This window comes from Lacrimispora brassicae, from assembly GCF_054772055.1.
The window spans coordinates 230,686-288,356 of sequence record NZ_BRYH01000023.1; the positions used below are offsets into that span (position 1 = coordinate 230,686).

At 46.0% G+C, this 57,671-nt stretch carries 48 protein-coding genes (2 of these 48 only partly in view); 6 read left to right on the forward strand and 42 right to left on the reverse strand.

Translation table 11 applies throughout. The annotated features are described in order from the left end of the window. From ACYVD3_RS11375 to ACYVD3_RS11385, 3 genes are all read left to right on the forward strand, one after another. Positions 1-1,059, forward strand: partial view of an ABC transporter permease gene (locus ACYVD3_RS11375; protein ID WP_460642632.1) — the 3' portion only. Its footprint begins 51 nt before the window's first position; 1,059 of the gene's 1,110 nt are visible here — the last part of the coding sequence; its start codon lies beyond the left edge, outside the window; its stop codon occupies positions 1,057-1,059. Next, on the forward strand, positions 1,056-2,009 hold the full coding sequence (locus tag ACYVD3_RS11380) for an ABC transporter permease (protein ID WP_460642633.1): 954 nt from the start codon (positions 1,056-1,058) through the stop codon (positions 2,007-2,009). The genes ACYVD3_RS11375 and ACYVD3_RS11380 overlap by 4 nt, the downstream gene beginning before the upstream one ends. Before the next feature lie 237 nt (positions 2,010-2,246). After that, a complete protein-coding gene (locus ACYVD3_RS11385; RefSeq protein WP_460642634.1) occupies positions 2,247-2,717 on the forward strand; it encodes a cupin domain-containing protein in 471 nt (156 codons plus the stop codon). A 147-nt stretch (positions 2,718-2,864) separates the two neighbouring features. On the opposite strand, the gene ACYVD3_RS11390 is transcribed toward ACYVD3_RS11385, so the two are convergent. The 22 genes from ACYVD3_RS11390 to mtaB all read right to left on the reverse strand — a co-directional run bounded on the left by ACYVD3_RS11390 (position 2,865) and on the right by mtaB (position 27,715). Further along, positions 2,865-4,253 (reverse strand): glycine--tRNA ligase, encoded by a 1,389-nt coding sequence (locus ACYVD3_RS11390; RefSeq protein WP_460642635.1) that lies wholly within the window; start codon positions 4,251-4,253, stop codon positions 2,865-2,867. 14 nt (positions 4,254-4,267) lie between these two features. Continuing rightward, entirely contained in the window at positions 4,268-4,897 is a 630-nt protein-coding gene (locus tag ACYVD3_RS11395) for a hypothetical protein (protein WP_460642636.1), read from the reverse strand. Positions 4,898-5,147: 250 nt separating this feature from the next. Then, a complete protein-coding gene (gene recO, locus ACYVD3_RS11400) occupies positions 5,148-5,813 on the reverse strand; it encodes a DNA repair protein RecO (protein ID WP_460642637.1) in 666 nt (221 codons plus the stop codon). A 15-nt stretch (positions 5,814-5,828) separates the two neighbouring features. Continuing rightward, positions 5,829-6,734: a GTPase Era gene (era, locus tag ACYVD3_RS11405; protein WP_460642638.1), complete on the reverse strand. Its 906-nt coding sequence runs from the start codon at positions 6,732-6,734 to the stop codon at positions 5,829-5,831. A gap of 172 nt (positions 6,735-6,906) precedes the next feature. Then, positions 6,907-9,831, reverse strand: a complete 2,925-nt coding sequence (locus ACYVD3_RS11410; RefSeq protein WP_460642639.1) for an insulinase family protein — start codon at positions 9,829-9,831, stop codon at positions 6,907-6,909. Positions 9,832-10,018: 187 nt separating this feature from the next. Beyond that, entirely contained in the window at positions 10,019-10,843 is an 825-nt protein-coding gene (locus tag ACYVD3_RS11415; protein ID WP_460642640.1) for a YdcF family protein, read from the reverse strand. Positions 10,844-11,070: 227 nt separating this feature from the next. Further along, a complete protein-coding gene (locus tag ACYVD3_RS11420) occupies positions 11,071-12,456 on the reverse strand; it encodes a TrpB-like pyridoxal phosphate-dependent enzyme (RefSeq protein ID WP_460642641.1) in 1,386 nt (461 codons plus the stop codon). A 602-nt stretch (positions 12,457-13,058) separates the two neighbouring features. Further along, a complete protein-coding gene (locus tag ACYVD3_RS11425; RefSeq protein ID WP_460642642.1) occupies positions 13,059-13,853 on the reverse strand; it encodes a GntR family transcriptional regulator in 795 nt (264 codons plus the stop codon). Between the two features lie 78 nt (positions 13,854-13,931). Further along, entirely contained in the window at positions 13,932-14,567 is a 636-nt protein-coding gene (locus ACYVD3_RS11430) for a hypothetical protein (protein WP_460642643.1), read from the reverse strand. A 12-nt stretch (positions 14,568-14,579) separates the two neighbouring features. Next, positions 14,580-16,706 (reverse strand): hydantoinase/oxoprolinase family protein, encoded by a 2,127-nt coding sequence (locus ACYVD3_RS11435; protein ID WP_460642644.1) that lies wholly within the window; start codon positions 16,704-16,706, stop codon positions 14,580-14,582. Between the two features lie 89 nt (positions 16,707-16,795). Then, positions 16,796-18,097 carry a citrate transporter gene (locus ACYVD3_RS11440; protein ID WP_460642645.1) on the reverse strand — a complete coding sequence of 434 codons (1,302 nt, stop codon included), beginning with the start codon at positions 18,095-18,097 and terminating at the stop codon, positions 16,796-16,798. A 334-nt stretch (positions 18,098-18,431) separates the two neighbouring features. Then, positions 18,432-19,166, reverse strand: coding sequence for a DUF3307 domain-containing protein (locus ACYVD3_RS11445; RefSeq protein ID WP_460642646.1), 735 nt, complete (start codon positions 19,164-19,166; stop codon positions 18,432-18,434). After that, positions 19,156-20,019 carry a SatD family protein gene (locus ACYVD3_RS11450; RefSeq protein ID WP_460642647.1) on the reverse strand — a complete coding sequence of 288 codons (864 nt, stop codon included), beginning with the start codon at positions 20,017-20,019 and terminating at the stop codon, positions 19,156-19,158. The genes ACYVD3_RS11445 and ACYVD3_RS11450 overlap by 11 nt, the downstream gene beginning before the upstream one ends. A 319-nt stretch (positions 20,020-20,338) precedes the next feature. Next, the gene (locus ACYVD3_RS11455) at positions 20,339-21,568 is read right to left on the reverse strand and encodes a peptidase U32 family protein (protein ID WP_460642648.1); all 1,230 of its coding nucleotides are present in this window, start codon (positions 21,566-21,568) and stop codon (positions 20,339-20,341) included. 61 nt (positions 21,569-21,629) lie between these two features. Continuing rightward, positions 21,630-22,271, reverse strand: a complete 642-nt coding sequence (locus ACYVD3_RS11460) for an O-methyltransferase (protein WP_460642649.1) — start codon at positions 22,269-22,271, stop codon at positions 21,630-21,632. After that, on the reverse strand, positions 22,268-22,705 hold the full coding sequence (locus tag ACYVD3_RS11465) for an endolytic transglycosylase MltG (RefSeq protein WP_460642650.1): 438 nt from the start codon (positions 22,703-22,705) through the stop codon (positions 22,268-22,270). The genes ACYVD3_RS11460 and ACYVD3_RS11465 overlap by 4 nt, the downstream gene beginning before the upstream one ends. A 58-nt stretch (positions 22,706-22,763) precedes the next feature. After that, positions 22,764-24,431: a ribonuclease J gene (locus tag ACYVD3_RS11470; protein ID WP_460642651.1), complete on the reverse strand. Its 1,668-nt coding sequence runs from the start codon at positions 24,429-24,431 to the stop codon at positions 22,764-22,766. A 15-nt stretch (positions 24,432-24,446) separates the two neighbouring features. Next, on the reverse strand, positions 24,447-24,914 hold the full coding sequence (locus ACYVD3_RS11475; protein WP_460642652.1) for a Fur family transcriptional regulator: 468 nt from the start codon (positions 24,912-24,914) through the stop codon (positions 24,447-24,449). A gap of 157 nt (positions 24,915-25,071) precedes the next feature. After that, a complete protein-coding gene (locus ACYVD3_RS11480) occupies positions 25,072-25,353 on the reverse strand; it encodes a DUF1292 domain-containing protein (RefSeq protein WP_460642653.1) in 282 nt (93 codons plus the stop codon). After that, positions 25,343-25,783 (reverse strand): Holliday junction resolvase RuvX, encoded by a 441-nt coding sequence (gene ruvX / locus ACYVD3_RS11485; protein WP_460642654.1) that lies wholly within the window; start codon positions 25,781-25,783, stop codon positions 25,343-25,345. The genes ACYVD3_RS11480 and ruvX overlap by 11 nt, the downstream gene beginning before the upstream one ends. 220 nt (positions 25,784-26,003) lie before the next feature. Then, positions 26,004-26,264 (reverse strand): IreB family regulatory phosphoprotein, encoded by a 261-nt coding sequence (locus ACYVD3_RS11490; protein ID WP_013271606.1) that lies wholly within the window; start codon positions 26,262-26,264, stop codon positions 26,004-26,006. 80 nt (positions 26,265-26,344) lie between these two features. Continuing rightward, on the reverse strand, positions 26,345-27,715 hold the full coding sequence (mtaB, locus tag ACYVD3_RS11495; RefSeq protein ID WP_460642655.1) for a tRNA (N(6)-L-threonylcarbamoyladenosine(37)-C(2))-methylthiotransferase MtaB: 1,371 nt from the start codon (positions 27,713-27,715) through the stop codon (positions 26,345-26,347). Positions 27,716-27,865: 150 nt separating this feature from the next. On the opposite strand from mtaB, the gene ACYVD3_RS11500 reads away from it, so the two are divergent. Further along, a complete protein-coding gene (locus tag ACYVD3_RS11500) occupies positions 27,866-28,099 on the forward strand; it encodes an HPr family phosphocarrier protein (protein WP_024291589.1) in 234 nt (77 codons plus the stop codon). A 74-nt stretch (positions 28,100-28,173) separates the two neighbouring features. Here ACYVD3_RS11500 and thiI read toward each other — a convergent pair whose 3' ends face one another. From thiI to hrcA, 16 genes are all read right to left on the reverse strand, one after another. Continuing rightward, positions 28,174-29,352: a tRNA uracil 4-sulfurtransferase ThiI gene (gene thiI / locus ACYVD3_RS11505; RefSeq protein ID WP_460642656.1), complete on the reverse strand. Its 1,179-nt coding sequence runs from the start codon at positions 29,350-29,352 to the stop codon at positions 28,174-28,176. 92 nt (positions 29,353-29,444) lie between these two features. Continuing rightward, on the reverse strand, positions 29,445-30,599 hold the full coding sequence (locus ACYVD3_RS11510) for a cysteine desulfurase family protein (RefSeq protein WP_460642657.1): 1,155 nt from the start codon (positions 30,597-30,599) through the stop codon (positions 29,445-29,447). 76 nt (positions 30,600-30,675) lie between these two features. After that, on the reverse strand, positions 30,676-31,413 hold the full coding sequence (locus ACYVD3_RS11515) for a 16S rRNA (uracil(1498)-N(3))-methyltransferase (protein WP_460642658.1): 738 nt from the start codon (positions 31,411-31,413) through the stop codon (positions 30,676-30,678). 64 nt (positions 31,414-31,477) lie between these two features. After that, positions 31,478-32,434 carry a 50S ribosomal protein L11 methyltransferase gene (prmA, locus tag ACYVD3_RS11520; protein ID WP_460642659.1) on the reverse strand — a complete coding sequence of 319 codons (957 nt, stop codon included), beginning with the start codon at positions 32,432-32,434 and terminating at the stop codon, positions 31,478-31,480. Between the two features lie 9 nt (positions 32,435-32,443). After that, on the reverse strand, positions 32,444-33,190 hold the full coding sequence (locus ACYVD3_RS11525) for a sulfite exporter TauE/SafE family protein (RefSeq protein WP_460642660.1): 747 nt from the start codon (positions 33,188-33,190) through the stop codon (positions 32,444-32,446). 481 nt (positions 33,191-33,671) lie between these two features. Then, positions 33,672-33,869 (reverse strand): hypothetical protein, encoded by a 198-nt coding sequence (locus tag ACYVD3_RS11530; RefSeq protein WP_460642661.1) that lies wholly within the window; start codon positions 33,867-33,869, stop codon positions 33,672-33,674. A gap of 184 nt (positions 33,870-34,053) precedes the next feature. Then, a complete protein-coding gene (locus ACYVD3_RS11535; protein WP_460642662.1) occupies positions 34,054-34,356 on the reverse strand; it encodes a PTS lactose/cellobiose transporter subunit IIA in 303 nt (100 codons plus the stop codon). A gap of 2 nt (positions 34,357-34,358) precedes the next feature. Next, on the reverse strand, positions 34,359-34,658 hold the full coding sequence (locus ACYVD3_RS11540; protein ID WP_460642663.1) for a PTS sugar transporter subunit IIB: 300 nt from the start codon (positions 34,656-34,658) through the stop codon (positions 34,359-34,361). Between the two features lie 2 nt (positions 34,659-34,660). Next, positions 34,661-35,977 carry a PTS sugar transporter subunit IIC gene (locus tag ACYVD3_RS11545; protein WP_460642664.1) on the reverse strand — a complete coding sequence of 439 codons (1,317 nt, stop codon included), beginning with the start codon at positions 35,975-35,977 and terminating at the stop codon, positions 34,661-34,663. Positions 35,978-35,991: 14 nt separating this feature from the next. After that, positions 35,992-37,386 carry a glycoside hydrolase family 1 protein gene (locus tag ACYVD3_RS11550; RefSeq protein WP_460642665.1) on the reverse strand — a complete coding sequence of 465 codons (1,395 nt, stop codon included), beginning with the start codon at positions 37,384-37,386 and terminating at the stop codon, positions 35,992-35,994. Positions 37,387-37,495: 109 nt separating this feature from the next. Beyond that, entirely contained in the window at positions 37,496-39,352 is a 1,857-nt protein-coding gene (locus ACYVD3_RS11555) for a BglG family transcription antiterminator (RefSeq protein ID WP_460642666.1), read from the reverse strand. 676 nt (positions 39,353-40,028) lie between these two features. Beyond that, on the reverse strand, positions 40,029-40,586 hold the full coding sequence (locus ACYVD3_RS11560; protein ID WP_460642667.1) for a glucan-binding protein: 558 nt from the start codon (positions 40,584-40,586) through the stop codon (positions 40,029-40,031). Between the two features lie 38 nt (positions 40,587-40,624). Further along, positions 40,625-41,761 (reverse strand): molecular chaperone DnaJ, encoded by a 1,137-nt coding sequence (gene dnaJ, locus ACYVD3_RS11565; RefSeq protein ID WP_460642668.1) that lies wholly within the window; start codon positions 41,759-41,761, stop codon positions 40,625-40,627. A 146-nt stretch (positions 41,762-41,907) separates the two neighbouring features. Continuing rightward, the gene (gene dnaK / locus ACYVD3_RS11570) at positions 41,908-43,770 is read right to left on the reverse strand and encodes a molecular chaperone DnaK (protein ID WP_460642669.1); all 1,863 of its coding nucleotides are present in this window, start codon (positions 43,768-43,770) and stop codon (positions 41,908-41,910) included. Between the two features lie 137 nt (positions 43,771-43,907). Further along, the gene (grpE, locus tag ACYVD3_RS11575; RefSeq protein ID WP_460642670.1) at positions 43,908-44,603 is read right to left on the reverse strand and encodes a nucleotide exchange factor GrpE; all 696 of its coding nucleotides are present in this window, start codon (positions 44,601-44,603) and stop codon (positions 43,908-43,910) included. A gap of 17 nt (positions 44,604-44,620) precedes the next feature. Then, the gene (hrcA, locus tag ACYVD3_RS11580; RefSeq protein WP_460642671.1) at positions 44,621-45,670 is read right to left on the reverse strand and encodes a heat-inducible transcriptional repressor HrcA; all 1,050 of its coding nucleotides are present in this window, start codon (positions 45,668-45,670) and stop codon (positions 44,621-44,623) included. 374 nt (positions 45,671-46,044) lie between these two features. Between hrcA and ACYVD3_RS11585 the strand changes: the two genes are divergently transcribed. Together ACYVD3_RS11585 and ACYVD3_RS11590 are read left to right on the forward strand one after the other, a co-directional pair. After that, the gene (locus tag ACYVD3_RS11585) at positions 46,045-46,623 is read left to right on the forward strand and encodes a 3D domain-containing protein (protein WP_460642672.1); all 579 of its coding nucleotides are present in this window, start codon (positions 46,045-46,047) and stop codon (positions 46,621-46,623) included. Positions 46,624-46,818: 195 nt separating this feature from the next. Beyond that, a complete protein-coding gene (locus tag ACYVD3_RS11590; RefSeq protein ID WP_460642673.1) occupies positions 46,819-47,541 on the forward strand; it encodes a 3D domain-containing protein in 723 nt (240 codons plus the stop codon). A 59-nt stretch (positions 47,542-47,600) separates the two neighbouring features. On the opposite strand, the gene ACYVD3_RS11595 is transcribed toward ACYVD3_RS11590, so the two are convergent. The 4 genes from ACYVD3_RS11595 to ACYVD3_RS11610 form a co-directional block, all read right to left on the reverse strand. After that, on the reverse strand, positions 47,601-48,137 hold the full coding sequence (locus ACYVD3_RS11595; RefSeq protein ID WP_460642674.1) for a hypothetical protein: 537 nt from the start codon (positions 48,135-48,137) through the stop codon (positions 47,601-47,603). A 96-nt stretch (positions 48,138-48,233) separates the two neighbouring features. Further along, positions 48,234-48,746: a hypothetical protein gene (locus ACYVD3_RS11600; RefSeq protein WP_460642675.1), complete on the reverse strand. Its 513-nt coding sequence runs from the start codon at positions 48,744-48,746 to the stop codon at positions 48,234-48,236. A gap of 110 nt (positions 48,747-48,856) precedes the next feature. Next, positions 48,857-53,338: an N-acetylmuramoyl-L-alanine amidase family protein gene (locus ACYVD3_RS11605; protein WP_460642676.1), complete on the reverse strand. Its 4,482-nt coding sequence runs from the start codon at positions 53,336-53,338 to the stop codon at positions 48,857-48,859. Positions 53,339-53,348: 10 nt separating this feature from the next. Continuing rightward, positions 53,349-57,671, reverse strand: partial view of a hypothetical protein gene (locus tag ACYVD3_RS11610; protein WP_460642677.1) — the 3' portion only. 2,019 nt of this gene lie beyond the right edge of the window; only the last 4,323 of its 6,342 coding nucleotides appear in the window; its start codon lies beyond the right edge, outside the window — the gene reads right to left on this strand; its stop codon occupies positions 53,349-53,351.

Sequence of the window (57,671 nt, forward strand, 5' to 3'; positions counted from 1 at the left end):
GCCATTGTGCTTGGATTAATCGTAGGCCTGATCATTCTGTTCCTCTGCAATCCGAAGCAGGCGCTTCCCGGATTTGCAACAATTTTAACAGGCGCATTTACCCATGGGGCCAAGGGAGTTGGACAGGTATTTTATTATGCCACCCCCATCATCCTGACCGGTCTTTCCGTAGGATTTGCTTTTAAAACAGGGCTTTTCAACATCGGAACTCCCGGCCAGTTCATTATGGGCGGATTTGGTGCCGTCTATGTAGGAATCCTCTGGACTTCCTTAGGACCGGCCCACTGGATGGCGGCCCTTCTTGCAAGCGTTATCATGGGTGCGATATGGGGTCTTGTTCCGGGACTTTTAAAGGCTTATTTTAACGTCAATGAAGTAATCGCCTCCATTATGATGAACTACATCGGCATGTATCTGGTAAACTGGATCGTAAAAAGCTATAAACCCTTATTCAATAACCTGCGCAATGAATCCCGGAATGTGGCCGCAACTGCCAATATTCCAAAAATGGGCCTTGATAAGATATTCCCAGGTTCCAGCGTAAACGGCGGAATCCTCATTGCCATCATTACGGTGATCCTGATCTGGGTCCTCTTAAACAAGACCACCTTTGGCTATGAATTAAAAGCTGTTGGCTTTAACCGGGATGCCAGCAAATATGCCGGTATCAATGAAAAAAAGAGCATCATCCTGTCCATGATGATCGCAGGAGCCATTGCCGGACTTGCAGGTGGACTTTTGTACCTGGCAGGCACCGGAAAGCACATTGAGATCAAGGATGTTCTGGCATCGGAAGGCTTTACCGGAATTTCCGTTGCTTTGCTGGGCTTAAGCAACCCCATCGGAGTTCTCTTCTCCGGCATCTTTATCGCATACTTAACAGCCGGGGGATTTTACTTACAGTTGCTGGAATTTTCAACGGAAATCATCGATATCATCGTTGCAGTTATCATCTATTTCAGCGCCTTTGCCCTTATGGTAAAGATCATTCTTTCTAAAATAAATAAGCAGAAAGAAGCAAAAACAGACGCAGCGAAGGAAGGAGGAATGAAATCATGAACGTAATTTATTTCATTTTCCAGCAGACCATGTATTTCATGATTCCTCTCATGATCGTAGCCTTGGGAGCCATGTTCTCCGAGCGAAGCGGCATCATCAACATCGCATTGGAAGGAATCATGACCATGGGAGCCTTTACCGGGATCCTGTTCATTCATGTTACAGGCAGCTCCATGAGCGGACAACTCCAGCTCATCATTGCAGTGCTGATCTCCATGGCCACTGGCATGGTGTTTTCCTTGTTCCACGCCTACGCTTCCATTAATATGAAGTCCAATCAGGTAATCAGCGGTACTGCATTAAATATGTTTGCCCCCGCCTTTGCTATTTTTGTGGCCCGTGTTATCCAGAACGTACAGCAGGTGCAGTTTAACAACACCTTCCGCATTATATCTGTTCCGGTATTGGGAAAGGTTCCGTTCTTCGGCCCTCTCCTGTTCCAGAACGCTTATATCACCACTTACATCGGCATCGGGATCTTTGTACTCTCAGCCGTTGTCCTTTATAGAACCCGGTTTGGCTTAAGGCTCCAGGCCTGCGGCGAGCATCCTCAGGCAGCCGATTCCGCCGGTATTAACGTATACCACATGCAGTATGCAGGCGTTCTGATTTCCGGCGCTCTTGGCGGGCTTGGGGGACTGGTCTTTGTGGTTCCCACCTCCACCAACTTTAACGCAGACGTAGCCGGGTACGGATTCCTGGCTCTGGCCGTTTTGATCTTCGGCCAGTGGAAGCCGGTAAACATCATGCTTGCCTCTCTGTTTTTCGGACTTATGAAGGCTATTGCATCCGCTTATTCCGGAATCCCGTTCTTAAACTCAATAGGCATTCCAAGCTATTTCTATAAGATGGTGCCTTATATCATCACATTGGTTGTGCTGATCTTCACCTCCAGAAACTCTCAGGCCCCTAAGGCAGAGGGTATTCCTTACGATAAGGGACAGAGGTAAAAGAGAAAAAGGCAGCCGCAAAAAGAGAATCCACTTCGGATCTTCCTTTTGCGGCTGCCTCTTTTTTATTCTGCCGCCTCTATCTTCTTTCCTTATGGACGGTTCCCCGCCCCCTAATCAGAATCTGCGGCCGCCCTTAATAATTCCTCTCATATCTGAGGATTTTATCCCCAATACCAGTCACCTGGAAAAGGCAATGCCATATAATACATTACAATGCACGAAAAGAGTGAGCCTATGATACCCTATAACTGCTTTACCTGCCAGTCTAACTGCATATCGGACAATTCTTATCTTACCTGGGATGCGAATGACTACGGGCCGGCGCCGCTTGTGCTGAACATCGTCCATGATACCCTTCGGAACCCTTCCTTCCGCACCACCCGATGGACCGGAAACCACATGCAGCTTACTCTCATGAGCATCCCAGTGGATGGGGATATCGGTCTGGAAAATCATTCGGAGGTGGATCAGTTCATCCGGGTGGAACGAGGAGAAGGGCTGCTGCTCATGGGGGACAGTCCCTATAATCTTTCTATTCAGCAGTCTGTCAATAGTAACTGCGCCGTTCTCATCCCTGCAAATACCTGGCATAATATTATAAATACCGGTCAAGAGCCATTAAAGCTTTATTCCATCTATGCTCCCATACAGCATTCTCATGGAACGGTCCATTGGAAAAAAGCGGATTCAGAAGCAGAGGAATAGCCGTAAAAAACAAAGAATCCGGCAAGAAGGCTCTTGTGTCGGAAGACGGCTGTTTTATAATTAAAAAAGTGCAGGAATGAGACAATCAGCCTCAGCCTGCACTTTTTTCATGAAATTGCTGCTGCCCGTCAGAAGGAAGCAGTATGTCTAGAAACGGAACTTATCTTCAAAATAGCTTTTCAGCTCTGCAATGGGAACTCTTACCTGATCCATGGTGTCACGGTCACGGACGGTTACCGCAAAGTCCTCTTCTGAATCAAAATCATAGGTAACACAGAACGGAGTACCGATCTCATCCTGTCTTCTATAACGCTTTCCGATGTTGCCTCTGTCATCGAATTCACAGTTATAATATTTGCGAAGCTCTTCATATACCTTTTCTGCGCCATCGTTCAGCTTCTTAGAAAGAGGCAGCACGCCGATTTTTACAGGAGCAATGGCTGGATGGAAATGAAGCACTGTACGCACATCTCCTTCTGCAATCTCCTCCTCGTCGTATGCGGCGCAAAGGAATGCAAGGGTTACGCGGTCAGCTCCAAGAGACGGCTCCACAACATAAGGAATGTACCGCTCCTTTTTCTCGTCGTCAAAATATGTCAGATCCTGTCCGGAAGTGCTCTGGTGCTGGTTCAGGTCGTAATCTGTTCTGTCTGCAATTCCCCATAACTCGCCCCAGCCGAATGGGAACAGGAATTCAATGTCAGAGGTTGCCTTGCTGTAAAAGGAAAGTTCTTCCTTCTCATGGTCCCTGACACGCATCTCATCGTCCTTGATCCCAAGGGTCTGCAGCCAGTTGATGCAGAATTCTTTCCAGTATGCAAACCATTCCAGATCTGTATCCGGCTCACAGAAAAATTCCAGCTCCATCTGCTCAAATTCCCTGGTGCGGAAGGTGAAGTTTCCCGGTGTGATCTCGTTGCGGAAGGATTTACCGACCTGTGCGATTCCAAAAGGAATTTTCTTGCGGGAGGTTCTCTGGACGTTCTTGAAGTTTACGAAAATACCCTGGGCTGTCTCAGGCCTTAAGTACACGGTGTTCTTTGCATCCTCCGTAACTCCCTGGAAGGTTTTGAACATTAAGTTAAACTGGCGGATATCTGTAAAATCATGCTTTCCACAGCTTGGGCAGCAGATGTTCTTCTCATCGATGTAGCTCTTCATCTCTTCCTGGGACCAGGCATCCACAGAACCTTCGATGGTGATGCTGTTCTCAGCCATATAATCTTCAATCAGTTTATCTGCACGGAAACGCTCTTTACATGCCTTGCAGTCCATCAAAGGGTCGGAAAAGCCGCCTAAATGTCCGGAGGCGATCCAGGTCTGGGAATTCATCAATATGGCGCAGTCAACGCCCACATTGTAGGGACTCTCCTGAACAAATTTCTGCCACCATGCTTTTTTCACATTGTTCTTCAGTTCTACGCCTAAGTTGCCGTAATCCCAGGTATTGGCAAGTCCGCCGTAAATCTCGGAGCCAGGATATACAAATCCTCTTGATTTTGCAAGTCCCACAATCTTTTCCATTGTCTTTTCCATGATCTTAACCTCTCTTATTTAAATATGATGTAATTTTTCCCTTGCGCTGTCTGAACGGTATAGTGATCCTTTATAACTACATTATCGGAAACAAATAAAAGCTTTCCCTGGGTTTGTACCGTCACCGGCTGTTTTGTCTCCAAAACGATTGCAAAGCATTCCCCTCTGCTGGACAATGCCTTTTTTTCTGCCGGTTTCCCATCAGAGGCCTTTACAAAAGCCACTCCTTCCGTCTCACTCTGCCCCAATACATCAGACAAAGGGGTCACGGCAATGGAATCTACCTGATTTTCCTTATCCTCATACTCAGAAGCAAAACCTACAAGATCGTTTCCTGACCCATAACGAAAGATCATGGTGGCGTTCCCTTTTTCCAGAGTACAGGAATCCAGGATTACGGCTCCCTGTCCATGAGCTTCGTTATATTGGGAAACGGCTTCTTCCAGATAAGCCTTTAATTCATCCGCACGATAATAATCCTGTTCCGCATAGGCTTCCACCGTGGAAGTCTGAAGGGTTCCTTCTTCCGTTACATAGATTCTGCTGCTCTCTCCGTTTAAGGTGGCGCCGCCGCTCTTGCCTATGCAGCCTGTCAGCATTATGGCTGCCAGGAAAGTTGACAGAATCGCTTTCTTTTTTTTCATTCTTTTCCCTCCTGCATTGAATCTGCAGTGCAGCAGATTCACACTGCTATCATGCATCCGTAGGACTCACACTGTTACCATGCATCCGCAGTGCAGCCAGTGAATCCGCAGGATTCACTGGCTCACGGGCATTCGCCCTATGAATCAGGACACGGAAAAATTTTCTTATGTGCAAGCACAACGAAAATTTTTCCGTGTCCTGATTCGCACTGCTCATAGCTTTCTTGAACATTATACCAAATCCCACTGTTCATTTCAATACTTTCACTCCTGTCATGGTCTGTAAAATCTCAAGGGAGTGAAATTCCCGGTCTACATAGCGTTTCTTATTGATTTCTACGCAGCGGCTGAATTCCTCTAAAACCGGTTCCGTCAGGGTGAAGGTGTAAAGATGCTCTGCTGGGGAGGCGATTACATATTCCCATGTATAGCCTGCGGAATCACTGACAGGGCAAGGGGGTTTTTCTGTATATTCTCCGTTTAGCACCATGGCTTTCAGTTCAAAGACCCTCTGGACCAGCTCATTTTTCAGGGCCGGTTTTAAAAGGGCCCGTATGGATTGGTAAAGAAGCTTCAAAAGCCCTGTTCCATCCATGTTCTCCCGGGCATAATAATCGGCCAGCTCCAGAAAATAAGAACCATAGCAGGCCCCTTCCATATCCAGGGACAGCCCTTCAAAATAATTGGTGATCTCCGTGGATCGAAGGGTATAGGAATCTCTGCCCTCATACAGGGAAAACTGCCCGAAGGCAAAGGGGCGGCTTACCGCCATAAAAAGACTTCCCGGTCTTCTGGCCCCTCTGGCAAATACGGTGATCTTTCCTCTTTCCCTGGTAAGTATCACAAGGCGCTTATCCATTTCTCCAACCGGGGCCACCCTGATCACCATCCCCGTCATGGTTTCAACTTCTCTCAATTCCTACCACCACTTTTAAATGTCTTTTTCATTGTATCCATAATTTTTCATATACAGCTCGCTGTCACGCCATTCCTTCCGCACCTTTACCCAAAGCTGTAAATTTACCTTTGTATCCATCAGGCCTTCTATTTCCCTGCGGGCACCGCTTCCGATTTTCTTAAGCATGGAACCGCCTTTTCCAATGATGATCCCTTTGTGGGAATCACGCTCGCAGACAATTTCAGCTTCAATATCCATAATGCCGTTATCCCGCTCCTTCATCTTCTCTATGGTCACTGCGATCCCGTGAGGAATCTCGTCGTTTAAAAGACGAAGGGCCTTTTCCCTGATAAGCTCCGCTGAAATCTGGCGCATAGGCTGGTCTGTCACCGTATCTTCATCGTAATACTGAGGACCCGCCGGAAGATATTTATAAATAAGCTCCAGCATGAGATCCGTATTCTTATCCTTTAAAGCGGAAACCGGCACGATTTCAGCAAACTGGCAAACATCCTTATACGTGCTTATAAAGGTCAGGATATCCTCCTGATTTTTCACCGTATCAATCTTGTTGATAACCAGGATCACAGGAGTTTTTACCTGGTTTAGCTGCTCTGCAATATGCCTCTCTCCTGCACCGATGTAGGTGGTTGGCTCCACCAGCCAGAGCACTACATCTACTTCCTTTAAGGTGCGCTCTGCAACGCTTACCATATATTCTCCAAGCTTGTTCTTTGCCTTATGGATCCCGGGAGTATCAAGGAAAATGATCTGCCCTCTTTCATCCGTATACACGGTCTGGATCCGGTTTCTGGTGGTCTGGGGCTTATCGGAAGTTATTGCGATCTTCTGACCGATGAGATGATTCATTAGTGTGGACTTTCCAACGTTGGGACGCCCGATCAGGGTAACGAAACCTGATTTAAAATTGTTTTCCATATAGGTTCTCCTTTCCTCTTTCATGTCCATGTTTTTTGGACATAGAGGTATGCCTGTAAGGCATTTCCTCTTTTTCATCCATGATTTTCGGACATAGAGGTATGCCTGCAAGGCGTTTCCTCTTTTTCGTCCATGATTTTCGGACATAGAGGTATGCCTGCAAGGCGTTTTATCATGAGTGGAACAGGTTCCTGGTCTCCCCGAACAGCTCCTTATCCGCGGCCATTCTGTCTTCATTTCCAATGACGCAGAGGCTTCCCGTATTCAGAACGGTTTTTACAAGAGGAGCCAAACTGCGGATGTCTTCCTGAGTGGCGTTTAATACCTCTTCCCGCTCTTTTTCCATCATCTCCCCGTCCACGCCGGATAAATAGGCGGAAAGACCGCGGTTTCCTCTGGTAGACGGAGGGTATGGCACATCCATATCGCTGATGGTACCGATAACATACTTTGTCATATCCCGGTCTGATGCCTGGAAGTTCTTTAAATACTCCACGATTCCGTCATAGATCCGGTTTGTTTCTCCTACATTGGGATCACGGTAGGAGGTGAAATATCCTTCTCCTGAACGTCCAAATCCGCTCATACAGCCATAGGCCCCGCCCTTTACCCTTAAATTGAGCCACAGGTAATCATAGCTTAAAATGACCTTTAATATTTTAAGCGCTCCGGTATACTCCTGGCCGCTGCCTGCAAAGGTTCCGCATCTGGCCACATAATTGACCTGGGAAGCCGTGTAGAAGCCTTCGTTTCTGTTTCCTGCCCTATAAGCAAAGGGATAATGTTTTTCCTCTCCTTCAGGCAGCACGTCAATAAGCTTCTTTAACGCCTCAGGAAGCAGCTTATAGCCTTCCTCATCTGCCGTATAGCTGACCAGCATGTTTTTGTCGGTAAAAAGCTTTTTCATGACCGCTTTCAGCCGTTCAATGATCTTCTTTTTATTGGAAGAATATTCTTTTTCCAGATTTTCTAAAAATTCATAGTATCCGATCCCGCCGGTCAAATCGTTAAAGCAGGAGGTAGCGGAAAAATAGGAAGTGGCTCTGGCGACCGCTGCCGAATGGCAGGAGCCTTCCAGCTTCATTCTGGCCCTTGACCTGGTTTCACTGATGATTTCTCCTACCCGCTTTTCATCATCTAAAATAGAGCGGGTCAGGATCTCACTCAGAATAGAGAAGCCAAAATCCAGCTTCTCATAAAGCACTCTGGCGCTTGCCACGAAAAACCCTTTAAACTCTCCCTTGTTCTTCAAGTCAGGATAAGAGGTCACACTGAAGCTGACGCCGCCGCTGTTTAAATGGATCTCACTGGTCAGATCCCCATAGGTAAAGTTTTCCGTATTCACATACCCTAAAAGGGATTTTAAAAATCCCACATAAGGCAGATCCTCGGCAGGAACTGCGGAGGTATCAAACAGCACCTTTAAGTACCCGATTCCAGAGGTAAACATCTCATGATGGATCACCTTGACGCCATGGGCAGATTTTTCCTTCCATATGATCTCCTCCGGCTCTCTGGTGATGTCTTCTCTCCGAAGCATAGGAATCTTTTCCAAAGCCTCCTGGGGAGAGGGAGTTTCCTGGTATTCCCTTAAGGCCTTGGTCTCTTCCATCAGCCGGAGAAGCTCCTCCTGGGAAAGAGAGGCCTTATAAGCGGCCAGTTTTTTTGCCACCTTCTCCTCTTCCGTTGCCGTTAAATTCTTTTTGGGGCTTACGGTTAAGAAAGCTTCAAAAGGATTATCCAGAAGATATTCCCTGATGAGCTGTTCAAAATATCCGTCATCAACCACTTTTTTCAGATAATTAAAAATTTCCTGATATTCCAGGTGCATGATGGGATCTCCGTCATAGAGCCAGCTATCCATGCATTGAAGCCCATACATCAGACCCTTTGGCGCTGAACCGTAATCTGCTTCCCGGTAGCGGAATTCATAATAGTTCATTCCGGCTTTCAGGCTCCTCTTGTTAATGCCTTCATCCGCAAGCTTTCTCAAGGTCCCTTTTACAACGGCGAGGAATTCCCCTCTCTGCTCCTTGTTGGCATTTTTGGCAATGACGGAGAAATAAGGCTGAAGAATGCCGTTGTCATATCCACCTAAAATGTCCTGGCCGATCCCGGCGTCAATGAGCGCCTGCTTTAAGGGTGCGCCCGGAGCATCCAAAAGGGTGTATTCCAGGATCTGAAAAGCGATATAAAGCTTAGGATCCAGGCCAGTCCCCACTGCCGTGCTGATGGAAAGATAGGTGGCATTTTCTTCGGATTGCCCTTCGGTGATGGAATAGAAGGTCTCTGCCTCCACCGGCTGTAAAAAGGGCTTCTGCCTTGGAATTCTGGAATCAATGGCTATTTCATCGTATTGGCTTAGATATCTTTCATCCAGCCATGCCAGTTTTTCTGCCATATCCATATCCCCATAGAGGTAAATATAGCTGTTGGATGGATGATAATATCTCTTATGAAAAGCCAGAAAATTCTCATAGGTCAGGTCCGGAATAAAGGCAGGATCACCCCCTGATTCCTGGCCGTAGCAGTTATCCGGGAAAAGGGTTTTCCTGGTGTAACGGTCCAGCACTTCTTCCGGGGAAGAAAATGCGCCCTTCATCTCATTATATACCACTCCATTGTAAATCAAGTCAGATGACTGGCTTTCCAACTCATAATGCCAGCCCTCCTGCTTAAAAATCTTCGGTTCATTATAAATATTGGGATGAAACACTGCATCCAGGTACACGTTCATTAAATTCTGAAAATCCTTGTCATTGCAGCTTGCTACCGGGTATACGGTTTTATCAGGATAGGTCATGGCATTGAGGAAGGTGTTAAGGGAACCCTTCACCAGTTCCACAAACGGATCTTTCACCGGAAACTGATCCGACCCGCAGAGCACGCTGTGCTCCAGAATATGGGCAACTCCTGTGCTGTCTGACGGCGGAGTACGGAATCCAATGGAAAATACCTTGTTTTCATCCTCGCAGGATATGCAAAAAATCCTGGCCCCGCTTTTTTTATGGCGGAGTACACATCCGGATGCTTTGATCTCTTTAATTACTTTTTCTTCCACAACCTCATAGGCTGCAAGATTTTTAAATTGATTCATTCTGTGTTTTTTCCTCCTGCATGTTCATATTATACGTAAGTCCGTAGTGCAGCAAGGGAATCTGTAAGATTCCCTTGGCCACGGGCATTCGGCCCTATGAAACAGGCCATGAGAAGAGTTACTTATGTGCGGGCACAACGTAACTCTTCTCCTGTCCTGTTTCGCACCGCTCATTGCATTCGTGTAATTACATGTTACCCACTAATTTGTCTTTTAATATAGCCACGCACTCTCTAACGCAAAAGTGTACGAAAAGAATGGGGTCCGAACCGCAGGATATGCCGTAGATATCCGGTATTCCCCATTTTTTTCCAATCTGCTGTGCCCGAAACACATGAAAATCACTGGTAAGAACGCCGATCTTAATAGGTTTATCCGGCACCTCCTCAAAGGTTCCGGGTTCCATGAAAATCGGATTGTTTTGCCTGTGGGCTTTCCTCTCCGCCTGATCATCTTCTATGGCTACGCGGCTGTAAGCAATATTCTCAACCGTACTGGTAGACCGGGTCTCTAAAATCAGTTGTTCCTCTTTTACCCCGTTAAAAACCAGGTAATCCCTCATGGCTGCGGCTTCGCTGACAGGCTCATCTTCTCCCTGACCGCCGGAAAGCACCAAAATCGTGGACGGATTGTTATCCACGTACTCAATGGCCTTATCCAGCCGCTTTTTTAAAGACTTGCTGACTCCAGTTTCCTTTACCCTGGCGCCTAACACAATGACATAATCCAGGTTTGAAGTATCCCGGACGGCAACTCCCGTAAATACCAGGACCTCCACCACCATAAATACCAGAATTCCGGTACAGCACATGGTAATCACCGACACCGGAATCCACAGGGGAACCTTTTCCTTATGCTTCCCATAGGCTTCCCATCCCAACGGCAGCAATATGCATATGCCGGCAAACAAAAGCCATATTAAGGAAAAGGACGTGGTCAGGCCTGAATAAAAAATGATCACAACATAATAAATAATGCAGAAAACGGCTATCAGCCAAAGAATTAACGCCATATGCCAGCCTCCATTCTACACGTTTTAAAACCAGGTAAATTCTGGGCATAATTCCTTTATAGCATACCACAATATAGGAATTTCTACAACTGTCACTGAAATTATAGCGAAATCAGGTATGGAGGCACACGATATTCTAATGATGAAACAGTAAAAGGCGGCCGGCAAAAGAAAACAAGTACCTGTCTTCTTTTGCCAACCGCCCTTATTCTTTATAATAGGTGCTTTTATTCCATATTACCCGGGAATCTTGGAATTCCGTCAAATCCAACCTTCAGATCATCATCGGTGGGGATATAGTCTGTCATCACTCCGTCATGGAATTTTTCATATGCCAGCATATCAAAATATCCTGTGCCTGTAAGGCCAAAGAGGATCGTCTTCTCCTCTCCTGTCTCTTTGCATTTTAAAGCCTCGTCAATCGCCGCTTTAATCGCATGACTGCTTTCCGGCGCCGGAAGTATTCCTTCTACTCTCGCAAACTGTTCCGCTGCCTCAAATACAGCGGTCTGTTCTACAGAACGCGCTTCCATGTATCCGTCATGATAAAGCTGTGACAATGTGGAACTCATCCCATGATACCGCAGGCCTCCCGCATGGTTTGCTGATGGAATAAATCCACTTCCAAGAGTATACATCTTAGCCAGCGGACATACCATTCCGGTATCACAAAAATCGTAAGCAAAAACGCCTCGTGTCAGGCTTGGGCAGGATGCAGGTTCTACTGCAATAAACCGGTAATCTGCTTCGCCCCTGAGTTTTTCACCCATAAACGGAGATATCAATCCCCCCAGATTGGAGCCGCCGCCTGCACATCCGATAATAATATCAGGCTTGATTCCGTATTGATCCATTGCAATCTTGGCTTCCATTCCAATCACCGACTGATGGAGCAGCACCTGATTCAAAACGCTTCCCAGCACATACCGATACCCCTCTGTATGTGTTGCCACTTCCACCGCCTCAGATATGGCGCATCCCAGACTTCCTGTAGTTCCGGGATGATCAGCCAGGATTTTCTTTCCTATCTCTGTTGTCTCAGACGGGGATGGGGTCACGCTTGCTCCATAGGTGCGCATTACTTCTCTGCGGAAGGGTTTTTGTTCGTAAGAACACTTCACCATATACACCTTGCAATCCAGTTCCAGATAAGAGCATGCCATGGAAAGAGCCGTTCCCCACTGTCCTGCCCCTGTCTCAGTAGTCACTCCCTTTAACCCCTGTTCCTTTGCGTAATAAGCCTGTGCAATAGCGGAATTCAGCTTATGGCTTCCGCTTGTATTATTGCCTTCAAATTTGTAATAAATTTTAGCCGGAGTCTTAAGCTTCTCCTCCAGGCAATATGCTCTTACTAACGGTGCCGGACGGTACATTTTATAAAAGTCACGGATTTTTTCCGGAATTTCTATAAAACGATTATCATTATCCAGCTCCTGCTTTACCAGTTCCTTACAAAATACAGTTCCAAGTTCTTCCTCTGACATCGGTTGTAAGGTTCCTGGATTTAATAGAGGGGCCGGTTTATTCTTCATATCAGCACGAACATTGTACCACTCTTTTGGCATCTCGCTCTCTTCCAGATAAATTTTGTATGGAATCTTGTTTTCACTCATGCAAAAATCTCCTTTCCTCTTTCTTGCCCATGGTTTTTGGGCATAAAGGTATACCCGTAGGGTGTTTCCTCTTTCCTGCCCATGGTTTTTGGGCATAAAGGTATACCCGTAGGGTGTTTCCTCTTTCCCGCCCATGGTTTTTGGGCATAAAGGTATACCCGTAGGGTGTTTCTTTTTTCCGGGATAAGTAGATTTTTACAATAAAAATACTCTTATCCCTCACAATAAATTATTGCAGGGACAAGAGTATGAATCGTCATAACTCCTGCGGTGCCACCCGGCTTGATGCATCTGGCGCATCCTCTCACGCATACTGACATATGCTGACTTTTATAACGGAGTTTACTCTCCGGCTTACCTACTTACCATTCAGCTCGCCCTCAGAAGCCCATTCCCAATTGCTTTTCCCTGCCGCAATCCCACCGCCTGCGGCTCTCTGTGTGGTAAGTACAACGGTACTTGCTCTTCCTCATAGGTTTAAAAAAACTCTACCACGGGAAGTGTTATTTGTCAATCATTTATACTTGAGTTTTTCCCGGATTCATCCACTTCATTGATTTCGTCTGGCTTCCTGTTCATAATGCCGGTTTCCCATTTTTCACCTACATAAAGGACTGAAATGTTTCAAAGAAATCATCGGTCCATGGAATATTCACGTAATCTTCATTGATATTGCGCTTAAACAAACTGGGGTACTTTTTAATTAAGTCTTTTTTGTCCCTGTCCAATTTAAAGAGGTGCTTTTGCAGCACGTACAGCATTGCTTTGGTATCCCTTGTCTGGAGCGCGAGTATGATTTCTTCATGCTGTGCAACAATTTCTTTTACGCTCTGCATTTCACGGCAGCTAAGAAGCCGTATTCTCCTGAAATGGCCTCCAACATTATTGATGGTCTGAAAACTGAAAAGGCGGTCTGTTACCCGGTAAAATATCTTATGGAACTCATCATCCATATGCAGAAACTTCCTCACATCACCATTGCCCGTCTCAGCAAAGGCTTTCTGTTCCATCAGGTTGTTCTGTAATTCCAATAAATCCGTAGGAGTATGGCATGCCATAAACAGCTTCATGACCTCCTCTTCTACGGCAAGCCTTAGAAAACGCTCCTGTTCCACTCTATCTAAATCTATCTTGGACACCCTTGTTCCTCTCTGGGGGAGAAGAGTCACCAAGTCTTCCTGTTCAAGCCTGATCAATGCGTCTCTGACCGGAGTGCGCCCAATGTTTAATAAATCACAAATATCCCTGATACTTAAGTTGATCCCCGGTCTTAAATGAAGATCCAGGATTTTTTCACGGAGAAGCTGGTATGCATTGTTATCTGTGCTTTCTCCCTGACGGGAAGCCTCCTCCTGGCCGTCAGCGGAAGACGATATGGTTCCATTATATACTTCCAACTTTGAACCTCCTTTTATAATTGACCATATTTTTTTTATAATTGCCATTTTCCAACAATAAAATAATCATATTCCATTTTATAGGATAGAGGAGAAAAAATCAATAGAACAAACACCCGTCTTAATCAATAAACATATTTCATACAGGCAGGGAGAATAGGATATCCCACTCATTATTTTGGAAAAATGAATGGCTCCCACCTCTCCTGCCCCGTCAAGGCCTCTGGACCTGGGAAACAGATTCCATACCGGCCTTTTTAACATTTTGCTGCGGGTATAGATTCCCGGCGTATTTTCTTCAATCCAGTGGAAAATTTCATGGAACAGAACGATTTCTTCCAGTGTTTCCTCCCGGATTATTTCCGTTAAATCGTATTCTTTTATAAAACCTTTTATTGCGTTTAAGGTACTGTCATTTAAAATGACAGTACCTTCTTCCGGTTCATATATTCCCATATATAAAAATGGTTTTCTAAGTTCTTCTTTTGTTCTTTTTATGGATAAGCCCATATTACCGGCCAGAGAAACACCGGAAACTGTCCCATAGCCTTTTTTTAACTCTGACGCATATTTTTCTGCCGTTTGCATGGAGTAAAACAGAACTTCCTGTTCTTCCTCTTTTGACAGTTCACAGGAAGCCGGATGATTTTTCAGCACCCGGCTATACCATGTTACATCGTGGACAGCAGCAATTTTTTCTATCAGTTCTCGCATACACACCATCTTTTACAGCTCGTTGCGCGCCAGGACCAGGATGATTTTTGCATCCTCTTTTATATCAATAAGTTCAACCCCGGCTAATCCTGATACCTGATCCAAGGCCGGAATTCCGGAATAATCCATAACCCTGGATTCTGAGGCAATATAGCAATCCGGATTGATCCTGACTTCACTTGAAAAGTTACTGGCTTTATCCCAGGCAAGTTTCAAATCCTCATTTAGCCTGGATTTTGTTGTAACCAGCACAATACCATTGGACCTTTGCACTTTCACAAAGCCTTTTTTATCTATCACTCTAACGGAAGTTTTCCCATCTTTTTCTGCAGTTACCACAAATATAGAACCATTGCTTCCTGCCATCTTCATCTTTGACCGTTCCAGGCCAATGGATTCTGCCGCAATTAAAAGCGCCTCTTCCTCATCACAATTCTTCATTAGGTCCGTGGTCTTAACTTCCGTAGACCCCATGGCAATGGCCGTAACCTTCTGGGCCTGCTCATCAATTTCCACATAGACTTCAATGCTGTCTTCCACTGCACCGCTGTTCATTGCCAACGCTTTTGCTTCTTTCTTAAGGGCCGCAATATCTTCTGCAGTTGGATTGGGAATGGTCCGTTCTACCATTTCCCTGACCATGGCCAGCGCCACGCCGATAGAAGAAATAACCTCGGCATTTACCGGTATCTGATATTTAAAATTCATTTCATTGGCCGTAAAGGTCAATAGTGTTCCGGCACCGCCTCCGGCGCCTACCAGTACGATCTGTTCTCTTTCAATTTTATATTTATCGATCAGGTCTTCAATAACGGGTTTTATTTTATCACAAGCCTTTTGAAGTACCGCCCTTGCCGTATCTTCCATGGACATGCCCACTTCATCAGCCAGAAGCTGCATGGCTTTGCAGCTAGATTCGTAATTGCCCATTGCATAATCCCCGTCTTCTAAGATTCCCAGTACATTGGCTGCGCAGGTATTTGTGATGGTTACGCTTTCACCATTCTTTAAGCGGATTGCCACATAGTCACTTGGATCATTTTCACGTGGCTTGATGTAATATAATTCTGCCCCTTCAAGCAGCGCGGGCTCTGTAAAACAGGCATATCCCATATTAGCAATATGTGCGGAACGTGGTCCCACATCAATGATTGCGCCCTTTTTCGCCCGTATCATGCTTCCGCCGGCAACACCAAGTACCCGGACATCCAGACTGTTTACATAGGTTCTGTGTCCGCCGATAATGGAATAATCCACTGCCGGACGGCCGTTTTTGATCACTCCGATATTGGTAGAGGTTCCACCGACCTCAAAATAAATGCCGTTGGAGGCCCGCAGATACATAAGGGCCCCGATCACGCTGGCCGCAGGTCCTGAGAGCATGGTAAGGATAGGACGCTTTTTCATTTCATTGATTTCCATGACTCCGCCGTCACCACGCATGATCATAAGGGGTACCGTTACCTTTGCGGCACGTACGCTTCGCTCTGTGGAATTGGCGGTATCCAGCATTTTGGGCAGGATGGATGCATTTAAGCAGGCAGTGCGGGTACGGGTGGTCAGACCATAGAGTTTTGTAATATCAGAAGCTACGGTACAGGGGATTCCCTGACCTTCTGCAATCTCTGCAACCATGCGTTCTTCCTTCATATTGTCCACGCCAAATGCCTTGCTGGCCACAATCACCTTATCACCCTGATCTGCCATCTTTTTGATCACAGAAGATACGTTATCCGGAGTCATGTCCTTGGTTTTCATAAAGCTATGGTCAATATTGATCCATTTTCCGGTTCCCAGATCAATATCCTTAATTTTTGTCTGGCGCTTTGTAAAGAATGCCTCCAGACCGCCGCCGCTCATTCCAATGACACCCACTTTGGCCACATCTCCCTCCAGCAGGGCATTGGTAGCCTGAGTGGTGCTGTGGGCAATAAAAATCACTTCCTCTGGTTTAATATCGTTTTCAGAAAGGCATTTCTTAAATGCTTCCACAACACCTGCTGCCACTCCGTTTTCGTCATGGTGGGTTGTCATTACCGATCCTTTTCCCACAATCTCGTTTGTACTGTTGTCTATCGCTACGGCCTTTGTATGGGTTCCTCCCACATCAATGCCAATTCTTATTGCCCGGTTGCTCATTCGTTGTCCTCCATCTAAAACTGGCAAGGGCATACAGACATTTTGCATGCCCTTGTCTGTGAAACTTTTTCATCTGCCAAAGCTGAGAATCAAACCATTCTTCCTATGGTAAAGTAAATAAGCACTTCAATGGCAATAAGGCTTGCCCAGGCCCACGGCAGATTGGTCTTTATGTACTGTTTTGGCTCTACCTTTGCATAGCTTAACCCCCACATGGTCCAGGATTGGGTCGGACAAGCACTTGCTACGATAGCAACCGGAGGAATGAGGAAAATAGCATACAGGAAATGAGGATTAAATGCTCCTGTTGCATTTAAAATGGAATACAGGGCAATGCCGGAGCCCCAGATCATCAGCGGTCCCCGGAACAATGCCAGAGGCGCCAGGATACAGAAGGCTGCCAGAACCACAATTTCAGATCTTGGAACAACATCCCCAAGCAAGGTCTGAAGGTATGGTACTACCTTGGCAGCGGCTCCCTGGAAAATATTTACGCTGTAAAGCATACCGATCAAGAGTCCGCTGTCTGCAACACCATCATATAAAGTCTTCTGGGTTTTATCCACAGCGGTCTTATAAGTCCTTAAATTCCGTGTAAACAAAAGACCCACAAAGCTTCCCAGCAGAAAAGCCGGAACCGGCTGCCATTTAAAAATGCCTACCATTGCAATGGGTACAAAAGGTACGATGAAGCAGTACCAGCCAAGAGGCTTTGCCTCATAGTTTTCCTGGCCGCCTGCTTCCCAGGCCCGTCTTCTTCCCTTTTTGCTGTTTTTGAAATGATGGTACACAATAAATGCAACCATAATGACCATATGAATGGCTGTGGCCATCAGGGCAAAACGTATGTAGTTATCATTATACGAAGCCACCTCTTCACCGAATACTTTTTCAAACTGGCTCACATAAGCAATATTTAAGTACATTCCGCCTGCAACGGACAACATATAAGCACCTAAGGCCGCCCCTTTTTCTACTCCCATGGAAAACAGAATGGGAAGTACGATCATACCGATGGCCATAACAGAGCCTACACCAAAAACACTGGTAAAAAGCAGATTACAGGTAATGCATAACAACAATGTGGTCACTAAGGGTCTGTCGCCTGCAAATTCCACGGTCTTCTTAATGATATAGCCGGCAATTCCCGTATCAACCAGAATGCGTCCGAACCATGCACCAAAGATTATGATTGCTATGGTCTTGCCGTAATCATCCAGGGGTTTTTGAAATACATCGCTTACCACCTCATTGATTGGTACACGTCCGATTAAACACCATAAAACGGCTGTAGCAATAAATCCGATTAAAAGATTTCCGCCTTTCATGCAGTACGCTACCAGCCCCACAAAGACCAGCAGCAGCAATACGCCAGTAATAATGTCAAGCATCGTTTCTCTCTCCTTTTTAATTGTAATTTTTACAACTTACTTCATGTCTGTTTCCGGATTTGATTTTGGAGTGTCTTAACTAAAATTTCATCTGATATATCAATTTTCTAATATAATATATCACACAAAAAATAGAGATACTATATGCATAATTTATAAAAATTAAATAATTTTTTATATATAATACACATTCTTTTTATATTTTTTTCTTAGGCTGTAAACAGGAAAGTCCCATACCCACCACTTAGTTTTCCACAGAAAAAAGAGACTGGAGAAAACCTCTTTTCGGCTTTCTCCGTCTCTTCACTTTACATAATATGAGGGATCTGTATTTTTATATTTTAAAATAGCTGTTTGTCACGGCACAGGCAATGGCAATAAATGCGCTCAATAATGTGCCTACCAGATATTTTTCTGAAAACGCCTGATCTTCTAATCGTTTAAAACGTGCCACACTCTTTGCCGTCAGCACAAAACCAATGGTACTGTATTGCCCTATCATTCCTAACAAGAATATGATTTCACGTTCCAATATTCCTATATATGATCCGATTTTTGGATTTTCCCTATCACCCTCTTTTGTCAATGCTGAAAAAACCAGCTTGATCAATAGGGAAGCCGGCTGGCCGCAGATCAGGATTCCCATTGCCATATTTATTATGTCAACCAATATTTTTGCATCATAACTTTTGGCCAAAATATGTATGTACTCTCCGCCGGTAAACCCTGCCACACCCCATCCCATAATAAGGATGGCCCCATGCAGCATCTGGTCAATGAAAAACAGCCAGATATTTTGACTTGGATCCATGCTTTTGTTTTTTTCAATCCATATCTTGGAATAATCAATCACTCCATGTAATATGCCGGCAAGAAAACAAAAAATAAGCAGTCCTGGCACCTGATCTCCGGTCAGGGGAATCACTGCACAAATAAACAAAACCAGGGAATAACACATGGAGCGGATCACCAGGGCAGAAAGACTATTCTTTTTCTTTTCTGGGATCTCATGGGTCTGAACATAGAAATCGCCTATGATATGTCCTATCATCAGTAATTTAAGAATCATATGTTTCACCGTAATTATTTTTTAAATATTGAAGCGCCATATAATCCATGGTGCGGATCAACTGCGCATTGCCCCGTTTCATGACCGTGTCTATATTTTGCCTGGATCTTTGCATGATATCAGCGATCCTGGTATTCATTCCCTTTCTGTAAACAGCTTCATCTGCCTCTGTTATATGGCCGGTTATGAATATCTCATCCTGTATGAACATATTCTCATTGGAAAAATTCACATTATTATTCTGATCCCTGCCAATGAGCCTGCCGTATGTCTTTTCCTTTACTCCATAGCTTTCTTTTAATTGAAGCATTTCCAGCCAATAATTCTTTGCCTGTCTCTTTTCTTCCGCAAAGGGGTAAAGAAGCTCGGAAACCAACTGAAGGAAATTCTGCATATAATTCTGTCCGGCCTTGTAACCCCAGGAAACATTAAGCAGATAATTGGCAAATACATCTTTTTCTGATTTTGAATTGATTCTTATATTTTGAAATTGTTTTTTGTATACCTCTTCAATTGCAGTTCTGGCATTATGATATGCCGGGCCATCCTGTTCCGCAGAGGTTCCTCCCTCTATCCTCACATTCCATTCCCCCACCCCCAGACCTGCCCGAAGCTGCACCGGATGCACCATAAGTTCCAGAATCCTCCAATACAATACCGCAGCAAAAGGATTTTGAAACAGTCCCTGAAGCTCATCCCCTGCGCTGAAAGTTACATCACAGGTAAGTGCTTGTTTGTTGGCGTCATTTAACATCTTAATGCATTTGGTCAAATATTCCTGTACCTCATTGCGTGTATCTATATCATAGGATTTTGATTTTTTAATATCTATAATCAATGCACAATAGTTCATTTTCATTCCCTGCCTTTGATTCTCATTATACACTCCCCCGGCAAAATGTCAAACTTATTTGTTTGCATATAATAATATCATACACTTTTATTTGCTTTTTATATTTGCAAACATTATATGGACTCGTTGGCAATGAAATGTCATCCTCTTCCTCCGGATTTTCATCAGTAATCCTCACCTCTATGGCCTATATGCAGACATGGCAGTTATCATCTGCCCGCCGGATCAAAGATCTGCCTTCCGTTCCTTCCGGTTCCGCTTCATGGAGGGACGGGCAGCAAAAACCCCCAGGAACAAGGCCCTGGGGGTTCGTTTTATGTTAATCCATCTCACTGCGGCGCAGAATGTCATAAGGTTCCATTTCCACATCTAAATCAACAGAAAGCATCTGCCTGGAATGGGGGGCGCTTTCCTGGAATTTTCCCTCTTCGTCATAAATGGCTTTCACCACAGCTTCCAGGTTCCGTCCATCAGGCTTCATCACCTCAATGGTCTCCCCAACGGTAAACTTATTTTTCTGCTCAATGCGGGCAAAGCCCTTCTCATCCACGGCTTCAATGGTTCCCAGATACGTGTAGTTTTTCACGTAGGTATTGTTGTCATAAATCTGGGTGGTGGAATCAGGTTTTCCAAAGTAAAAGCCGGTGGTAAATTCCCGATAAGTACATTTGCCGATTTCGGAACGGTACCACTCCATATTGGCCTGGTAAAGCTCCGGGTCCTTGTTATAATCATCAATGGCCTTCCGGTAGGTTCTAGCCACAGTGGCTACGTAAAGGGCTGTTTTCATGCGGCCTTCGATCTTAAAGCTGTCGATTCCCGCATCCATCATCTCCGGGATGTGCTGGATCATGCACAAGTCCTTGGAATTGAATATATAGGTCCCCCGCTCATTTTCATACACCTGCATGTACTCTCCGGGACGTTTTTCCTCGACAATGGAATATTTCCAGCGGCAGGGATGGGTGCAGGCTCCCTGATTGGCATCTCTTCCCGTCATGAAATTGCTTAAAAGACAGCGCCCGGAATAGGAAATGCACATGGCTCCGTGGATGAAGCTTTCGATCTCCATATCCTCCGGAATCCGGCTCCGTATTTCCTTGATTTCTGCCAGGGAAAGTTCCCTGGCGGAAACCACCCTCTTGGCCCCCATCCGGTGCCAGAACAGATAGGTCCCGTAATTGGTGTTGTTGGCCTGGGTGCTGATGTGGATCTCCATATCCGGCAGGATGCGCTTTGCAATCTCAAATACTCCCGGATCGGAGATGATCAGTGCGTCAGGTCTGGTTTCCTTTAATTCTTCAAAATATTCTTCCACTCCGGTCAGGTCGTCATTATGGGCCAGGATGTTAGCCGTAATATAGACCTTTACCCCTTTTTCGTGGGCAAAGGCAATTCCTTCCCGGATCTCTTTGGTTGTAAAATTTTTCGCCTTGGCACGGAGGCCAAAGGCTTCTCCTCCGATGTAGACAGCGTCGGCGCCGTAAACCACAGCGGTTTTCAGCACATCCAGACTGCCTGCCGGAATCAAAAGTTCGGTCTTTCTCATGAAAATCCTTTCTTGTGTCTATAGTTAAGGAAGTTCGGTTCTCCTGCCTTCATTAAGTACATTATTTCAAGATACTAACGGTAATGCCGTCGCCAATAGGAACAACCGACGTGGTAAGCCGCTCCGAATGCTTTAATTCATACAGGTATTCCCGCATCCGCCCGTGAATGGTCCGGTTGCGGCGTTCCACTGCATAGCGGGACTCTATGATATCTCCATCCTGAAGAACATTATCAGAAATCAGCATTCCCCCAGGAGACATAAGCTCTAAAATCCTTGGCAGCCACAGAAGGTACTGTCCCTTGGCCGCATCCATGAAAACAAGGTCAAAGGGGCCAGAAAGCCCCTTTAATATCTCCTGCGCCTCTCCTTCAAGCAAGGTGATCCGCGCCTCTTCCCCAGCCTCTTTAAAATTTTCCCTGGCAAGGGGGATTCTTTTTTCATATTTTTCTATGGTGGTGATATGGCAGTCAGGCGGCATGGCCTCAGCCATTAAAAGAGTGGAATAGCCTACTGCTGTTCCCACCTCTAAAATGGCCTTTGGCCTCATGGCGGCCGTCATGGTCTGAAGGAAGGCAGCCGTCTCTTCCCTGATAACCGGGACGCTATCCTGCCTTGCCTTTTTTCCGATCTTTGAAAGGAGCGGGCTTCTGTCTGTTTCCAGAGATTTGATATAATCCGTTATCCTGTCATTTACAATCATTTTTTCTCTTCCTTTTCCCCTGTGTTCTCATTCATCATCTGAAGGATCTCCTTAGAGGTCATGGAAGTGTTAAAGGTATAGTCTCCCGGATTTACCTTATAATCAAAAAACTCAGCCTGTATGATAAAGGAGTACTCATTGGCGATCAAACCATTGTCCTTTAAAATCTTTGCCACCTGAGGCACAGAGGTTCCCTTTGTTACGGTCATCTCCTTGTTCCGCCCAGGCTCTGCTTCCATGGCAGAAGCGTAGAATATCTCATGGCCGAAGGCATATCCTCTGGTGACTCCCTCATAAAGCAGAAGAATCACCAGGGCTAAGATAATAAGCCTGCTTGAAACCGCAATGACTGCTCCTGTTATTTTATTAATCTCTTTCGTTGCCCGGCTCATATCCTGCTTCCTTTCATTATTATTGCCCGCTTTCCAGGGCATAAAGGTATACCCCCTCCGCAGGGTGTTTCGCCTTAAAGGTGGGGTTATTTTCCCTGTACTATACTTCCATAATAATCGGCAAAATCATAGGATTCCGCTTCATACGCTTCCATAAAAAGTCGCTTAAGCTGTCACGAATCACATTCTTAATCTTCCCCCAGTCATTGACATGGCGGTTCAGACAGTCAGAAACAGCGTCATTGACAATATTTCTGGCTTCCTCCATCAGATCCTCTGACTCACGCACATAAACAAATCCTCTGGACACAATATCCGGTCCTGCCAAAAGCTGATTGGAGTATTTCTCCAGAGTCAGAACCACCACAATGATTCCGTTCTGGGCCAGGTTCTGTCTGTCTCTTAAAACGATATTCCCTACATCTCCCACGCCAAGGCCGTCTACCAGAATTCCTCCCGCCTGTACGTGGTCTACGATCTTCCAGGATTCCTGTCCTACCTCCACCACATCGCCGGAGGACATAATGATCACATTCTCCTTAGGCATACCCATGCCCTGAACCAGTTTTTTCTGAGCCATGATATGACGGTATTCGCCATGGACCGGAATCGCATATTTGGGACGGACCAGAGCATACATCAGCTTGATTTCCTCCTGGCAGGCATGTCCCGACACATGAGTGTCATCGCTGATCACCTCTGCTCCCTTCATGGAAAGCTCGTTGATGACCTTTGAAACAGCCTTTTCATTTCCCGGAATAGGATGGGAACTTAAAATTATCACATCGGTTGGCTTGATGGAAATCTTCTTATGGGTGCTGCTTGCCATTCGGGAAAGAGCTGCCATGGATTCCCCCTGGCTTCCGGTGGTGATGAGCACAGTTTGCTCATCGGGATAATTCTTTAACTGGTCAATATCAATAAGTGTCCCGTCCGGAATATTAATATAGCCAAGCTCGCTGGCCGTACCGATCACATTGACCATGCTGCGGCCCTCTACCACTACCTTCCGTCCGTACTTGGCCGCAGAGTTGATGACCTGCTGCACCCGGTCCACGTTTGAGGCAAAGGTGGCCACAAGGATGCGGTTGTTTTTATGGTCTGCAAAAATGTTGTCAAAGGTTTTTCCCACGGTCTTTTCCGAAGGAGTGAATCCTGGCCTGATGGCATTGGTGCTGTCACACATCAGGGCCAGAACGCCCTTTTTGCCCAGCTCAGCAAAACGCTCTAAATCAGCCGGTTCCCCGAATACGGGAGTATAGTCAATCTTAAAATCGCCTGTATGCAGGATCACGCCTGCCGGAGAGAAAATGGCAAGTGCGGAAGCATCGGCGATGCTGTGGTTTGTTTTAATAAATTCGATACGGAAACAGCCTAAATTAACGGACTGTCCGTGCTTGATCACCTTTCTCTTGGTGTTTTTCAGTAAATTATGTTCTTTCAGTTTGTTTTCGATCAGGGCAATGGTCAGCTTTGTTCCATATACCGGCACATTGACATCCCTTAATACATAGGGAAGTGCACCGATATGGTCCTCGTGGCCATGGGTGATGACAAATCCCTTTACTTTGTCCAGGTTCTGTTTCAGATAAGAAACATCCGGTATCACCAGGTCGATCCCAAGCATATCATCTGTAGGGAATGCCAGTCCGCAGTCCACAATGATGATGCTGTCTTCGTATTCAAAAGCAGTGATATTCATACCGATCTGCTCCATTCCTCCTAAGGGAATGATTTTAACTTTCGCGTTACTGTCTTGTTTTTTCAATATTTTACCTCCATCTTATGATTTTCCGTCCTGTTCTTCTTCCATCGCCTCCCGGCATTCCCTGCAATACCCGTGCAGCTTCACTTCATGATCGGTCACAAGAAAACCTGACCTGTCAAGAAGGGCCTGCTCCAGTGTATCCAGCAAATCGCCTTGAAAGGAAAATACGTTTCCGCATCGGTTGCAAATTGCGTGGTGGTGGTGATGTCTGGACTCACGATCCACGCCCCCTAATTCATAGCGGGCGAATCCGTCGTCAAAACTGACCTTATCGATCACTGATAAATCCACCAGTACCTGCACGGTCCTGTAAATCGTGGCAAGCCCAATCTCCGGGTACTTCTGCCTGGCCAGATCATAGATCTCTTCCGCAGTCAGATGCTGCCCGGGGCGCTCTGCCATAAGTTCCAGCACCAGCATGCGCTGGTTGGTCACCTTGAGTCCTTTCTCTCGAAGCATATTTTTAAAAACTTCCTGTTTCATGCAACAGTCCCTCAATTACTCACCATCATTTTTGTGTGCTAATGAATCAAGCTGATATACTTGCATATCCAGTTGACGCCCGGTGAAGCGGGGCGCACTGTACCCAATAAAGCGGGGCACGCTGTCCACAAACCCAAGTTTAAAAGATGCTTTTCTTTCAAACTTCAATATCCACATCTGCTCCGTCCAGCAGTTCGGAAAATATCTTAAATAAATAATCTATTTCGTTATCATCCTCTACAAACTCATACAAAGCCTGGATCTCTTCCTGCTTTGACAAATCCTTTAAGATGTAACATTCTCCTTCATCGTCATCATCTGCCGCATCCGTTACCAGCAGATAATTCATCCCATTGATTCTGGTTTCTTCCAGAACATAAAAATCCACGGTTTCCCCTGTGTCTGTTGTCAGGGTGATTTTCTTTTCTTCACTGCTCATTTCCTGTCTCCTTTGGTAAGCTGTCCAGATAGCCCTGCAGAATCAGTCCTGCCGCCACCTTATCAATGACTGCCTTGCGGTGTTCCCGTCTCACACCGCTTTCCTGTAATATTCTCTCCGATGCAACGGTGGTAAGCCTCTCATCCCAAAGGACGACAGCCAGCCCTGTCCGTCTTACAAGCATCTCCTTAAACTGTTCTGTTTTCTCAGCCCGTTCGCCGGCTGAATTATTCATATTTTTAGGATACCCAAGGACAATCGTTTCAATCTCATATTCCCGGATCAGTTCCTCAATCCTGGCACAGGTTTTTCTCAGTTTATTCTCTTCTTCTCTCGTAATTGTCTCCACTCCCTGGGCTGTTATACCAAGTAAGTCGGAAACAGCAACTCCTACAGTTTTAGAACCGTAATCAAGCCCCATAATCCTCATATTTTGCCTCCTAATGAATCAAGCGGATATGCCTGCATATCCAGTTGACGCCCAATGAAGCGGGGCGCGCTGTTCACAAACTCAAGGTTGAAAGACATCTTTCTTTCAATCTTTGTGCAGCAAAAGAAAGCTGGTCCAAAGCCAACCGTATAAAAACAAACTGTCAGACTCCGCCTTCTTTCACTTCATCTGACAGCTAGACTTAAGATTATCCACAAATTTATTTCAACATTGTATCAATATATACCCCCATAAGCTCTTCCAGAATCTCATCCCGTTCTACTTTCATGATAAGACTTCTGGCGTTCTTATGGCTGGTAATATAAGTAGGATCCCCTGACATAATATAGCCTACGATCTGGTTAATGGGATTATAGCCCTTTTCAGTGAGGGCAATATAAACCTGTTCCAATACCTGGCTTACATTCAGTTTGTTTTCCTGCACTGCCTTGAAAAATTGCGTATTATGAATATCGCCCATGTTTCTCACGTCCTTTAACTGTTCTACTCTATTCTAAACTAAAATTATGGATTCGGCAAGACAAAAATAAATTTTGTCTGTCAGCGCTTTAAAAATACTATCTCATCATTCATCATTTCCACAAGAGTTCCTTCTATTACCACGCCCTTTAGGCCTTCTTCAAATGGAACCGCTGCTTTCACATATTCTCTCGTGTGGCCGATCATGTAACGGACCTCATTCCACCAGTATTCCTCTTCCATAAGCACCTCTGTCCTGGAGCCTAACCATGACTTCCGGTACGCAAGGGACATTTCCTTTTCCAAACAAAGAAGTTCATTGCTGCGCTCCGTCTTTACGGACTCCGGGATCTGGTCCTGCATCACTGCTGCCCTGGTGCCGTTTCTTTTGGAATATTTAAAAACATGCATCTCATAGAACCGGACATTTTCCAAATATTCCCTGGTCACCTTAAACTCCTCTTCCACTTCCCCCGGAAAACCTACGATAACATCGGTGGTGATGGCTGGATTTTTAAAGGCCTTCCGCAAAATATCACAGCAGTTTAAATACTCTTCTGTGGTGTAGCGGCGGTTCATCCTCTTTAAGGTATCATCGCACCCGCTTTGAAGGGACAAGTGAAAGTGAGGGCATATCTTATGAAGCCCTGCAAGCTCCACCCCAAACTCTTCGGTCACGATCCTGGGTTCCAGGGAGCCCAGGCGGATCCGCTTTAAGCCTTCCACTTCGTGAATGCTTTTCACCAGATCTAAAAGGGTAAGCCGCTCTTCCTCCGGAAAATCCATTCCATAAGAGCTTAAATGGATCCCCGTAAATACGATCTCCTGGTAACCGGAAGCAGTCAGACGTTTTACCTCTTCCAACACTTCCTCCGGTTTCCGGCTCCTCACCCTCCCTCTGGTATAGGGAATGATGCAGTAGCTGCAAAACTGGTTGCATCCATCCTGGACTTTGATAAAGGCCCTGGTGTGATCTGCGATCCTGTCAATGGATAAATTTTCATACTCCCTGGTATCACCGATATCAATGACTGTTTCCAGGTTACTGCCCGTCTTTTGGGGCATTATGATATGCCCGCAGGATGTCTCCTCTTCTGATTCCTTCCTGCTTGCAAAGTAATCCTCCAGAACAGAAACCAGCTCTGTCTTTTTGTTGTTGCCGATAACCAGATCCACCGCTTCATCCTTTTTAAGCTCTTCCCCTGCTGCCTGGACGTAGCACCCGGCCGCCACCACCACTGCCTCCGGGTTCATTTTCTTTGCCCTGTGAAGCATTTGTCTGGATTTTCGGTCTGCGATATTGGTTACAGAGCAGGTATTGATGATATAAACATCAGCTCCTTCCGCAAAGGGAACAATTTCATATCCGGCGTTTTCAAGAAGCTGCTGCATGGCCTCTGTTTCATAGGAATTGACCTTGCAGCCAAGATTATGCAGGGCTGCCTTTTTCATTTTATTTTCTCCTATCTAAATAATCAGTTTATTTTCAGTATTTTCATGTAAAATTACCATTGACTTTTATACAATATATCAGTAGTATTGAAGTGAAAAAGGGGCGGTTCCCTGATTAAATAAAAGAGATCACTCAAGGAGGTTTTTCACATGAAAACAGTTCGTATATCTTTAAATTCCATCGACAAAGTAAAATCTTTCGTAAACGACTTAACAAAATTTGATACTGATTTTGACCTGGTTTCCGGCAGATATGTCATTGACGCAAAATCTATTATGGGCATTTTCAGCCTGGATCTTTCCAAACCCATCGATTTAAATATCCACTCCGAGAATAACGCCGATGAAATTTTAAATATTTTATCTCCATACATCGTAGATTAATGAAGTCAGGAAATGCGTTTTAAAACGGGGTCCGGCCTTTTCCAAAAGGAGCCGGACCCCGATTTTATTTTCCTTTAACACCAAACCTTTTCTACCGTGCTTATGGCCGTCTCAACCAGTTCTCCAATCTTTTCCTCTAAGTTTTCCTCTGACCGCTCAATCATCTTTAAATTGGGCTTTGTCACCGGATGCTTTGCCACAAAAATGGTACAGCAATCCTCAAAGGGAAGCACAGAAGTCTCATAGGTACCGATTTTTTCCGACACATCCACGATTTCCTGCTTGTCAAAGCCGATAACAGGACGGAATACCGGCATGGTGGTGACTGCGTCCGTGGCTGTCAGAGACTGCATGGTCTGGGAAGCCACCTGTCCGATGCTCTCTCCGGTAATAAGGGCCATGGCACCGCTTTCTCCTGACAGCCGCTCTGCGATCCGCATCATGTAGCGTCTCATGATGATAGTAAGCTCCTCATGGGGACATTTGTCATAAATATAAAGCTGGATATCCGTAAAATTCACAATATGCAGATGAATGGGCCCGGAATATTTAGAAACCAGCTTTGCCAGATCAATCACCTTCTCCTTGGCCCGTTCGCTGGTATATGGCGGTGCATGGAAGTAAACGGCATCGATCTTCACTCCCCGCTTTGCGATCATATAGCCTGCCACCGGGCTGTCGATGCCGCCGGACAAAAGAAGCATGGCTTTTCCGTTGGTCCCCACCGGCATGCCGCCAGGGCCTGGAATGGTATGGGAGTAAATGTTGATCTTATTGCGTACTTCCACATGAAGCATCACATCAGGCTTATGAACATCCACCTTTGTCTCCGGAAAGGTGTTAAGGATCAGTTCCCCCAGATCCCGGTTGATCTGTTCGGAATTTACCGGATACTTTTTATTTCCTCTCCGGGCATTGACCTTAAAGGTAAAATTCTTATCCTCGTAGAATTGCTCTACATAGGACAGCACCTGTTTCCTTAAATCCTCATATCCATTGTCTTCCACCTGAACCATAGGACAGATGGCTGCGATGCCGAAAATGCATTTTAAAGCTTCTGTTACTTCGTCAAAATCGTATTCCGACTCTACATTCACATAAATACGTCCTGACTCTTTGGAAACCATAAAATCGCCTTCCACCCTCTTTAAGGAGTGGCGGATCTGAGCCACCAGGGCATCCTCAAACAGATAACGGTTTTTTCCTTTTACCCCGATCTCCGCATATTTGATTAAAAATGATTGATATTGCATCTGTTATCCTTTCTTTATTCATGCCTATGTTTTCCGGGCACAAAGGAACACCCGATGGGCATTTCTTCTTTCCTGCCCATGGTTTCCTCTTTTTAGCCTCTCTGGTACCGCCTTAAAACAGGCAAGATCTCCTTAAGCACATCCATGCAGTAGTCCAGTTCCTCTTGAGTGTTATAAAACCCGAAGCTGAACCGGAGCGTGGAATCCAGAAGCTCAGGCTTTACGCCGATCCCCCTTAACGTTCCGCTGACAGCCGGATGGTTTGATGAGCAGGCGGACCCGGAGGATACATAAATGTCCCGTTCCTCAAGGGCATGTAAAAGCACCTCGCTTCGTATGCCGGAAAAGCTGGCACTGACAATCTGAGGCGCCGACAAATCGCCGGGAAGGCTGTTTACCGTGACCCCGTCGATCTCCGAAAGCCTGTTGATCAAATAATCCTTAAGAGCAGTCAGAGACTGTACCTTATCTCCATGATCCGTATACATGATTTTAGCCGCCACTCCAAGACCTGCGATCCCAGGAACATTTTCCGTACCGGAACGCATGCCTCTCTGCTGGCCGCCTCCATAAATCAAAGGTCTTATTTTCACACTTTGGTCGACGTACAAAAAACCTACCCCTTTTGGCCCGTGTATCTTATGGGAGCTGACAGATAAAAGGTCAATTCCCTGGCGCTTTGGCCTGATGACAAATTTTCCGTAAGCCTGAATGGCATCTACATGGAATAGAATGGAGGGATTTTTCTTTTTTATGACCTTTGAAATGGCTTCAATGGGCTCCACAGCACCGATCTCATTATTCACATACATAATGGAAACCAGAATGGTTTCCGGGCGGATAGCCGCCTCCAGTTCTTCCAGGCGGATATGTCCATGGGAATCCACTGGGAGGTAGGTCACCGAAAAGCCCTGTTCCTCTAAATATGCCAGAGGATTGTACACAGAGGCATGCTCAATGCCGGTGCTTATGATGTGGTTTCCCCCTCTTTTATTGGCCATGGCACCCGCAATCAGGGCCATGTTGTTGGACTCAGAACCGCCGGAGGTGAAGACGATCTCCTTTGCCGCCACTTTTAAGGTCCCGGCTATGATCTCCGCAGCCTCCTTAATATACCGTTCCGCTTCCATGCCCATTTTATGCTTGGCAGAAGGATTTCCGTAGTCTTCTGTCATGATCTTTACAACAATATCTTTTACCGGCTCCAGCACTCTGGTGGTCGCCGAGTTATCTAAATAAGCTTTCATATGTGGCTCGTTCCTTTCCTCTTACCGCCCGTATCTCTGGGAAAAGGGATACTCCCAGGGTGCTTCCTAAGGCTTGTCAATCTTCCAACTGAAAGGCCAGCACGGATACAATGGCAAGGCCGGCAGTTTCCGTCCTTAAGATCCGTTTTCCCAGGGTGATCTGCTTTGCTCCCAGGCGCTCTGCAAGCTCCATTTCAGAATCTTCAAAGCCGCCCTCCGGCCCGATAAATATCCCTACACTCATCCCCGCCTTAACATTGGACAGGATCTCTTTGGTCTCTGCCATGTCTTTTGCATGTTCAAAGGGGATGACCGTCATATCAAGCTCTTTTGCAAAGGCCAAAGCCTGCTGAAAGGTCATGACCCCGGCCACCTCCGGTATAATAAGCCGCTTGGACTGCTTGGCAGCACTTTCTGACACGGCCCTCCAGCGGCGCAGCTTTGATTCTTCCTTCTTTTTATCCAGACGCACCACGGCCCGCTTTGTCTCCACCGGAATGATCCGGTATACCCCAAGCTCCACGGCCTTCTGAATGATCAGCTCCATCTTGTCGCCCTTTGGCAGCCCCTGGAACAGATAAAGCCTGGCAGGAAGTTCCACGCCGCCTTCCTCTACAGACAGGATCTTAGCCGTCACTTCCAAAGAAGCCACTTCCATGACCTCACATAAGTAATCTCTGTCCACGCCATTGCTGATTAAAATCTGCTCTCCGGCTCCCATGCGCAGTACATTTTTGATATGGTTCACATCCGGACCCAGGATCCGGATCATGGACCCTCCGATCTGGTCAGGATCAACAAAAAAGTAATACATCCTTTTCCTCTTTCTTGTCCATGCTTTTTGGACATAAAGGTATGCCTGCAAGGCGTTCCTCTTCCTATTTTTTTCTGACCGTTATGGAAACCCATTCGCCCTGATAGGTGGTTTCCAAAAGCTCAAAGGCATCATTTTCCTCAAACGCTTTTTTTACAGCTTCTTCCTTCATATTAATAATACCGGAAGTGATAAAGACAGCGTCTTTCTTCATGTGAACAGAAATTTCCTTCTGAAGCAGGATAATAATGTCTGCCAGGATATTGGCTGCCACTACATCGTATGTCTCAAAGCCTGCTGCCTCCTGTATTGCCCTGTCGTCAATGATATTGCCCTGCAGCACCTGGAACTTATCTCCTGGGACAGCATTGGCTTCCATGTTTTCCCTGACCGCTGCAATGGCATTTTCGTCAAGGTCCGTACCAAATACTTTTTTTGCTCCCAGCTTTAAGGCGGTGATCCCCAGGATGCCGCTTCCAGTTCCCACGTCAAGGAGGGTGGTCTCCGGTGTCACATATTTCCTAAGCTGCCTGATGCAAAGCTGGGTCGTCTCATGCTGTCCTGTCCCAAAAGCAGTTCCCGGATCAATTTGGATCAGAAGCTTGTCCTTATGTTCCTCCGGAATCTCCTCCCAGGTAGGTTTTATCAGGATATCGTCAACGGTAAAGGGCTTAAAATACTGTTTCCAGTTATTGATCCAGTCCTTGTCCTCAGTCTCACCGGACTCTATGGTACATTCACCTAAGTCCGTGAACATGGAAAGCTCTGAAAGCCCTTCTTCCACCCGCTTTAACATGCCCGCTATATCAGAATCCGGTTCTAGATAAAAGCTGACCTTTGCAACGCCTTCATCAGGGGGAAGCTCCGGCAGGATGTCAATAAACATGCCTTTTGTCTCCGCTTCCGTAAGGGGGGTGTTATCCTCGATTTCAATTCCTTCTATTCCGATTTCATCAAACATGCTGCTGATCAAGTCCACGGCTTCTGTCGTGGTGGTCAGCGTAAACTTTTTCCATTTCATAGTAATTCCCTATCCTTTTATAATTTTCACAAACAGGCACAAAAGTACCACTAACACCACCGGGCGCACGACCTTTAATCCGTTTTTCACCACAAGGCCTGACCCGATATAATGGCCGGCAATGCAAAAAAGTCCTGATGCCAGTCCTAAGGGGATCAAAACCTTTCCGTTTATTAAAAAAGTCACCAGAGCAGCGACATTAGAGGACAAGTTGATCACCTTGGTGGTGCCTGATGCGTTCCTTATATCCATTTTCGCAAGTCCGGTCAGAATCAGCAGCAAAAAGGTCCCTGTCCCCGGCCCGTAAAATCCGTCATAGCCGCCAATGACCAGCGCTGCACACATGCTGATCAAAAACATTTTTTTCTCAGGCAGGCCCTCATCTTCCTCACGTTCTCCCAGGTTTTTGTTCCTGAGTACATAAAAGGCCACAATTGGAAGCACCACCAGCATCATGCCCTTTAATACCTGTTCACTGGCAAGCATTGACAAATGTGCTCCGATTACTGAACCTATCACGGCAAAAAGTGCGGCAGACAGAGACAGTTTTGCCTTAATATAGCCGCCCTTTGCGTACCTGGCCGTAGAGATCACGGTTCCCATGGTGGAGCCCAGCTTATTGGTTCCAATGGCAAAATGAGGCGGTATCCCTGCCGCCAGATATGCGGGAAGGGAAATAAGCCCTCCGCCTCCGGCTATGGAATCTACAAAACCCGCCAGAAAAACAAGAGGGCATACGATCAAATACTGGTGCATGTGTTGTATCCTTTCTTTAGCACAATTTTCTTCACAAAAGTAAAGCTGAATTCAACATATAAAAAAACAGCCCCCGGTCTGCCGTCAGGGAACCCAACGTTCTTATTATTAAACCACATGATATCATAACATACAATGAAAAGTGTTGCAAGCGTATAACATGAACGAAATTGATGTGATATTTCATCTATTTTAAAGAAAATAATTTTTTTTGAAAAAGTATGCAATAAAAATAGATGCTGATGCATTAACTAAATGAACGGATGAAAATACTTTTGTTTCGTTCCGAGAACAAGGGCAAAAAAAAATATCAAGTAAACGAAATTCCTTGATGCATTACACTCCATCACACCCGCCTGAGTGATTGGAACCGGAACAGGATCTATTTTCACAAATTACAAACCAATAATATTTGTAATGAAAAACAGGGGACGCGTCTTATGGCTGAAACATTTCAACCGTCTGGCGCGTCTCCTGTTTTTTATAATGAAAGATTCTTCTCTGTGTCCGCTTCCTTCAGTGTTGAGAATTTGGGCACCTTTCCCCGTACATTCCTCACATGGGCATAGGCAATCTTTCCCTGGGAGGAATACTGCTCCAAAGGGTTGGATATGGTATAATTACGAGACATAAATCGTTTTATAGAACCATAAAAAGAGAGCTTATTTCGGATGCTCATTATGAGACTCCGGAACAAGCTTGAGATGATATTTTTTCCTAAATCCTCTACTTGGATTTTTGCCACATTAATTCTGGTAATTATAGTAGGTGGGCCGACTACTCCCATTACATTTCCCCCATCATCCATAAGAACCCATGTCTTTTGACACAGGCTCTTGTATACTCCACTCATGAATTCTGTTTTACCGTTTATACATCTCCACCATTTCCTTTGCCAGTGCCGAGGTGATCTCTGCTCCCATTAAGATATCCTCACTGTGCACCAAGATCAGACCGATCCTGGAAAGTTCGCCATTTGCCTCCTTTGTGATCAGATCCGTATGGATATGATGGGCCTTATGCATCCGCTCCGATGCTTCGTTCAAATAATGCTCCGCCTCCTTAAACCTGCCGTTCCGGGCAGATTCCAGCGCACACATACACTGGCTCCTGGCCTCTCCCGCATTGCTGATCACCTGCAGACAGATCATTTCAAGTTCTTCCATCCTTAGTCACCCAGTTCCTTTCTAACCTGATTCAGTACTTTTTCTCCATTCATGGTTCCATAAGCTGTTGGCTCAATGGAAACAACCGGGCATATCACCTGACGGCTGACAGTACTCATCTGAAATCTCACCTGAGGCCCCATGAGGATCAAATCCGCATCCCTTCCAACCTCCTCTGCAGAGGAAACGGGCGCTGCTGATATCTGACACTCATAAGATACTGCCTCTGCAGCTGTCTTCATTTTTTTTACTAAAATACCGGTTGATAATCCGCCGTTACATAACAATACAATTTTCTTCATCCTTATGATCTACCATCACTTTCATCAGATATTTCTCCGCGCTCCATCTCTATCATCTTCTTTTCATAGATTTTGAAGAATGGAAAATACAAAATTCCATCCAGTATAATTAAAACAATAATCAATATGGGGGCTTTCCAGTCCATAGTGGAAAAAAATGCTCCGATCACAGACGGCATCTGCCAGGACAGCATGGCAAAACTCTTTCCGATAAATCCCAGCTTCATCAGCAGAAAAGCAACCGTACCGTTTAAGACGGAAGTTGACAAAAACGGGATAAAGAATATCGGATTCAACATTAAGGGCAGGCCGAAAATCACCGGCTCTGAGATGTTGAAAAAAGCAGGGATAATCCCCATTCTTCCGATGGTCTTAAGCTGTTTGGATTTTGATATGGTCAACATCACAGTCAGAGCCAGAACGGAACCACAGCCCCCGATTGCCACAAAATACACCCAAAACGGTGTGGTGAAAATGTTGGGCAAAGCCTGTCCAGCCGTATGGGCAGCCGCGTTGAGAGATAAATTCCCATCACGGATTGGAGCCAGAATACCGGACAGAGCTGCATCGTGAATTCCAAAGAACCAGAATATATGTACCAGCAAAGTGATGATGATGGTAAAGCCCAAGTTGTCCACAGCTGTTAAAGAGGGAGAAATCATCTGATAAATCAGCCTCGGCAGGGTCGTTCCCAGCTTGTTCATAACCGCAAATACCAGAATGTAAATTCCCATAAGAACCGCTCCCGGTACAATGGAGGCAAATACATCAGACAGAGAAGCCGGAACCGTGTCAGGAAGGTTGATCTTCCCGAATTCCCTTTTCCTCATGTAGCAGTAAAGATCAGCCGTCACGATAGAGAGCAGCATTGACGCAACAAGCCCTTTTCCATCCATAAAGGAGATCTCCACTGTCTTTCCATCCCAGCCCAAAGAGAGAGGTTCTACAATCAGCATCATAAATCCGCATACTCCCAGCAGAATTGGAAGAAAAGACTCTATCTTTCTGGTTTTACAAAGGAAATGAATAATTCCTATGCAGATATAAAATGACATAGCTCCCAGGGTCAAAGCATTAATCCATGAAAAGATCATGGAATTATTGGCCACAAATTTGGCCCACCCAAGGGTAATTCCAGTACCCGCTGTTTCCACTGACGGGGCAGAGCTTATGACAGCCGCAATTCCTCCGATAAATGTAATAGGAAGCAATGACATAAATGCATCCCGGATCGCCCGCAGATGGCATTCATTCCCCATTTTGTCAGCCATCGGCATAATGTACTTTTCCATTGCCTCACTAATTGATTGTATTCCCATACTATACCTCCTGATTAATATTGTTCTCTCCTGATTGAATTTCCCTCTGATTCAATCACCTCTTTGTACCATTCATAGCTCTTCTTTGGTCTGCGTATCAAGCCTTTCTCATAATCCACCGCTACCAGTCCATATCGCTTCTCTGTCCCGTTTTTCCATGAATACAAGTCAAAAGGTGACCATGCATAATATCCCCTTACATCACAGCCGTCTTCCTTTGCATTTAGAACAGCGTTGATATGCTGGTTCATGAACTCGATCCGCTCTTTATCATCGATCTGTTCTGCACCCCCATCCTCATAAAGACCTATGCCGTTTTCCGTGATATAAATGGGCAAATGGTATTTTTTCCAGCAGCGGCAGATCCCCTCATAAAGGCCCTCTGGAAATATCTCTGTATCCCATTCCGTATATCTGCTGTCCTCTGGCCTTACCTGTTCAAACCAGCCTTTTATAATGGTCTGGGAGGATCCCTTTTCCTGACTTCCCTTGTTATTGACGATCAGCTTTGTATCTCCGGTCTCGTATGGCTTAATTACCACCCTGGCATAATAGTTAAGCCCCAGAAAATCTACCGTATACTTTTGCATAAGCTCCAGATCCGCCGGAAGCATCAAGGATAAGTCGCAGCTCTCAGTCAGTTTGTTTAACAGATCTCCCGGAATCTGTCCCATTGCGGCTACATCAAGAATCCAGTTGTTGTAAAAATTCTCAGCATACCGCTTAGCAATCTGGGATTTTACTGTCATATCCACCCCATAAACCGGGGAAAAGGAATGGACGATTCCAATATGTCCGTCGTAGGAGCCTTCCCGGTAAGCCCTTACCGCCATGGCTGAGGCCAGCATCATATAATAAGAAGCAGTTACTGTCTCCTGAAGGTTTTGATGGCCTGGTGGATAATTTCCGATGAGATAGCCGCTGAAGGTGTAATATCGCGGTTCATTGAAGGTGGTCCAGAGTTTTACCCTGTCTCCAAACCATTCAAAGCATACCTTTGCAAAATGTGTATAGGCCTCGCAGGTTTTCCGGTTTAGCCAGCCTCCTTCATCCTCCAGATACTGAGGCAGATCCCAATGAAAAAGCGTCACCATGGGAACAATTCCATAGGAAAGACAAGTATCGATCAGGCGGTTATAAAACTTAACGCCTTCTTCATTGACCTCCCCGCTATGGTTTAAAATGATCCTGGGCCAGGCAATGGAAAAGCGGTAGCTGTTCTGCCCTCCCTCCTTCATCATCCGAATGTCCTCTTCATACCTGTGATAATGGTCGCTAGCCACATCTCCGTTTTCCAGTTCCTTTTCATGTAAGTATTTGTCCCAGTTGGACTGGACTCTGTTTCCTTCCTGGAAGCCGCCCTCACATTGGTAGGAAGCCGTTGCCCCTCCCCATAAAAATTCTTTCACGTTTATTTCCTCCTGTGTTTTTCTGCTTTCATTATAGCAACGGCAATAAATAAAATAAAATCTGATTTTTCCGCTACGTAACGGAAAAATCAGATTTCCAGAATAATGTTTAGATGAGTAGTTCCATAAATTTCTTACAATCATTAATTTTAGCCAGCTTATGGATGGTGTTGGCCTTAAATAGGTTATCAATCATTACATTATACACCGGGATAATCGTATGATTCCAGGTAGGCGCCATAGCAAAAAGAAAAATTATTTTTACATTATACTCTCCCCACGGCAGCTTGTTTTTTAAAATACAGACGCAGACTGCTGTATGATCTGCATTGTTTTCCATGGCATGGGCAAATGCAAATCCCGGTTCAAAAGCGGTAGGGGCGATGGCTTCTCGCTGCATCACACTTTCACAGAAGCACTCCCCAACGTATCCCTGATTCCTTAGGTTTCCGCACATAAAAACAATGGCCTCTTCTCTTGAACTGAATTCCATATCCGTAAAAAATAAAGAAGGTTTGAACAACGTTTTAAAATAAGTTTTGACACTGCTTATCTGGTTTTCACGCACAACAGTCAAAAGCTTTTCCTTCTCATGATAATCTAAAAAATTTTTGCAAAGAATCACAGTGGCCCCATTGGGAGATGAGGGAAGGGGAATCGTCGTCAGTACTGCGATGATATCCTTCGGTATATCCTGGGGATAATGAAAGATTGAATAGATGTAGGCAATCTTCAGCCTACACTCCCCTATCTCGGAAAGACGTTTGGTCATCAATTCCGTAATCTGTTTTCCAAATGGATTGATGAGCACAACCTTTTTCTCCATTCGCCCCAGATTGGATTCCATCGCCCGGATGAAATGAATGGTGATCATCCCAATCTCATGCTCACTGATCTCCACACCTGTGATCCGTTTAAAACAATCTGCAAAATAAATGCTGATATCATACTCCAGTGGATACTGGGACTTGACACGGGGAAGCACAGGATTGATTAAGTGCTGTTTATTCCTGTTTCTCTGTAGGATTCCATCCAATTGGGCTTCTATCTCCCTATGAAACTCCTGATCCCCGGTAAAATCAAAGCCGTATTCCACATTGATTTCAATGAGTATCCTGGAAAGAATGGCTCCGGCCTGGCTTCCCTCTTCCTTTGTGTAATAAAAATCATTGCGGAACAATTTGCAAAAGTATCGAATCTCCTGAGGAGGCAACGAAATACCGAGCATATCATTAAAACCTGTTAGAATATCCTCTATGTTGGCCATACCATCGCCGGTATGCTCCTCTTCTAGGCTTTCCGCCTTTAGTTCATAACCGGCTGCAATTCTTTCCGCCATTATCGCCACACCGATCATCAGGTGCATAATTGTCGTATCATAAAATCGTTTTTCCCTGTAAATACAGCTTCCAAGGATCAGATTCTTCCATTTAAGGACATCCACATATTCAAAATACGGTTGATAGCTTCCCATATCAAAATACTGGCACAAATTGCTAGTAATCACAAAATAGCTGTAATAATCCCGCTTTTCACTCTCAGGAAGATCTAGCACCAAAAAACCGTTTTTCTTGTATATCCTCCATTTGCTCCATCTTCGCTCCATGTTCCGGTTGATCTGTCCCACCAGCTTTGCAAGCATAGAATCACTGATATAAAGCTCATCTGCAAGTTCCAGATAAGGAACCTCTTTTTCAAATAAGACTCTTCGGACGATTTCCCGTTTAAGATCTTCCTCCGATTCCAGACTGGTAGCCACTTCGCCGCTTTCCATGCCATGATCCTTTAAATAATATCCCTGTCCCATCCGGGACAGAATCCCTTCCATACCCAGTTCTGCATTGATCTCCCTGATATCATTTCTGACTGTCCTGTCACTGACATGAAGCAGACCGGCAATTCTCTGGGATGTAAGAAACTCATGCTCCGCCAGCAAATCCAGGATTTTCCTTTGTCTTGATGTCATTAGTACCCCTCCACGAACACATACAACGGCTGTTTAAAAGATTTCATTATATTATATCATACAACGGAGCCTTCATGACCCCTCAAATACTTCCATGGGTTTTATCCAAAAAAGCAATACCAAAGGCCTGGATTTGCCAGCTACAAAAGCATCGGCCCACTCTTTGACCGGGCTTAATGCCCCATGAACTGTAATATGGGATCTGACCGCAGAGAGGGAAGCAGATGTGGGAACAGGGTTCCGTTCATGAATTGGATCGGCTTGATCGAAGAGGGGAAGTGTAAGAGCGGAACTGATTGGTGTGATCTGACTGCAGGTAAGTATGTGAAATACATTGAATTATATATAATACAAAAAGGATAAAAAATGAGTTTATAAGACTGCTGGGAATCAGTTTCTATACAGCAAACGTATAATATATTTTTCTTTTCCCACAGCAAAACTCCTTCCTTTATTAAATTACGAGAAAATTGGTCCTTTCCTGTCTTCCATTCCTCTCCATAGACGAACTTCAGTTAAACGTCCGGTAGCTTCCAATCCTCCGGTATTGCATGGATCCTCATTGTCCATAAGGCTGATATTCTTCGCTTTCATAATTATTATACATGAAAATCAAACAAAAGAAAAGGTACAGCAGAAAATTCCCGCCATACCTTTTAAAACCATAACATTAAATTCACTGGATCCATGCACCGTCAGCCCCCACCTTATATCCGTCAGGAGTAGTCGTATTGGTAAGCAGCCTTCCCAGATAGCCATCGGACTTTGTATTAAAGTAATAAGCCTTTCCGTCAATGATCTGCCAGCCAATCCTCATGGACCCCAAGGTCCCGTCATCCACTGGATTTAAGTAATACCGCAAACCGCCCTCATCCATATACCAGCCGGTGAGCATGTGGCCTTCCCAGTTAAACCGGTACCACCTGCCATCAATATACTTCCAGCTATTGGAAGGCCAGCTTCCGTCACTGTACTGAAACCACCAGCCGGAAGGGCTGTAGCGCCAGCCTCTGGGACTACTGTAACTGCCTGGCCCGTCGTCGTCATCGTCGTCATCCCAGAAGTCAAAGGATTCACTTCCCTCAACAGGCCCTTTGATTTTTGTGCCGGAGCCGTTCCAGCCCGGAAAATCCCGGACAGTCTGCCCATCAGCAGCCATGGCGGCCACAGGAAACAAAGCCGCCAGCCATATCACAGCAGCTCCTATTGCCAGTTTTTTTGTAAACCTTCCCATACCTTCCCCTCTTTCCAATCCATGTACCTTACGGGGTCTTATTTAAAGATCCCCTTCTTTTTATGTTTTTCGCCTTCCCCTGCGCCGTTCATGGCTTCGTCAAATTTACGAAGCGCGTCTTTTTGAGCCTCGTTCATCCGCTCCGGTACTGAAACCACCAGCGTAACGAAATGGTCACCCCGGATGGCCCGGTTTCGTAAGGAAGGAACTCCCTTTCCCTTTAAGCGCACCTTGGTATCGGTCTGGGTTCCCGCCTTCACCTCGTATTCCACGTCCCCATCCACAGTCTTGATCCGGATGGTTCCGCCTAAGGCAGCATTTACAAAAGAAATGGGGACCGTTGAGAAAATACTGGTATCCTGGCGTTTGAAAATCGGATGATTGGATACCACAGCCTCTACGAGCAAATCGCCTCTCTCTCCGCCATTGGTTCCCGGCTCTCCCGCACCTGCAAGGCGCACAGACTGTCCGTTGTCAATACCCCCGGGAATGGTGACTTTGAATTTCTTTCTCTTTGTAATATATCCGCTTCCGTAGCAATCCGGACATTTATCCTTAACGATCTTCCCGCTGCCTCCGCAATCCGGACAAGTCTGAACATTCTGTATCTGGCCGAAAAAGGATTGCTGGGTATACATGATCTTTCCTTTTCCATTACACTTTGAACATGTAATCGGTGAGGTCCCTGCTTTCGCACCGCTTCCGTGACAGGAAGAACACTCTTCCTTAAAGTTCATCTCAATCTCTTTTTCACAACCAAAAATCGCATCCTCAAAGGTGATGCGGATGCTGGTTCTGACATTGGCTCCCCTGGATGGCCCATTGTAACTTGCGCTGCTTCTTCGTCCTCCGCCAAAGATATCTCCGAAAATATCTCCGAAAATATCTCCCATGTCCGCTCCGTTGAAATCAAAGCCGCCAAAACCGCCTGCTCCCCCGCTTCCGTCAAAAGCAGCGGAACCGAACTGGTCATACTGACGTCTCTTATCAGGATCGCTAAGGACACTGTATGCCTCGGAAGCCTGCTTGAACTTCTCAGCAGCCGCAGTATCTCCGGGATTTGTGTCAGGATGGTATTTTTTTGCTAATGCCCTGTAAGCCTTCTTAATGGCTGCGTCATCCGCATCCTTTGGAATGCCCAGGGTTTCATAATAATCTTTTTTACTCTCTGCCATCTTAGGTCTACCTTTCATGTTTCAATCCGCATTCTGCATTCATATATGAGCACAGGATGACACAGCAACTACACTTAAAGACTCCGGAAAAAGTGCTGTATCGCTACAACACTTTTCCCAAAGTCCTGTCAACCGACCAGACTAGTTTACACCTCTTTGTAATCTCCGTCAACTACATCGCTGTCCTGATAGGCCGTGTTTTCTGCTCCCATGTCAGGGCCAGCTCCCTGTTCTCCTGCCTGAGACTGAGCCTGCTCATAAACCTTTGCAAACAGGGCCTGTGCGCTGTTCATCAGTCTTTCTCTGCCGGCCTTGATGTCTTCAATCTGGGCATCGGTCATCTCATCAATAGGAGCTCTGTTAATCGCTTCTTTTAATGCAGTTAAGTCTGCTTCCACAGTTGCCTTATCGTTTGCATCGATCTTGTCTCCTACTTCCTGCAGAGCCTTCTCTGTCTGGAATACCATGGAGTCCGCATCGTTTCTTGCGTCAATGCCTTCCTTGCGCTTCTTATCCTGAGCCTCATACTCGGCTGCTTCCTTCACTGCCTTATCAATATCAGAGTCAGACATGTTGGAACCTGATGTAATGGTAATATGCTGTTCTTTGCCTGTTCCAAGATCCTTAGCGGAAACATTTACGATACCGTTGGCGTCGATATCGAAAGTAACCTCAATCTGAGGAACTCCTCTTCTTGCCGGCGGAATTCCATCCAGGCGGAACTGGCCTAAGGTCTTGTTATCTCTTGCAAACTGTCTCTCACCCTGTACCACGTGGATATCAACCGCTGTCTGGTTGTCTGCCGCTGTGGAGAAGATCTGGCTCTTCTTTGTTGGGATGGTAGTATTTCTCTCGATCAGTCTGGTGGCTACTCCGCCCATGGTCTCAATGGATAAGGAAAGTGGAGTAACATCAAGAAGAAGGATATCGCCTGCACCTGCATCGCCTGCAAGCTTTCCGCCCTGGATGCTGGCACCGATGGCAACACATTCATCTGGGTTTAAGGACTTGGAAGGCTCTTTGCCTGTAATCTGTTTTACTTTCTCCTGAGCGGACAGCATACGGGTAGAACCGCCCACTAACAATACTTTTCCTAATTCTGCGGAAGTAATACCTGCATCCCTTAAGGCGTTCTGTACCGGAATTGCAGTTCGCTCAATGAGATCGGCTGTGAGTTCATCAAATTTTGCTCTGGTCAGGTTCATATCCAGATGCTTCGGACCTTCTGAAGTAGCGGTAATAAACGGCAGGTTGATGTTGGTGGTGGTAGAAGAGGATAATTCCTTCTTTGCCTTTTCAGCCGCCTCTCTTAATCTCTGCATAGCCATCTTGTCACCGGATAAATCAACGCCCTCTGCCTTCTTAAATTCATCCACCATCCACTGGGTGATGCGGTTATCAAAATCATCACCGCCCAGACGGGTATCGCCGTTTGTGGAAAGAACTTCGATGACGCCGTCGCCGATTTCAATGATGGAAACGTCGAAGGTACCGCCGCCTAAGTCATATACCATAATCTTCTGCTCTTTTTCATTGTCAAGTCCATAAGCCAGAGCTGCTGCCGTTGGCTCGTTGATGATACGTTTTACGTCAAGGCCTGCGATCTTACCTGCATCCTTGGTGGCCTGACGCTGAGCATCGTTAAAATATGCCGGTACCGTAATAACTGCTTCGGTTACCTTTTCTCCTAAATAAGCCTCTGCATCTGCCTTTAATTTCTGAAGTATCATGGCAGAAATTTCCTGAGGGCTGTAATTTTTTCCGTCAACGGTTACCTTGTAGTCTGTACCAATATGTCTTTTGATAGAAGAGATCGTGCGGTCGGCGTTCGTTACTGCCTGACGCTTTGCCGGCTCGCCTACAAGTCTCTCTCCGTTCTTAGTAAATGCAACAACGGAAGGTGTAGTTCTTACGCCCTCGCTGTTGGGAATTACAACCGGTTTGCCACCTTCCATAACGGCCACGCAGCTATTTGTCGTTCCTAAGTCAATACCAATGATCTTGCCCATAGTTTTTTCCTCCTATTAAATAAACCAAATGTAAATGATTACCAATTTCCTGCCCCTGCTTTCTGGCAGGGCCGCCCCTTTTTACCGGGCGTAAAGTAATACCCATAGGGTACTTCATGTTTCCTGATTTTATATAACTAATTAGCCACCTGCACCATGGAATGTCTTACCACAGTGTCACGGTAGGTATAACCCTTCTGAAGCTCCTGGGAAACCTCATTCTCGCCCAGTGACTCATCTTCAATGTGCATGACCGCATTATGGAAATTAGGGTCAAAGGTTTTACCCACTGCTTCAATGGGTTTCACCCCGGCCTCTTCCAGTGTTTTCATAAGCTGTTTGTATATCTTATCCATGCCGTCTGCAAACGGAGCTGTTCTCTCTTCATCGGAAATGGCTGCAAGGCCTCTTTCAAAATTGTCAACCACCGGAAGGATCCTTTCCACAATATCCTTTGCCCCGATTTCAAACATAGCTGTTTTTTCCTTCTCCGTTCTCTTGCGGTAATTATCAAATTCAGCCATGTTCCTTTGAAGGCGGTCCGTCAGTTCCTCTATTTTTTCATCCCTTGGGTCTTTTTTTTCCTTCTTTTTTCCGAAAAAACCCTTTTTCCCTGATTCTTCCGCAGAACCCGCCTCTGCCGTTTCTTCCTCTGAAACGTTTTCCTCATTACCGCCCGTCTTTTGGGACATACTGGTATACCCGCAGGGTGTTTCCTGGGTTCCGTCGTCTGCGCAGGCTTCTGCGCCTTCTATTTCTTTTTCAGTGAAAGCAGCATCTTCTGTATGAACAGCCTCATCTGCCAGCCTTTCATCTGTTTTCACATCTTCCATGCTCAATGCTCTACCCTTTACCTTTCATCTTTTTTCAAAATAGCATCCAACTGCGTCATAAGATTTCGCAATGTGCTGAGTACCTTTTGATAATCCATCCGTTTCGGACCTATGATTCCAATGGTACCCCTCAAGCCTTCGCCCAGCTCATAATTGGCGGTTACAATGCTGCAGTCCTTCATTGCTTTTACTGGAGCTTCAGCACCAATATATACCTGGATTCCGGATCCGCTCTCGGAACTGTTCATATCATCGATCAGTCCCTGCAAAAGGTCCTTTTGTTCCAGCGTGCCGATAAGCTTACTGGCACTTTCTCCATCGCTTAATTCCGGATACTTGAAAATGTTCGTGGCCCCGCTGGTATAAACCTGAAGGTCTTCATCATCGCCCCGGATGGCGGTGGCCACCTCAGTCAGCACCCGGTCCACCACATCACAGTGGGGTCCTGCCTGAATCTTCAGCCTGCTGATCACTTCAAGATTAATCTCTTCTATGGCCAGCCCGTTAAGGGCATTGTTAAGAAGAATGTTAAGATTTAAAAGTCCTTCATCATTTAATTCCGTGTGAATGGGAATCATGGTATTCTTAATGATATTGCCCTCCACCACGATCACCACAAGAAGCTTCTCTTCATCAACCTTGGAAAGCTGGATAAACTTTAGTTTGTTCTGGTGAAACTGGGGTGCGCTGATCATTGCCGCGTAATTGGTATTCTGCGCAAGAAGCTTTGCCATCTGCTTCAGCAAAAGCTCTACACGGTCCACCCGCTTTAACATCATATCTTTGATCTCAGTGACTTCATCTTCCTTTTCCTGCATGATCTGGTCCACATAAAAGCGGTATCCTCTGTCAGAAGGGATCCTTCCCGCAGAGGTGTGAGGCTGCATAATGTATCCCAGCTCCTCCAGATCAGACATCTCATTTCGGATAGTGGCAGAACTTAAGTTCAAATCCGTGTACTTTGATATGGTACGGGAACCAACCGGTTCTCCGGTTTCCAGATAAGTTTTAATGATGGCTTTTAGTATGGTTATTTTCCGCTCATCCAACTGATCCTTGTCGTTCAAACTGCCCCACTTCCTTTCTGAGTTTTTTGTTAGCACTCAACGTTTAGGAGTGCTAATACCTTCTTTTCATAATATATTCTTTTTTTCTACTTTTGTCAATACATTCCCATAAAATTTTTTGGTTAAGTTTTTATGACCTGTTTATACATTTTTTCTTATTTTTCTATTAATTATTACAAAGCTGTTGACATTTTTTTCTTGACATTTAACACTTTTGTAATATAATGGTAACTAAGACACCATAACAATGCGATTGCAAGGTAAGATTGAGAGGAAAATATCTTTCAATCTTGTGTTTGTAAACAGTGTGCCCGCTTCACCGGGCGTCAGCTGGATATGCAGGCATCTCACCTTGATTCATTTGGAGGTAAATTATGAATAGCTTTTCAGGGAAAAAAAGTATCACCGTATTCCTGACACTTCTTTATATCCTGCTGTTATCTACGACTACGCTGGCAGCCGAAACCACGGAAAAAGACCAAACGGTAAATCAAGTACAGTCCGAAAGCGCTGGAACAGATCACCAAACCACACAGACCGGCACCGAAAATCAGGGGGCAGCGGCCAATACGGAGACCCTCTCTGAAGAAGTCGGACCCGGCATCAAGAAAAAATCAGCAGAACCGGTAAAACCCGAGAAGCCCGCAACACCAGTTTATGAAAAAGGAGAATCCCTGGGGGTTTTCACTGCCACAGCATACTGCCCCGAAAGCTCCGGCAAACAGTGCCTGACCTATTCCGGCACCGTCCCCCAGCCTCAGCATACCATATCTGCGGATATCACCCTCCTTCCTCTTGGAACTAAGGTCATGATCGACGGTATCGTTTATACCGTTGAGGATATCGGAAGCAGTGTAAAAGGGAATAAAGTAGATATTTTCTTTGCAACCCGCAGAGAAGCCCTGGATTTTGGAAGACAGACAAAAGAATTATTTGCAGTCATTGAACGGTAAAAAACGTCCCCATGATGCCGCAAAGCAGTGAATTACCTCACTGTTTTGCGGCGTTTTTTTATCTTTACCTTGACAAAACTGGAAAAATGTGTAAAATGATTACTTGTACCTCATTTATTACGAAACTGTTACATATAATTATAAATATATTAAATTATATTACAGTTCGTAAAAAAGAAAGGAAGTATTTGTAATATGCAAAAAACAAGCAAAATTCACTGGTTCCTGGGAACCTTACTAATGATGGCATTTTTCCTGATAAGTACGTTTCACGCTTTTGCCGCCCAAACGGCGGGTATTATTGACAATGCGGATGAAAGCAGCGTCAGAGGCTGGGCTATTAACAGCGCTGATCCCGGCTCTGTGGCAGAAGTAAAGGTTGTCATTACCAACCAGGCTAACGGGCAGGTGGTGGCGGAGCTTACCGCCACTGCCAACAAATACCGGGAGGATCTGGTATCTCACGGAACCGGAAATTATGGCTTTGAAATACCGGTTTCATGGAATTCTTACGGTGACGGTACCTACCTGGTAGAGGCCTATGAAGCGGGCCAGAAGCTTTCAGGCTCCAGACTCTATCCTGTGGGCGATCTTGCCGCTGCAAATCTCCAGAACAACAGTTCCAACCTCCGCTCTCTTGGAGTATTCAGAACCACAGCCTACTGCCCCTGCCGCAAGTGCTCAGGAGGCTGGGGAGGCCGTACCAGCACAGGGACCATTGCTGCCGCTAACCATACCATTTCTGTTGATCCAAGAGTCATTCCCTATGGAAGCCGCATCATGATCGGAGGCGTCGTCTATACGGCGGAGGACTGCGGAGGCGGAGTCAAGGGAAACCACATTGATATTTTCTTCAACACCCATGGAGAAACCCGCTCCTATGGCTCCAGGAATGTGGAAGTATATCTCATTCAATAATGCAAAACCCCATCAAAAAGCCCGGTGAATTTTTATTTTTCACCGGGCCTTATATTATATCATTTAGAGCCAAGCGGCCCAGCCCCGTATTTTTCCGTCTTTACTGTAATCTCTTTTATCATACGCATCAATTCCAGCGCACTTCGGAACCCCACATATTCTTTTGATGTCAGCTTCCCCATCACTCTTCCCTGCATACTGGCGTTCTGGCGATGTTCGATTTTGACAATCAGAGTCTCTTTTGCCAGAATTGACCGGGAGCTTAGAGCCTTGCTATCCTGTAACTGAATTTTTACCTTTACCGGCATTTGACTTTTTCCCTTGGTTCTGTATGCATATTGTTCCAACATTTTTTTATTAAGAAACCTTGGTTCAGTGGATGACTGGGGAGTGCCGATCCAGTCGCATATTTCATCTAATTTAAAAATTAAATCTCCTGCACCGGAAAACCAGACAGGCCTGTCAATGTAGCTGTTAAGAATCTCACCATATAAATTTCCATCTTTTTTTCCGTGAAAACAAATCAGCATGGTACTGCCCCGGCCTGTTGCAGTTATGCCGCCACAGACGTTCTGCATTTCTTCGCTCTTTATCATAGGTTTTTGTCCCCTTTTCCTATCATCCCTTATCAGGCGTTCTTTACAGAAAGGAAAAGCGCAGAATCTGAACACTTTCCCTTTCTATTAAACCATTTACTCTGTTCTTACGGCAATCTCCCTTACCATGCGCATCAGTTCCAATGCACTCCGGAAATCAACATATTTTTTAGATGTCAGCCTTCCCATCACTCTCCCCTGAATGGTGGCACTCTGTCGATGTTCTATGTTAACCATCAAGGTTTCTTTTGCCCGAATTGCCTGGGAGCTCAGGGTTTTGCTGTCCTGAATCTGGACCTTTGCCTTTGCCTTTTCCGGTATTTTGTTTTTTTCTCTAATCCTGTATGCGTATTGTTCTGACATCTTTTTATTGAGGAACCTGGGATACATGGATGGTTGGGGAGTTCCCACCCAGTCGCATATTTCATCCAATTTCAGCATCAGATCCCCAATATCGGAAAACTGGACGGGCCCGTCAATATAGCAGTTAAGAATTTCACCATACAGGTCTTCCCCTCTTTTTCCGTGAAAACAAATAAGCATTGTACTGACGCGGTCTGTCACAGTCATGCTGCGGCAGACGTTCTGCATTTCATCGCTTTTTGTCATAAGTATCTTATCCTCGTTTCCTATAAGTGTTTATCCTGTATCCTTTTAAGAAAGGGAGAGTGTATGATCCTGACACTTTCCCCTTCTATAAAGAATGATTTTAATTTAAACTACGGAGTCTCCGGTGTCCATTTGCCGCTGTCTTCTACATAATATCCATCCGGTGTCACTTCATTCTGGTACATGGAACCCAATGAACGTTCTGATTGGTCTGCATAGTCCCATTTTCCGGCTGTCTGAGCTAATTGCCACGTCTGCCGGCTGTTCTCCGATGTCAGATAATACCATACACCGTCTATTTTCTGCCAGCCGGTAAGCATAGCACCATTAAACAGGTTTAAGTAGTACCATTTCCCGTCATTCTCATCAAAATGCCAGCCGGTCTTAAGACGGCCAAACCAGCCATCGTGAATGGTAGACAGGAAATACCATTTCCCTTCTTCATCCGCAAACCAGCCGCTGTCCATTGTCCCTTCCTTATCAAAATGATATGTATAAATCAACGTTGTTTCGTTATGGGAATATCGAATATTTGCCCACTGGCCTTTTAATTTCGTCCCAGTGCTTAAAACGAAAGACCAGTCATTGCTTGCCGGATCAAAATTATCCCAAGAGCCGTCCACATCGTTTGTATAGGTCTTATAACTACCAAAACGGTAAGCCCCCGGTCCCAGGCTGCTGCTTCCGGAACTGCTTCCGCCTACGGAGCTGCTGCCTCCTCCTGAACCGCTTCCACCGCCGGAGCCATTTCCGCCTCCTGAGCCATTTCCGCCTCCTGAGCCATTTCCGCCTCCTGAATCTTCTCCTCCTCCAGAACCATTCTCTCCTCCGGAACCGCTTCCATTTCTGATTCCGTCAACAATGTCCTTTAGTGTCTGATAAGCATCATCCAGCTGTTCAATCGTAGGTCGGGGCAGGGTATCGCGAACTTCCATCGCATCATGGATCGCATCAGTTAATATGTTTCTGTCTTCTTCACTTACCGTACCGTTGTTTTTCAAAGCATTGGCTGTATTGACTTCATCATTCAAACGGTTCTTTGCTGCCTGCCACAGGGAATCATCCTCCTGCTCATACACTGCATACAACTGGAGATCTTTGTTAACCGGAACCGTTACATCATACGAACCTGCAGCTCCTGCCTGTTTTCCCAATCCTGCAAATTCATATACAATACCGGTAACCGGATCCCTATAGTTTTCCAGGCATTCAAGAGCCATATATCCGTCCGCATCTTCAAGAGCACTTCCGGCTCTCACCTTAAGACTTGTCACTGCGCCTCTCTTCGTATCAATAACGGTAACCTTATATGCTTTGGAATAGGTTAATATAATCCTATCCCCTACATTCCCATCAAACAGGAATGTACCGGTAAAACCGCCATCCGGATCATTGAGATCAGGCTCCATGGGTATAATCTCCGTACATACCGGATCGTCATCCACATTTTCAACCTTCCACAACTGGTAATCCAGATGACCGAGTATGCTTGTATCCAGGGTTCCATAAACCTGTATATCAGGGGTGTGGTTCCCATCGGACGGCAGGGCTTTATTAACGCCATCTACCTTTCTTGATAATGATATATCTAACACCCAGGGGACCTTTAATGCCTCACTGTCCACTGCTGCAGCATCTCTCACTGCATTGGACTCCGTAGCAGTCGGCACGCTTCTTCGGTCAAATTTGACCGTATATTGCACATTATGCCCTGATGTCAGCAGATCCTGATCGGAAGAATTTTCAATCAGGTCCAGCTTTAATGCTTCCAATATATCCGTTTGCATATTAAGGGCAAATGCTCCATTTTTAGGAGAATAATCTACCGTTGCATTGGAAGCAGTAGCCACGGCGGTTGACTCATACCGCACCTGAAGAACTACGTCCCTGGCCGGCATGGTAACCGTTTGATTCTTCTGGGTTGCATGAAGGGACACGGAGCCCAGCAGGCACTCCCATTTCATAAAGCTGGATCCGGTTATGTCTGGAGCTTTTATCCTTATTTTATCCCCTTTGCGGACGCTGACCTGAGTTGCTCCCTCTTCGATTTCCAAAGCAACATCATTTCTGGTGACTTCCGTAGCATATCCTCCGTTTGTGATATACAGAGTATAAATCCGGTCATCCGTCTGGGATGATTCTCCCAGAAGGATCTGATTGCCCAGGAATATTTTTTCAGATGGGGCTTCTGTTTCTCCAAAATGCTTTGCAACTACCGTATAGGCTTGTCCTGATTCCAAATCAGAAAATTCTACAGCAGCCGGGCTTCCTGAGGATCCCAGCCAGCCATCTGCAGCCCCTGCCTGTGAAACCACATTCTCATCACCACTGAGAAGTGCATACAGCGTATTCTCTGCCGCAGGACTAATGGTGATTTTCTTCCTGCCTTCATTTCCATCATCTGCAACGGAATAGTTACTGCCAAGAGTAACGATACCTACCCTTGCCGGCTGACTTGTCAGAGTTCCATCCACATGATCTGCCAGCGGTTCCCCAACTACAGGAACTGCAGTTAATGAAAGTTCATAAACATAGTAATAGGTACAGGGATTTAATCCTGTAAATCTCCCGTTTTGAAGCTGGGAACCTGTCATGAAAGATATCACAATGCCGTCTTTATCCGTAACTGCATACGTTCTCTCTTCGTTTACTCCATTAATTCTGATCTGTCCGGTTCCGTCCGCTGCTACGTCCCCATTTGAATCTGGAATGCTCAATATCCCGTCATCTCCTGCGATTGGCGTAAACCTGGCCGTATACCTATGGTTGGTAAGAATCTGAAGGCTGTTTTGTACCTGATTTCCATTCTCATCAAACCAACCGGCAAAAAGATAATTGCTGTCTGCCTGAGGCAAAGGCAGGTCCAGATCAGTCCATACCGTCCCTTTTACAACATGGGCCGTGGTGATTCCTGAAATACTTCCATGGCTTCCGGATACAAAGGTCAGATCAAACCACTCATTGGGATCTTCTTCAAAATTTGCATATAGCATTAAGTTCCCGGTCACCTGCACGTCACCAGTAAGCCTTATTCCGGTCTTTCCAGTCCCGTTGGAATTTGCTATATACCAACCATCAAATAAATAGTGGGCTTCCGGCGACGGGGGAATACTCTGGGTCAGATCCTCAATTGGATAGGAATTGAGACGGAAGAACTTGGGAGAAGAGTCTCCGGACAAGGTTCCGTTGGCACTTTTATAGTAATCAATTCGGGCCCAATTATTGGGATCTGTTAAGTTTTCGTTATAGGTAATGGTAAGAGAACCTCCCAGGATACCGGTTTGAAAGGTCAGTTTTTCTTCATTCTGATCCAGAACGAGGTTGGATAAATTACCATTCCATGTGAAATTCGGCGGATAAATGTATCCTGCTTTTCTTTCTACTGGCAGTTCCACAGGATTCCCAGGAGAAACCTGCAGATCCTCAGGTTCTGCAAGAATGTTATTATGATTATCCACTGTATTTACAACGATATGCGTCGTATAATTCTCATCTATTTGATACTTATAAGTGACGATTACCATCTGATTGGGCATCTTCCCTGTAAAATTACGGTCATCATCAAAAGTGCATCCGGCTGAAGCTGCAGAATAAATTCCTCTGAGGCTTAAATCATCCGTATCACCGTATCCTGTCTTCACCTCTGCGCCAATAAGATCATATGCCGTTATACTGGCCGGGGAAACTGAAACTGAAGTTTCTGCGGCGTAAGCATGGGCATCCGGCGTTTTTATGGCCACACCGTCTTCATCTACGTATTCCACACGAAGTGTGAATTTCTTGCTGGCATCCGGCTCATAACGGTAGGCAACCATAAGATCGTCATTGGGCATATATCCCTTGATGGTGTTCGTAGATGTGTTGACAGTTGCCGATTCTTCCAGGGTTCCTGCACCGCTCTCATCATTAAATTTTCGGATTCTGTTATTTTTAATCAGCACTGATTTCAGTTTATATCCCGGTATATTCCTTTTATAGGTGGCTGAAACAGGTGTATTGGCTGTTACCTCACTCGTCGAAGTTCCATTGTCAAAAAACCGGATCACCTGACTGTCATTATACAATGGCCATACAGTCTGGTCGCTACCATCAGTCATGCTGTCTCTTACTGTATTTAAATCACGGTAATGCATGACCGTAAAATCAAACTTTTTGTTGCTGTTTCCCTTCCACACTGCTTTATAGGTTTCCGACGACAAATAGGGAAATGCATACGGCAGATTAAGAACTTTATTCCCGTCTTCGTTGTACCAGCCGCTAAAGGTATAGCCTGGCCATTCAACATCAAACTCCGGAAGCTTGGGCCTTTCCTCAGAGCCTCTGATTTCTGTTTCAATGCCGCTAAAAGCTGCAGACGAAATCAGGGCATGACCTGCCTGTCCAGTCGCGTAGGAGATGCCGTTTTCATATCTTGGAACATTCACATATGTGGAATGTGACAAATTTGGCCCCATCTGCGGATCAAATTGAACGATCGAAGGATCGCCGTAGTCTAATGCTGCCAAAGACGCAGGCGGTGCCGCCATGGTAATTACCATGGCGGCTGCCAGTATCAAAGCTGTCTGCGCTTTCCGTTTCTTCTTGTTTTTCATTCTTTCCTCCTTACTGCAGCCAGGCTCCATCTCCGCCGACGTTATACCCATCCGGCGTTATCTCGCCTATGTACATGGAACCCAGGGGTCTCCCTGCGTTATCCTTATAGATCCACTTTTCCGTTGCCGGATCGTAACCGTAGGTCTCCATACTGTTCTGCTCCGTAAAGTAATACCATTTTCCGCCGATGTTCCTCCAGCCCTTTGCCATCATTCCTGTCTCAGGGTCAAGATAATACCAGCGGTTGTCCTCTTTATCGTAATGCCAGTCAGCCTTCATTTTTCCCAGCCAGCCATCGGATTCTGTATTACAGTAATACCAGTTAAGCTTTTCATCACGGAACCATCCATAATCCATGATCCCGTTGGCATTGAAGTGATACCACCCGTTCCTGTTCACATCTCCGTTGGCAAAATCAAGCTTTGCCCACTGGCCTGTCAGACGGATTCCTCCGTTTAACACAAAGGCCCACTGGCCCCCGTTTCCGGACAGTTCCTCCCAGTTTCCATTGGTCCCAACGGTATAACTTATGCTCCGGCTGGGATTGTACGGACTGGTTTTTACTCCGCTTCCGCTTCCTCCTCCGCCTTTGCTTCCTCCCTTGCTTCCGGATCCCTGGATCTTATCATAGTGGTCATAACGCTCATCCAGTACCTCATCTAACGGCTTTGTGACTTCCTGAAGCTTTTCCAGGGCTTTCAGCAGTTCGTCAAGGGTTGCCTTGGGGGACGTCCGGTCCAGGGCCTCCAGGGCCTCTTTGATGGCCTCTTTGAGCTTTCCGGTTTCCTTTAACGTCAGGAAATAGTCATCACTTTTATCAATGGCATCCTTTACGGCATCCTCCAGCTCTTTCCTGGAATGATCCACTTCCTTCTTGTTGTCCAGATAATACGCATATACATAGGTCTTCCGGTTGATTTCCTTATCCGGATCGAAGTCACTAAGGCGGTCTTCCCTGTAGCTCCAGCCCACATAATTGTACTCTACTCCCTCTTCACTGACAAAAAGGTCCGCCGGTTCTTCCAACTGGCCGTATTCAAAGATATAATACCCGTCACTTGGGGCTTCTCCCTTTCTTACCTTGAAGTAATACAGGTACTTAGGAAGGGCTGTCTGGTTTAAGAAATACAGCCGGTAAGCCTTTGAATACACCAGCACATACCTGGTTCCCGCCTGGGCCGTAAAGGTGAACAGGCCGCCGGTCTCTTCCATATCCTCTGACAGTTCCACCAGCTCCGCCTGGACCGAACCGTCAACCGGGTCCGTACTCAGCCGGTACAACTGGTAATCCATCATGTCCACATCAGCCTTATCCAACTGGACATAGGTGACAAACTCCGCCTCTGACGGCGTGGCCATGGCCGTCTTTCTGCCATTGACATACCGCTCAATGTCCACATTCAGTCCCCAGGCCGCCTTAAATGCCTGGCTATGGTCGCTGTTGTAGTCGGCTGATGCCTTAACCGCATTGGATTCCGTGGCCTTTGGGGCATTTTTCGTATATACCACCTTATAGGTCACATCCGCGTGGTTCTGATCCATCAGTATCCGGTCTGCATCAGTAGTAAGCTCTTCCTCCAGACCAGGTACTTCTCCAGGATCAAGGGCGATCTCATTTCCGCTTCCTCCCCGGACCTCATCCACCACTGTCGCATTGCTGGGGCTGGCTGTGGGGCGGGAATAATAGGCGGTAAACACCAGGTTGGTATCCGGCATATCAAAGGCAAGCTTTCTCTCATACAGCTTTCCTGTAAGTCCGGGCACTGAGCCAATGGTAATCTTCCAGTACTGGAATGCTCCTCCGGCTCCATTGACCTCGTCTGCGGTGATCTCCACCCGGTCTCCCTTATGGGCTTCCTCATATCTGGCTGTATCAGTCTCTTCCTGATCTACACTCACCACCTTGCCTTCCAGGGTCTCCACGATGTAGTTGGGGATGTCCAGGGCTCCGCCCGGATCTGTGGTGATAGCTGATCCGTCGGGCAACCGGCTCCCCGCTGTGATTCCTGTCTCACCCTTTGATCTGGCTACTACGATATATTCCTCGTTGTAATCCAGCCCGGAAAAGGTCACGCTTCCCGGATTTCCGGTCACTGCCTGCCATCCGCTACTTTCGGTTTCCCCAGTTACCACAACTGTTCCATCCTTATTTAAAACCGCATAATCCGACTTTTTATCAGCCGGTTTGATCACAAGCACTGTCTTTCCTTCGTGATTTTCATCGTACAGGATCTGGTAGTTGGTCTCCACCACCGGAGTCAGCACTTCTGCAGGATCACTGATGTTGCCTTCTGTTTCTTCCATCTGGTTTCCCACTGCAGCCTGCACATTTCCTGCCGCCTCATACACAAGGTATCTGGCTCCCGGATAGAGTCCGTCAAAATACACCCGGCCTGCAATGTTTCCTGTCTGCACTCCCACGATCTTTCCTTCCAGGTCAGTGATGATGTACTGATAACCTGTAGTGGTGTGATAAACGGTGATCTTTCCCTTTCCTTCCCCGTTAAGCCCGGTGGAGGCATCGGGAGTTGCCACCTCCGTTCCGAATACTGCCGGGTCCGCATAGAAACGTATGGTATAGGTATGTCCGTTCTTTAATACATCCGTTGATTCGACTTCCGAATCCCCGTCATACCAGCCATCCAACAGATAGTTGACCTCCGGCACATAGCCCGGTATCTGGCCTGTGATGTCTCCCCAGGTCCTGTCATACTGGATATGCAGGGAGGTAAGGCTTCCGTCTGACAGGGAAACGTGTTCTCCTGCCGCAAACCGGATATCGACCCATTTCTCCGGATCTTCTTCAAAGAGGGCCGTAATGGCTGCATCCCCTGTAAAACGGTGATCCTCTCTCAGAATGTGCTCTCCGTCATCCAACGAACCGTTTCCATTATGGTCAAGGAACCAACCGGCAAACCGGTAGTACTGGGCTGCCTGAGCCAATGGTACCAGGTGTTTTTCCTTTAGCTTGCTCCAGGTATCACTGTCGGTCTGACCGGCTGCGGAGCCGTCGTTTTTCAGTATGGAAGTCTCGTAAACTCCTGTTCCTGCCCCCTGCTCCTGAACATCAGCAGATACTCCACTTCCATGGGAGATGGAACCATTGGCTCCGGACCGATAAGTAATTTTAGACCATTGAGACGGTACACGGTCATACCGGTAGCTGACCGTCAGGTCATCGTTTGGCATGGTCCCTGTAAAATCATGTCCGGTATCAAAGCTTCCGCTGGAAGCCGGCACTGCTGCCGAACTTTCATAGGTGTATCCGTATAATTCCCGGTACTCCCCACTTACCCCAATATCCGCTGTTTTCTTCTGGACTTCCTGATTACTGATATTTTTCAAATCATTATCAAGAGTGTCATTATCCAGATAATTGACTGTAAACCAGTATCCTTCCCCTGTTGCTTGATATACATATGTAATTTCTACCGGCTGGTTGGGCATGACACCTGAAAAGCTGCCGCTGCTTCCAAAACTTCCCTGAACAGCACTGACCAGGTTTCCATCTGTGTCATCCGCAGTATCTCCGTCTGTTATGCTTTCTGATACTAACTGGTATCCGTAAAGATCTATGGGAGCTGCGTTAATGGCATCCTCCGGGTAATAGGGTGTCACACTGGGAGCATGGATCACGGTTCCGTTCTCTGTCACATAGCGCACCGTTAAATTGGATCTGGCTGCCGGATTATTCCGGTCTACCTTGTATGCATATTTCACAGCCGCAGCCTGCCCCGGCATCCTTCCGGTAAATTCTCCTGTGGAGCCGTCCAGGATTCCTATGGGGACTGCTCCCAGCCCGTCATAGTTGTAGTCTTCCGGACTAATAAGGAAATCTAAAAGACTCCACAGATACCCATGAATGTTCTTTTTCTGGGACTGAATCTCCGCTTCCACGGAATAAACATTCTCCGTAGTCGTTGTCTGGAACACAATAGAACCGTTCTGGTTGGTATAATCCACCGTGTAATCAAACTTCACAGACGGATCTGACTCCCATATGGCGTAATAGGTAACCGGTCCGTCCGGATAAACGGCAGGAAGGGTTGAAATGTATTCCGGGCTGCTCTGACTGTTTGCCTTGCTCCAGCCCTTAAACACGTATCCATACCTGGTTACACCGGGAAGAATAGCATTTACGCTGCTTCCGGCTATTCCTGTCAGGATTTCCGGCTGGGGGGTCCCCCCGTTGACCACAAAGCCGATAGATGCATCAATCCTGGTGTATTCGTAGGTAATTACCACATCCTGCCCCGGCATAATACCCGTTATTGTCCCAAAAGTATCCCCTGCTGTTTCTACCGCAGTCAAGGCACTGCCGCCCCCCTGATC

What these genes read in the sequence shown, in the direction of transcription:
- ACYVD3_RS11475 (WP_460642652.1), bottom strand. Translation starts at nt 24,914, where the DNA reads ATGAAACAGGAAGTTTTTAAAAATATGCTTCGAGAGAAAGGACTCAAG.
- ACYVD3_RS11560 (WP_460642667.1), bottom strand. Translation starts at nt 40,586, where the DNA reads ATGGGAAGGTTTACAAAAAAACTGGCAATAGGAGCTGCTGTGATATGG.
- ACYVD3_RS11530 (WP_460642661.1), bottom strand. Translation starts at nt 33,869, where the DNA reads ATGAGCATCCGAAATAAGCTCTCTTTTTATGGTTCTATAAAACGATTT.
- ACYVD3_RS11450 (WP_460642647.1), bottom strand. Translation starts at nt 20,019, where the DNA reads ATGAACTATTGTGCATTGATTATAGATATTAAAAAATCAAAATCCTAT.
- ACYVD3_RS11415 (WP_460642640.1), bottom strand. Translation starts at nt 10,843, where the DNA reads ATGGCGTTAATTCTTTGGCTGATAGCCGTTTTCTGCATTATTTATTAT.
- ACYVD3_RS11435 (WP_460642644.1), bottom strand. Translation starts at nt 16,706, where the DNA reads ATGAGCAACCGGGCAATAAGAATTGGCATTGATGTGGGAGGAACCCAT.
- ACYVD3_RS11585 (WP_460642672.1), top strand. Translation starts at nt 46,045, where the DNA reads ATGAATAGCTTTTCAGGGAAAAAAAGTATCACCGTATTCCTGACACTT.
- ACYVD3_RS11440 (WP_460642645.1), bottom strand. Translation starts at nt 18,097, where the DNA reads ATGCTTGACATTATTACTGGCGTATTGCTGCTGCTGGTCTTTGTGGGG.
- ACYVD3_RS11455 (WP_460642648.1), bottom strand. Translation starts at nt 21,568, where the DNA reads ATGAGAAAGACCGAACTTTTGATTCCGGCAGGCAGTCTGGATGTGCTG.
- ACYVD3_RS11515 (WP_460642658.1), bottom strand. Translation starts at nt 31,413, where the DNA reads ATGTATTACTTTTTTGTTGATCCTGACCAGATCGGAGGGTCCATGATC.
- dnaJ (WP_460642668.1), bottom strand. Translation starts at nt 41,761, where the DNA reads ATGGCAGAGAGTAAAAAAGATTATTATGAAACCCTGGGCATTCCAAAG.
- ACYVD3_RS11540 (WP_460642663.1), bottom strand. Translation starts at nt 34,658, where the DNA reads ATGAAGAAAATTGTATTGTTATGTAACGGCGGATTATCAACCGGTATT.
- ACYVD3_RS11385 (WP_460642634.1), top strand. Translation starts at nt 2,247, where the DNA reads ATGATACCCTATAACTGCTTTACCTGCCAGTCTAACTGCATATCGGAC.
- ACYVD3_RS11510 (WP_460642657.1), bottom strand. Translation starts at nt 30,599, where the DNA reads ATGAAAGCTTATTTAGATAACTCGGCGACCACCAGAGTGCTGGAGCCG.
- ACYVD3_RS11590 (WP_460642673.1), top strand. Translation starts at nt 46,819, where the DNA reads ATGCAAAAAACAAGCAAAATTCACTGGTTCCTGGGAACCTTACTAATG.
- ACYVD3_RS11525 (WP_460642660.1), bottom strand. Translation starts at nt 33,190, where the DNA reads ATGCACCAGTATTTGATCGTATGCCCTCTTGTTTTTCTGGCGGGTTTT.
- ACYVD3_RS11390 (WP_460642635.1), bottom strand. Translation starts at nt 4,253, where the DNA reads ATGGAAAAGACAATGGAAAAGATTGTGGGACTTGCAAAATCAAGAGGA.
- era (WP_460642638.1), bottom strand. Translation starts at nt 6,734, where the DNA reads ATGGAAAACAATTTTAAATCAGGTTTCGTTACCCTGATCGGGCGTCCC.
- ACYVD3_RS11445 (WP_460642646.1), bottom strand. Translation starts at nt 19,166, where the DNA reads ATGATTCTTAAATTACTGATGATAGGACATATCATAGGCGATTTCTAT.
- ACYVD3_RS11605 (WP_460642676.1), bottom strand. Translation starts at nt 53,338, where the DNA reads ATGAAAAACAAGAAGAAACGGAAAGCGCAGACAGCTTTGATACTGGCA.
- ACYVD3_RS11555 (WP_460642666.1), bottom strand. Translation starts at nt 39,352, where the DNA reads ATGACATCAAGACAAAGGAAAATCCTGGATTTGCTGGCGGAGCATGAG.
- ACYVD3_RS11380 (WP_460642633.1), top strand. Translation starts at nt 1,056, where the DNA reads ATGAACGTAATTTATTTCATTTTCCAGCAGACCATGTATTTCATGATT.
- ACYVD3_RS11410 (WP_460642639.1), bottom strand. Translation starts at nt 9,831, where the DNA reads ATGAATCAATTTAAAAATCTTGCAGCCTATGAGGTTGTGGAAGAAAAA.
- ACYVD3_RS11395 (WP_460642636.1), bottom strand. Translation starts at nt 4,897, where the DNA reads ATGAAAAAAAAGAAAGCGATTCTGTCAACTTTCCTGGCAGCCATAATG.
- ACYVD3_RS11480 (WP_460642653.1), bottom strand. Translation starts at nt 25,353, where the DNA reads ATGAGCAGTGAAGAAAAGAAAATCACCCTGACAACAGACACAGGGGAA.
- grpE (WP_460642670.1), bottom strand. Translation starts at nt 44,603, where the DNA reads ATGGAAGATGTGAAAACAGATGAAAGGCTGGCAGATGAGGCTGTTCAT.
- ACYVD3_RS11595 (WP_460642674.1), bottom strand. Translation starts at nt 48,137, where the DNA reads ATGATAAAGAGCGAAGAAATGCAGAACGTCTGTGGCGGCATAACTGCA.
- ACYVD3_RS11535 (WP_460642662.1), bottom strand. Translation starts at nt 34,356, where the DNA reads ATGGAAGAACTTGAAATGATCTGTCTGCAGGTGATCAGCAATGCGGGA.
- ruvX (WP_460642654.1), bottom strand. Translation starts at nt 25,783, where the DNA reads ATGAGGATTATGGGGCTTGATTACGGTTCTAAAACTGTAGGAGTTGCT.
- dnaK (WP_460642669.1), bottom strand. Translation starts at nt 43,770, where the DNA reads ATGGGCAAGATCATTGGTATTGACTTAGGAACGACAAATAGCTGCGTG.
- ACYVD3_RS11500 (WP_024291589.1), top strand. Translation starts at nt 27,866, where the DNA reads ATGAAAACAGTTCGTATATCTTTAAATTCCATCGACAAAGTAAAATCT.
- ACYVD3_RS11465 (WP_460642650.1), bottom strand. Translation starts at nt 22,705, where the DNA reads ATGCCCTGGAAAGCGGGCAATAATAATGAAAGGAAGCAGGATATGAGC.
- prmA (WP_460642659.1), bottom strand. Translation starts at nt 32,434, where the DNA reads ATGAAATGGAAAAAGTTTACGCTGACCACCACGACAGAAGCCGTGGAC.
- ACYVD3_RS11490 (WP_013271606.1), bottom strand. Translation starts at nt 26,264, where the DNA reads ATGGGCGATATTCATAATACGCAATTTTTCAAGGCAGTGCAGGAAAAC.
- mtaB (WP_460642655.1), bottom strand. Translation starts at nt 27,715, where the DNA reads ATGAAAAAGGCAGCCCTGCATAATCTTGGCTGCAAGGTCAATTCCTAT.
- ACYVD3_RS11460 (WP_460642649.1), bottom strand. Translation starts at nt 22,271, where the DNA reads ATGATTGTAAATGACAGGATAACGGATTATATCAAATCTCTGGAAACA.
- thiI (WP_460642656.1), bottom strand. Translation starts at nt 29,352, where the DNA reads ATGCAATATCAATCATTTTTAATCAAATATGCGGAGATCGGGGTAAAA.
- ACYVD3_RS11545 (WP_460642664.1), bottom strand. Translation starts at nt 35,977, where the DNA reads ATGGGAATACAATCAATTAGTGAGGCAATGGAAAAGTACATTATGCCG.
- ACYVD3_RS11600 (WP_460642675.1), bottom strand. Translation starts at nt 48,746, where the DNA reads ATGACAAAAAGCGATGAAATGCAGAACGTCTGCCGCAGCATGACTGTG.
- ACYVD3_RS11420 (WP_460642641.1), bottom strand. Translation starts at nt 12,456, where the DNA reads ATGAGTGAAAACAAGATTCCATACAAAATTTATCTGGAAGAGAGCGAG.
- ACYVD3_RS11430 (WP_460642643.1), bottom strand. Translation starts at nt 14,567, where the DNA reads ATGCGAGAACTGATAGAAAAAATTGCTGCTGTCCACGATGTAACATGG.